Annotated in this window: 46 protein-coding genes and 1 riboswitch (1 of these 47 running past the window's edge); of the genes, 32 read left to right on the top strand and 14 right to left on the bottom strand. The window is 63.2% G+C overall.

Annotated features, from left to right (window positions below):
- Positions 1 to 1,295, bottom strand: partial view of a peptidoglycan glycosyltransferase PbpC gene (gene pbpC / locus QYE47_RS17010; RefSeq protein ID WP_070383395.1) — the 5' portion only. Its footprint begins 1,060 nt before the window's first position; only the first 1,295 of its 2,355 coding nucleotides appear in the window; its start codon is at positions 1,293 to 1,295; its stop codon lies off the left edge, out of view.
- Positions 1,296 to 1,372: 77 nt separating this feature from the next.
- On the opposite strand from pbpC, the gene QYE47_RS17005 reads away from it, so the two are divergent.
- Complete coding sequence (locus QYE47_RS17005; RefSeq protein ID WP_004577004.1) at positions 1,373 to 1,666, top strand: hypothetical protein; 294 nt, start codon at positions 1,373 to 1,375, stop codon at positions 1,664 to 1,666.
- Positions 1,667 to 1,817: 151 nt separating this feature from the next.
- Here QYE47_RS17005 and QYE47_RS17000 read toward each other — a convergent pair whose 3' ends face one another.
- Positions 1,818 to 6,713, bottom strand: a complete 4,896-nt coding sequence (locus QYE47_RS17000) for an alpha-2-macroglobulin (protein WP_070383394.1) — start codon at positions 6,711 to 6,713, stop codon at positions 1,818 to 1,820.
- 277 nt (positions 6,714 to 6,990) lie between these two features.
- Between QYE47_RS17000 and QYE47_RS16995 the strand changes: the two genes are divergently transcribed.
- Positions 6,991 to 8,328, top strand: a complete 1,338-nt coding sequence (locus QYE47_RS16995; protein ID WP_019438042.1) for an MATE family efflux transporter — start codon at positions 6,991 to 6,993, stop codon at positions 8,326 to 8,328.
- A 73-nt stretch (positions 8,329 to 8,401) separates the two neighbouring features.
- Here QYE47_RS16995 and QYE47_RS16990 read toward each other — a convergent pair whose 3' ends face one another.
- From QYE47_RS16990 to QYE47_RS16970, 5 genes are all read right to left on the bottom strand, one after another.
- The gene (locus QYE47_RS16990) at positions 8,402 to 8,857 is read right to left on the bottom strand and encodes a transposase (protein ID WP_019438041.1); all 456 of its coding nucleotides are present in this window, start codon (positions 8,855 to 8,857) and stop codon (positions 8,402 to 8,404) included.
- Positions 8,858 to 9,065: 208 nt separating this feature from the next.
- Positions 9,066 to 10,979: an arginine decarboxylase gene (speA, locus tag QYE47_RS16985; protein ID WP_010951840.1), complete on the bottom strand. Its 1,914-nt coding sequence runs from the start codon at positions 10,977 to 10,979 to the stop codon at positions 9,066 to 9,068.
- Positions 10,980 to 11,129: 150 nt separating this feature from the next.
- Entirely contained in the window at positions 11,130 to 11,501 is a 372-nt protein-coding gene (locus QYE47_RS16980; RefSeq protein ID WP_003255318.1) for a translation initiation factor Sui1, read from the bottom strand.
- 283 nt (positions 11,502 to 11,784) lie between these two features.
- Complete coding sequence (locus QYE47_RS16975; RefSeq protein ID WP_014589551.1) at positions 11,785 to 12,321, bottom strand: NUDIX hydrolase; 537 nt, start codon at positions 12,319 to 12,321, stop codon at positions 11,785 to 11,787.
- A 2-nt stretch (positions 12,322 to 12,323) separates the two neighbouring features.
- Positions 12,324 to 13,391: a DUF2333 family protein gene (locus tag QYE47_RS16970; RefSeq protein ID WP_014589550.1), complete on the bottom strand. Its 1,068-nt coding sequence runs from the start codon at positions 13,389 to 13,391 to the stop codon at positions 12,324 to 12,326.
- Positions 13,392 to 13,638: 247 nt separating this feature from the next.
- On the opposite strand from QYE47_RS16970, the gene QYE47_RS16965 reads away from it, so the two are divergent.
- The 6 genes from QYE47_RS16965 to accC all read left to right on the top strand — a co-directional run bounded on the left by QYE47_RS16965 (position 13,639) and on the right by accC (position 21,631).
- The gene (locus QYE47_RS16965; protein ID WP_014589549.1) at positions 13,639 to 14,994 is read left to right on the top strand and encodes a diguanylate cyclase; all 1,356 of its coding nucleotides are present in this window, start codon (positions 13,639 to 13,641) and stop codon (positions 14,992 to 14,994) included.
- A 145-nt stretch (positions 14,995 to 15,139) separates the two neighbouring features.
- Entirely contained in the window at positions 15,140 to 17,101 is a 1,962-nt protein-coding gene (locus QYE47_RS16960; RefSeq protein WP_070383393.1) for a methyl-accepting chemotaxis protein, read from the top strand.
- A gap of 188 nt (positions 17,102 to 17,289) precedes the next feature.
- A complete protein-coding gene (locus tag QYE47_RS16955; RefSeq protein WP_014589547.1) occupies positions 17,290 to 19,062 on the top strand; it encodes a protein-disulfide reductase DsbD in 1,773 nt (590 codons plus the stop codon).
- Positions 19,063 to 19,241: 179 nt separating this feature from the next.
- Positions 19,242 to 19,697 carry a type II 3-dehydroquinate dehydratase gene (gene aroQ, locus QYE47_RS16950; protein ID WP_010951834.1) on the top strand — a complete coding sequence of 152 codons (456 nt, stop codon included), beginning with the start codon at positions 19,242 to 19,244 and terminating at the stop codon, positions 19,695 to 19,697.
- A gap of 99 nt (positions 19,698 to 19,796) precedes the next feature.
- The gene (accB, locus tag QYE47_RS16945; RefSeq protein ID WP_014589546.1) at positions 19,797 to 20,258 is read left to right on the top strand and encodes an acetyl-CoA carboxylase biotin carboxyl carrier protein; all 462 of its coding nucleotides are present in this window, start codon (positions 19,797 to 19,799) and stop codon (positions 20,256 to 20,258) included.
- A 17-nt stretch (positions 20,259 to 20,275) separates the two neighbouring features.
- A complete protein-coding gene (gene accC / locus QYE47_RS16940; protein WP_003255333.1) occupies positions 20,276 to 21,631 on the top strand; it encodes an acetyl-CoA carboxylase biotin carboxylase subunit in 1,356 nt (451 codons plus the stop codon).
- 90 nt (positions 21,632 to 21,721) lie between these two features.
- Here the strand turns inward: accC and QYE47_RS16935 are convergent, their stop codons facing one another.
- Positions 21,722 to 23,575: a sigma-54-dependent Fis family transcriptional regulator gene (locus tag QYE47_RS16935; protein ID WP_019438039.1), complete on the bottom strand. Its 1,854-nt coding sequence runs from the start codon at positions 23,573 to 23,575 to the stop codon at positions 21,722 to 21,724.
- Positions 23,576 to 23,858: 283 nt separating this feature from the next.
- On the opposite strand from QYE47_RS16935, the gene QYE47_RS16930 reads away from it, so the two are divergent.
- From QYE47_RS16930 to QYE47_RS16900, 7 genes are all read left to right on the top strand, one after another.
- Complete coding sequence (locus QYE47_RS16930; RefSeq protein WP_014589544.1) at positions 23,859 to 24,914, top strand: ATP-NAD kinase family protein; 1,056 nt, start codon at positions 23,859 to 23,861, stop codon at positions 24,912 to 24,914.
- A gap of 22 nt (positions 24,915 to 24,936) precedes the next feature.
- Entirely contained in the window at positions 24,937 to 25,914 is a 978-nt protein-coding gene (locus QYE47_RS16925) for a thiamine pyrophosphate-dependent dehydrogenase E1 component subunit alpha (protein ID WP_003255338.1), read from the top strand.
- A gap of 33 nt (positions 25,915 to 25,947) precedes the next feature.
- Complete coding sequence (locus QYE47_RS16920; RefSeq protein ID WP_010951829.1) at positions 25,948 to 26,970, top strand: alpha-ketoacid dehydrogenase subunit beta; 1,023 nt, start codon at positions 25,948 to 25,950, stop codon at positions 26,968 to 26,970.
- On the top strand, positions 26,967 to 28,073 hold the full coding sequence (locus QYE47_RS16915) for an acetoin dehydrogenase dihydrolipoyllysine-residue acetyltransferase subunit (RefSeq protein WP_014589543.1): 1,107 nt from the start codon (positions 26,967 to 26,969) through the stop codon (positions 28,071 to 28,073). Before QYE47_RS16920 ends, QYE47_RS16915 begins: the two co-directional genes overlap by 4 nt.
- A 52-nt stretch (positions 28,074 to 28,125) precedes the next feature.
- Positions 28,126 to 29,190, top strand: a complete 1,065-nt coding sequence (locus QYE47_RS16910) for a 2,3-butanediol dehydrogenase (RefSeq protein WP_223279163.1) — start codon at positions 28,126 to 28,128, stop codon at positions 29,188 to 29,190.
- A gap of 207 nt (positions 29,191 to 29,397) precedes the next feature.
- Positions 29,398 to 31,131: a C13 family peptidase gene (locus QYE47_RS16905; protein ID WP_014589541.1), complete on the top strand. Its 1,734-nt coding sequence runs from the start codon at positions 29,398 to 29,400 to the stop codon at positions 31,129 to 31,131.
- 27 nt (positions 31,132 to 31,158) lie between these two features.
- Positions 31,159 to 31,803, top strand: coding sequence for an oxidoreductase (locus QYE47_RS16900; protein WP_014589540.1), 645 nt, complete (start codon positions 31,159 to 31,161; stop codon positions 31,801 to 31,803).
- A 25-nt stretch (positions 31,804 to 31,828) separates the two neighbouring features.
- On the opposite strand, the gene QYE47_RS16895 is transcribed toward QYE47_RS16900, so the two are convergent.
- From QYE47_RS16895 to QYE47_RS16880, 4 genes are all read right to left on the bottom strand, one after another.
- Positions 31,829 to 32,116 carry a YceK/YidQ family lipoprotein gene (locus QYE47_RS16895; RefSeq protein WP_003255347.1) on the bottom strand — a complete coding sequence of 96 codons (288 nt, stop codon included), beginning with the start codon at positions 32,114 to 32,116 and terminating at the stop codon, positions 31,829 to 31,831.
- Complete coding sequence (gene ubiX, locus QYE47_RS16890; RefSeq protein WP_003255348.1) at positions 32,113 to 32,742, bottom strand: flavin prenyltransferase UbiX; 630 nt, start codon at positions 32,740 to 32,742, stop codon at positions 32,113 to 32,115. The genes QYE47_RS16895 and ubiX overlap by 4 nt, the downstream gene beginning before the upstream one ends.
- On the bottom strand, positions 32,739 to 34,088 hold the full coding sequence (gene mpl / locus QYE47_RS16885) for a UDP-N-acetylmuramate:L-alanyl-gamma-D-glutamyl-meso-diaminopimelate ligase (protein ID WP_070383392.1): 1,350 nt from the start codon (positions 34,086 to 34,088) through the stop codon (positions 32,739 to 32,741). The genes ubiX and mpl overlap by 4 nt, the downstream gene beginning before the upstream one ends.
- A gap of 66 nt (positions 34,089 to 34,154) precedes the next feature.
- Positions 34,155 to 36,167, bottom strand: coding sequence for a sigma-54-dependent Fis family transcriptional regulator (locus QYE47_RS16880; protein ID WP_070383391.1), 2,013 nt, complete (start codon positions 36,165 to 36,167; stop codon positions 34,155 to 34,157).
- A 254-nt stretch (positions 36,168 to 36,421) separates the two neighbouring features.
- Here QYE47_RS16880 and QYE47_RS16875 point away from each other — a divergent pair, with 254 nt between their 5' ends.
- From QYE47_RS16875 to QYE47_RS16830, 10 genes are all read left to right on the top strand, one after another.
- Entirely contained in the window at positions 36,422 to 37,942 is a 1,521-nt protein-coding gene (locus QYE47_RS16875) for an aldehyde dehydrogenase family protein (RefSeq protein WP_014589537.1), read from the top strand.
- A gap of 226 nt (positions 37,943 to 38,168) precedes the next feature.
- Positions 38,169 to 39,617: an ethanolamine permease gene (gene eat / locus QYE47_RS16870; protein WP_014589536.1), complete on the top strand. Its 1,449-nt coding sequence runs from the start codon at positions 38,169 to 38,171 to the stop codon at positions 39,615 to 39,617.
- 46 nt (positions 39,618 to 39,663) lie between these two features.
- The gene (locus tag QYE47_RS16865; RefSeq protein ID WP_014589535.1) at positions 39,664 to 41,058 is read left to right on the top strand and encodes an ethanolamine ammonia-lyase subunit EutB; all 1,395 of its coding nucleotides are present in this window, start codon (positions 39,664 to 39,666) and stop codon (positions 41,056 to 41,058) included.
- Between the two features lie 8 nt (positions 41,059 to 41,066).
- On the top strand, positions 41,067 to 41,885 hold the full coding sequence (eutC, locus tag QYE47_RS16860; RefSeq protein WP_014589534.1) for an ethanolamine ammonia-lyase subunit EutC: 819 nt from the start codon (positions 41,067 to 41,069) through the stop codon (positions 41,883 to 41,885).
- A 107-nt stretch (positions 41,886 to 41,992) separates the two neighbouring features.
- On the top strand, positions 41,993 to 42,451 hold the full coding sequence (locus tag QYE47_RS16855; RefSeq protein ID WP_003255360.1) for a GNAT family N-acetyltransferase: 459 nt from the start codon (positions 41,993 to 41,995) through the stop codon (positions 42,449 to 42,451).
- A 234-nt stretch (positions 42,452 to 42,685) separates the two neighbouring features.
- Complete coding sequence (locus tag QYE47_RS16850) at positions 42,686 to 43,333, top strand: DedA family protein (RefSeq protein WP_014589532.1); 648 nt, start codon at positions 42,686 to 42,688, stop codon at positions 43,331 to 43,333.
- Positions 43,334 to 43,353: 20 nt separating this feature from the next.
- A complete protein-coding gene (locus QYE47_RS16845) occupies positions 43,354 to 44,169 on the top strand; it encodes a zinc-dependent peptidase (protein ID WP_070383390.1) in 816 nt (271 codons plus the stop codon).
- 92 nt (positions 44,170 to 44,261) lie between these two features.
- Complete coding sequence (ppa, locus tag QYE47_RS16840) at positions 44,262 to 44,789, top strand: inorganic diphosphatase (protein WP_003255365.1); 528 nt, start codon at positions 44,262 to 44,264, stop codon at positions 44,787 to 44,789.
- 186 nt (positions 44,790 to 44,975) lie between these two features.
- The gene (locus tag QYE47_RS16835; protein WP_070383389.1) at positions 44,976 to 45,677 is read left to right on the top strand and encodes an XRE family transcriptional regulator; all 702 of its coding nucleotides are present in this window, start codon (positions 44,976 to 44,978) and stop codon (positions 45,675 to 45,677) included.
- 511 nt (positions 45,678 to 46,188) lie between these two features.
- Complete coding sequence (locus QYE47_RS16830; protein ID WP_053868077.1) at positions 46,189 to 46,653, top strand: hemerythrin domain-containing protein; 465 nt, start codon at positions 46,189 to 46,191, stop codon at positions 46,651 to 46,653.
- Between the two features lie 176 nt (positions 46,654 to 46,829).
- On the opposite strand, the gene QYE47_RS16825 is transcribed toward QYE47_RS16830, so the two are convergent.
- Complete coding sequence (locus QYE47_RS16825; protein WP_014589520.1) at positions 46,830 to 49,007, bottom strand: TonB-dependent siderophore receptor; 2,178 nt, start codon at positions 49,005 to 49,007, stop codon at positions 46,830 to 46,832.
- A gap of 181 nt (positions 49,008 to 49,188) precedes the next feature.
- Here QYE47_RS16825 and QYE47_RS16820 point away from each other — a divergent pair, with 181 nt between their 5' ends.
- The 3 genes from QYE47_RS16820 to QYE47_RS16810 all read left to right on the top strand — a co-directional run bounded on the left by QYE47_RS16820 (position 49,189) and on the right by QYE47_RS16810 (position 52,203).
- Entirely contained in the window at positions 49,189 to 49,881 is a 693-nt protein-coding gene (locus QYE47_RS16820) for a response regulator transcription factor (RefSeq protein WP_014589519.1), read from the top strand.
- Positions 49,881 to 51,209, top strand: coding sequence for a sensor histidine kinase (locus QYE47_RS16815; protein WP_026031900.1), 1,329 nt, complete (start codon positions 49,881 to 49,883; stop codon positions 51,207 to 51,209). The genes QYE47_RS16820 and QYE47_RS16815 overlap by 1 nt, the downstream gene beginning before the upstream one ends.
- Positions 51,210 to 51,309: 100 nt before the next feature.
- Positions 51,310 to 52,203 carry an alpha/beta hydrolase gene (locus tag QYE47_RS16810; RefSeq protein ID WP_070383388.1) on the top strand — a complete coding sequence of 298 codons (894 nt, stop codon included), beginning with the start codon at positions 51,310 to 51,312 and terminating at the stop codon, positions 52,201 to 52,203.
- Positions 52,204 to 52,224: 21 nt separating this feature from the next.
- Here the strand turns inward: QYE47_RS16810 and QYE47_RS16805 are convergent, their stop codons facing one another.
- The gene (locus QYE47_RS16805; protein WP_014589516.1) at positions 52,225 to 53,205 is read right to left on the bottom strand and encodes a zeta toxin family protein; all 981 of its coding nucleotides are present in this window, start codon (positions 53,203 to 53,205) and stop codon (positions 52,225 to 52,227) included.
- Between the two features lie 149 nt (positions 53,206 to 53,354).
- A riboswitch (FMN riboswitch) is annotated at positions 53,355 to 53,496 on the top strand.
- An 80-nt stretch (positions 53,497 to 53,576) separates the two neighbouring features.
- Here QYE47_RS16805 and ribB point away from each other — a divergent pair.
- The 4 genes from ribB to dxs all read left to right on the top strand — a co-directional run bounded on the left by ribB (position 53,577) and on the right by dxs (position 57,588).
- Positions 53,577 to 54,227, top strand: a complete 651-nt coding sequence (gene ribB, locus QYE47_RS16800) for a 3,4-dihydroxy-2-butanone-4-phosphate synthase (protein WP_014589515.1) — start codon at positions 53,577 to 53,579, stop codon at positions 54,225 to 54,227.
- A gap of 161 nt (positions 54,228 to 54,388) precedes the next feature.
- Positions 54,389 to 54,631, top strand: a complete 243-nt coding sequence (locus QYE47_RS16795) for an exodeoxyribonuclease VII small subunit (protein ID WP_003255380.1) — start codon at positions 54,389 to 54,391, stop codon at positions 54,629 to 54,631.
- The gene (gene ispA, locus QYE47_RS16790; RefSeq protein ID WP_014589514.1) at positions 54,628 to 55,515 is read left to right on the top strand and encodes a (2E,6E)-farnesyl diphosphate synthase; all 888 of its coding nucleotides are present in this window, start codon (positions 54,628 to 54,630) and stop codon (positions 55,513 to 55,515) included. The genes QYE47_RS16795 and ispA overlap by 4 nt, the downstream gene beginning before the upstream one ends.
- Positions 55,516 to 55,692: 177 nt before the next feature.
- Positions 55,693 to 57,588, top strand: coding sequence for a 1-deoxy-D-xylulose-5-phosphate synthase (dxs, locus tag QYE47_RS16785; protein WP_070383387.1), 1,896 nt, complete (start codon positions 55,693 to 55,695; stop codon positions 57,586 to 57,588).
- The last annotated feature ends 83 nt before the right edge of the window (positions 57,589 to 57,671 follow it).

Here is a 57,671-nt window from a genome sequence, read left to right as displayed (position 1 = left end):
GGGGGAAGTATCAACGGCATGCCTGCCATGCGCAGTTGTGCGGCAAAGCGTTTCGGGCCGTAGGCCTCCAGCAATTGCACGGCGGGCAGGTTGAGCGACAGGGCCAGCGCCGAGCTGGCCGACACCGGCCCACTGAAACCCATGGAGAAGTTGCCAGGGCGATAGTCGCCATAGCGTCGTGGAACATCCTGCAACAGCGATTCGGAATGGATCAGGCCATCGTCCAGCGCCATGCCGTAAAGAAACGGCTTGAGGGTGGAGCCGGGCGAACGTAACGAGCGCACCATGTCGACATGGCCAAAGCGGCGCTCATCAGACAAATCTATCGAGCCCAGGTACGCGCGCACCGCCATGCTCTGCGCTTCGACCACCAGAATGGCGGCCGAGGTACGCTCCGGCAGCCGTGCGCGCCAGCCCAGCAGCAAGTCTTCAAGGCGCCGCTGAAGCGCAGCGTCAAGCGTGGTACGGATCAGCGGCGGGCTGTCAGCGCTGTTCAGGCGCCGGGCCAACAATGGCGCCAGGGCCGGCTCCTGGCGTGGCGCCAACACCAGCGGCTCCTCGGCTGCCTCGCGAATTTGCCGGGTCGGCCATACCTGGTATTCAGCCAGGCGCTGCAGCACCTTGTCCCGGGCACGCTGGGCACGCTCGGGGTGGCGGTCCGGGCGCAGCCGGCTGGGTGCCTGGGGCAGCACGGCCAGCAGTGCCGCTTCGGCAGGTGTCAGGTGCAGGGGCGACTTGCCCAGGTACGCCCAGCTGGCTGCCGCCACACCCTGAAGCGTGCCGCCAAAAGGTGCGCGGTTCAGGTAGATCTGCAGGATGTCGCGCTTGGACAAGTGCCATTCCAGCTGTAAGGTGCGCCATAGCTGGCGCAGTTTGCCGACCAGGGTACGGTCGTGCGGGTCGAGCAGGCGTGCCACCTGCATCGACAATGTGCTGCCGCCCGACACGACACGCCCGCCGCGCAGGTTCAGCCAGGCCGCGCGGGCCAATGCCAGCGGGTTGACCCCTGGGTGGTTGTAGAACCAACGGTCCTCGTAAGTCAGCAAAGCCTGCAGGTAAAGCGGCGAAACCTCTTCAGGGCTTACGGGGTAGCGCCACACGCCATCAGCATCGGCAAAGCGCCACAACGGCGTGCCGTCTTCGGCCAGCACTACCCGGGCCAGGTCGTCACCCGGCAGCGGCAACGGCCAGACACGGTCAGCCAGCCAGAACAGGCCGCCGAGCACCAGCAGACTGATCAGCGTGGCACGCAACAACCTGCCCGCACGGCAGCGTGGTCGCGCTAAGCTTGGCATCGGGAACCGTCCTGGCCAGGTAATGGCCAAAGGCTTTGGGACGACAACCTCGCCGATTTTTTCATCAGGAAGCAACTATGCATGTAGAAGGTTTTTTCGAGTGGCTGGGCCAGGCACTGGGGTCGTTGATCCGCTTCATCGTCGACGCATTGAGCGGGCTGTTCAACCTGCTGGCCAATGCCGGTGGCAACTTCATCGATGGCCTGTCGCGCACCTTGGGCATGGACACCTCGCTGCTGAGCATCCTGGCCCTGATCATCGGCCTGATGCTGCTGTACTCGGCAATCCGCGCATTCATGCGCGCCTCGATCATCCTCGGGATCATCTGGCTGGTGCTGGGGCTGTGGGTGATGAGCTGGGTGATCCACTGATCTGCGCGGTCTTTGTGGGAGCGGCCTTGCGTCGCGACAGGGCCGCAAAGCGGCCCCGACAATTCAAGCGGCGAAGCTGAAACCATGGGGCTGCTGTGCAGCCCTGTCGCGACGCATGGCCGCTCCCACATTGTCCACGTAGAGTGGGTCTCTAGCGGGCTTTCACGGTCATCTCCCCTTGCCCATCGCCCACGGCCTGCAGGTTCGGCCGATACATCGACTCGACCTGCGGCGGCGGCACGCGGTAAGTGCCCGGGGTCACTGCTCGCGCCAGGTACAGCAGGTGGGTGGTGCCATAGCCGTCAAGCTTGAGCGCGGCAACATAACGGTCATCACGGTACTCCTGATGCACCACGCTGGCATTCTGCATCGACTCGCGCCACGCCTTCACCGCACTGCTGGCGTTGTCCAGGCTGGCAGCGCTTTGCGCCAGGTTCTGGTTTTCCAGCTCCAGGCCTGCCGGCAGCAGATCCACCACCAACGCATCCGGCACGCGGTCCTCAGCCTTGAGCGCCAGGTGCACGAGCACAAGGTCGCCACTGCGCAGGTTGTGCAGGTCCAGCGGCTGGCCATTCATGCCCAGGTACTCTCTGTGAATCTGCATGCCATTGCCGCCTGCCGCAGGTGCCTGGCGCGGGTATCCGGACAAGGTCAGCTGCTGATAGAGCGTCTCAGTGCCTTGGTTCTGCACGCTCAGCGGTGAAGCCAGCAACGGGCCCTCAAGCTTCATACCGGCCTCGGCATTGTTCAACTCGCGCACTTCACCCGCACTGTCCAGGCGTGCCTGCCACTGGCCTTCGGGCTTGCCCAGCAGGCCACGGCCAGCGAGGAACAGTGCATTGCGCTCTTGTGTCGACAGCCAACGGTTGGCCGCCAGTTCATCCGACAAGGCGAACAGGCGCTGATCGACCTGGCTGCTGGCCAGGTTGCTTTCCTGCAGCAGCGCCAGGATCAGCGCCTGGTCACGCAGGGCGCTGCCGTAATCGGCCAGCCAGCCTTTGCCACGGCTGATGCCCAGGCCCGCCTGCAAGGCTTGCTCGGCACGCGGTTTGTCGCCCATTTTGTCCAGCGCCACCGCCAGTTGTACCAACGGCAGACCGGAGCGGGCATCGGCGCGACGTTCGAACAGGCCGCGCAGGGCGCCCAATGGCGCCTGCTGGCTGCGCGACAGCACCAGCGCCGCATAGGCCTGCACGGCAAAGCGCGTGTGGTCGGCATTCTCGCTGTAGTCGACTTCGATCAGGTTGCGTTCCTGCAGGTAACGCAGCAGGCGCTCACTGGCCTTCTTAAGTGCCTCGGCGGGTACGCCATACCCTTGGTCACGGGCACGCAGCAGGAAGTCGGTCACATAGGCGGTCAGCCAGTACTCTTCCTCGCTGTCCGAGCTCCACAGGCCAAAGCTGCCGTTGTAGCGCTGCATCCCCAGCAGGTGCTCGATGCCCATTTCGATCTTGCGCTTGCGCACATCCGCCGGCTCGCCCTTGATGCCCAGGCGCTTGAGGCTGTCGGCATCGGCGTACAGCGAAGGGTACAGGCCACTGGTGGTCTGTTCGAGGCAGCCGTAGGGGTAGGCTTGTAGCGCGCGAATCTGCTCGGCAAGGTTCAGCGGCGGCCGGCTCGACAAGGCCAGGCTGGCTTCCAGGCCAGCGGGTTCGAAGGCGGCCAGGTCTGCTTCGGGCAGAGTCCACGGCTGGTCCTTCAAGGCCACACGGTAGTGCTTGAGCATTGCCGGGTAGGCCGGGCGCACGCCCAGCGTCCACTCACGTTCGAACGCATTGACCGGCTCGTTCGGCAGTTGCAGGCCCGTCACCCGGACATGCACCTTGCCCTGCCCCAGCCCTCCCTGGGCCTGCACCGGAATCATCAGCGTCGAGCGCTGCCCTTCGGCCAGGTTAATGCTCTGCACGGCGTTGGCCGCCAGGCTCAGTTGCCCATCCGTGGTGATTTCGACGCTCAGTTGCTGGGCGCGGCCGGACAGGTTGGCCAGGTCCAGTGCCAGGCTGGTACGGTCGCCACCGGCCAGGAAGCGCGGGGCCGAAAGCTCGGCAATCAACGGCGCGGCGACCACGGTCTTGCCTTCGGCCATGCCGAAGTGCTCTTCGGTCCAGGCCTGGGCCATCAGCCGCAGTTCGCCGTTGAAGTCGGGGATGTCGACCGTGGCCTGGCCCTCACCCTTGTCGTCCAGTGTCACCGGCAGGCTCTGCTGGGCGACGATGGTTACCGTAGTGTTGGGTCGCTTGCCTCCCTTGGCCATCGCTGCATCGCCACCGAATGCCAGGCTGGCCAGGCGGCCTTGGCCGGCCTCTATCAACTGGCCGTAGATGTCCAGTTGATCGGCACCATAGGCCTTGCGCCCGAACAGGCTGGCGAACGGGTCGGGGGTTTTGAAATCGGTGATGTTGAGGATGCCCACGTCCACCGCCGACAACAACACATGCACCTGCTTGGGCACACTGCCATCGGCGTTGGCGGCCTTTATCTTCACTGTCAAAGGCTGTTTCGGGCGCATTTTCTCCGGCGCCTGCAGGCTCAGCGCAAGCTTGCGCTCGGCGCGGTCCAACGGCAGGTGCAGCACGCCCACGGCGCGCTTGGGCGTGGCATTGGCCTTGCGCTCACCAGGGCGGATAACCAGCGCGCTGACGTACAGATCGTGACGGGCCCAGGCCTTGTCCAGTTGCACGTCAAAGGTCTTGCCCTCGGCGGGCACATCGATCTCCTGCCACCAAAGCGGGCCATCGCTGGACTCGATCATCAGGTAGCCGCTGCCCGCAGCGGGCGGGGTGACGGTGACCTTGGCGGTAGCGCCATCGGTGTAGGAGGGTTTGTCCAGCGCCAGCTTGACCTGGTCCGGCCGCACCGCGCCGCCCTCAGCGTTGTCCTGGGCACGATAGCCGGCCCAGAAGCGCTCACTGGACACCAGGCCGGTCTGCGGGTCTTCGACCTCGACGCGGTACGGGCCCCACTCAACCTGGAAGCTGAGTTTGGCGGTGGAACCTGCCTTGACGCTGATCGTCTCTTCGTTCTGGGTCAGGAACTTCTCGTTGTAGGCGTAGCTCCAGCCGTCGCTTTGCGAGTAATTCCAGTAGTAATCGCGGCGTTCGCGAACAAGGCGCACCTTGAGCGCGTCGGCCGCCAGTTTGTTACCGTCGCGGTCGGCCACCAGGAATTCGAATTCCACGGGCCCGTCGCTATCGGTCTCCTCCCCTTCGAACAGGCCTCGCAGGCCCGGCAGGCGCTCAGCCGGCCAGATAGGCTGCTCCAGGCGCCGGGTGATCGGCCGTCCCCCCGACTCTTGCAGGCTGGCCTGCACGGTCAGTTGCAGCGGAGAGCGGGCTTCGGCCCAACGGCTTTCGATATCGACCACCGCCTTGCCGGCCTGGTCAAGGGTGACTTCGTCCAGTTCCAGGTCCTGGTTCAGATCGGTCTCGGTGACCGAGCCGAACTGGTAGCCAGGCAGCGCCGGTACTGCCTCGCGCAGCGGGCGTACATAGGCCTGACCGCTCAGGCGGTTGCCGGCGGCCGGCGCACCATAGAGGTAACGGCCATTGACCTGGATACGCGCATCTTCATCCGGCGAAAGCGGTGTGCTGCTGCCCTTGAGCTCCAGCGCGAGGCGCTCGGGCAGGAAGTCTTCGACGAGGAATTCATAAACCTGCTTGCGCCCGCCACCCAGGTCGAGCAGCAGTTGCCAACGGCCAGTCGGGGCCTCGGTGGCCAGTTGCAACTGGTATTGGTACAAGCCATTGCTGTCGGCTTCCCAGACGAACTTGCGGCTCACCTGTTCATCCGGGCGACGCACTTCCACGCTCACCGGCTGGGCTTTGACCGGCTTGCCGTCCTGGTCGCGCAGCAGGCCGTTGAGCAGCACCGTCTCACCCGGGCGGTACAGGTCACGCGGGCCGAAGATGAAGAACTGCAGCGGGTTGGCCTGAGGCCCGGTGATGTCGAATTCGGCCAGGTCCAGGGCTGCGGTGTTCAGGCGCAGCAGCGTGGTATGCACGCCCTGGGTGGCAATCAGAGTATCGGCCTTTGGCGTGATCGGCAGCTGGGCATGCCCCTTGCCATCGGTGGTGGCCTGGGCCAACAGCTTGCCCTTTTCGTCATGGATTTCCAGGTTGACGCCGCTCAGCGCCTTGCCGCCTTCCAGGGCTTGAGCAAACACGTCAATGCGGTCGCGGTAGCGGTGGGCCGACACGCCGATGTCGCTGAGGGTGAACAGGGTTGCCGGCTGAGAATAATCGTAGGTACCCGAGGCGCGCATCACTGCCAGGTACACGCCTGGCGCCTGCAACGGCTTGATGCCGGCAATCGGCAGCAACACGGTCTCGCGCGTGTTGCGCGCCGGGTTTAGATCGAAGCGGCCGCTGTAGACCAGCTCGGCCATGTCCAGGGTTTCCTTGGACTGGTAGTAGTACAGGCTGCTGTTGCGTCCCCAGTTGGCCAGGAAGGTCGAGAGCATGTCTGGCTTGACGCGGAAGAACTCGACATCCACTTTGTCGACGTTCAGGGCAATCACCGGCAGGCCTTCGGCCAGGCGGGTAGGCAGCAGCGAGCCGCGGCTGGCAAAGCCGATGGTCGGCTGCATGTCGCGGGTTTCCAGGCGGGTGATCGACTCGTTGTCCAGCTGCTTGCCGTTGACTGCCAGCAGCCCCTTGTCGACGGTCAGCACCAGCTTGCGCTGCGGCTCCAGGTGGCGCAGGCGCAGCTCCATCTGGTTGTCGGAGAGTTCCCAGGCGCCATCGAGCTTACCCTTGACGGTGTCGACCAGGTGCACCTTGGTGGCGAAGTCCTGCTTGGCATCCAGCGGTACGGAGAAGCTGATCGACAGCGTTGCTGCGCCATCGAGCTGCACTTCCGATACGTCCAGCACCGTGAGTTCGCGGCCCTCGTAGCGCTTGGCGAGCACGGCAGGGTCCTCACGCTTGGGGGCGGGGGCTTCGGCGGGCGCCACGGTTTTCTCGACCGGCGCCGGTTTGCCCGGCGTGGAAGAGTCACAGGCACTGAGCAACGCCAGCGCGCAGGCCAGCAACAATCCTTTGTTGAACATGAGATAGGAACTCTTGGGCAGCGTGTACGTGAGGGCAGCAACTATAGCGCAACGTCAGGTGCAGCACCCGGCGTTGCGCGCCAGGTCAGACCATGGTCGCGCTAAATGGTTGCCTGGTCGTTACACTGTGGCCATTCGTTAAAGGGGCCGCATTGCGCCCCTTCGCGGGCTTGCCCGCTCCCACAGGTTTGGCGCCGGCCGCAAGAGCAACACTTTCCTGTGGGGGCGCAAGCCCGCGAAGGGGCACACAGCGGCCCCAAAATCTCATGGAATGCACATGCCCCAACTCGCTGCCGACTGGCGCCACCGCCCCACCCACCGCAAGGTCTGGGCGCTGGCCGCGCCGATGATCCTGTCCAACATCTCGGTACCGCTGGTGGCGCTGGTCGACAGCACGGTCATCGGGCATCTCCCGCACGCCCACCAACTGGGCGCCGTAGCCGTGGGCGCCACCTTGTTCACCTTCATGGTCGGCCTGATGGGCTTCTTGCGTATGGGTTCCACCGGCTTCGCTGCCCAGGCCGCCGGCCGTGGCGACGGTGCAGCGCTACGCCAGGTACTGGTGCAAGGGCTGCTGCTGGCGGTCGGCTTCGCCCTGTTGATAGGCCTGCTGGCCCTGCCCTTCAGCCAGCTGGCACTCCATGCGATGCAACCCAGTGCAGCCCTGCAGCAATCCACCGAAGACTTCTTCCATACCCGCCTGCTTGGCCTGCCTGCGGCGCTGGCCAGTTACGCGCTGGTCGGCTGGTTCCTCGGCACGCAGAACGCCAGGGCGCCACTGGCAATCCTGCTGACCACCAACCTGCTCAACATCGCCTTGAACCTGTGGTTCGTGCTGGGCCTGGACTGGGGCGTACTGGGCTCGGCGCGGGCGTCGGTAATTGCCGAATGGAGTGCCGCCCTGCTCGGTTTGGCCCTGACCCGCCCGGCCCTGCGGGCCTACCCGGGGCAGATCATGTGGGCAGCGCTCAAGCGCTGGCAGGCCTGGAGGCCTCTGCTGGCGGTGAACCGCGACATCTTCCTGCGCAGCCTGGCGCTGCAACTGGTGTTCCTGCTGATAACCGTGCAGGGCGCGCGTCTGGGTGAGGCCACGGTGGCGGCCAACGCTCTGCTGCTCAACGGCCTGCTGCTGACTGCTTATGCACTCGATGGCTTGGCCCACGCCGTGGAGGCCTTGTGCGGCCATGCCATTGGCGCCCGTAACCGCGACACCCTGCGTCGCTCGCTGGTGGTGGCCTGCGGCTGGTCGCTGATCACCAGCCTGGGCTTTGCCGGGCTGTTCCTGCTGGGTGGGCACCTGTTCATCGACTTGCAGACCGACATCGAAAGTGTGCGGGCGGCGGCTTATCCATATTTGCCCTACCTGGCGTTGCTGCCGTTGATCGCGGTGTGGAGTTACTTGCTGGATGGCTTGTTCATCGGCGCGACCCGGGCGCGGGAAATGCGTAATGCAATGCTGGTTTCGGTGTTGATTGCGCTGCCGGTGGCAGTGGGCATGAGCGGGTTCGGCAACCATGGGTTGTGGATGGCGTTCCTCGGGTTCATGGGGTTGCGGGCGGTGACGTTGGGGTGGGTGGGGTGGCGGTTGCAGCAGAGGGGTGAGTGGATCGCATGACGGCTTGGTATCGCGGCCCCCTGTAGGAGCGGCCTTGTGTCGCGAAATGAGGGCAAAGCCCTCACCTGCTGACTCACAGCCACACACAATCCCAATGCGGATACTCGCCCGCTCGCCGGACCAGGCCAGCCCGAATCGGGTTGGCGATGATGTAGCGGGCAGCAGCCTTTACATCTTCTTCCTTGCGCAATGCCCGGTCATAAAAGCCCGGTTGCCAGATGTGCCGGCGATCAATGCCTTTACGGTAAAGCGCGCAGCTGCTTCGCGACTTGAAGGCACACATGAGATTGCCCAAGCTGGTTGGCCCCAGTTCGATCAGCCAATGCAGATGATCCGGCATCAAGACCCAAGCCAGAGAGCGGCAGCCCCCTTCATGATCGCTAAGGCGCAACTGCTGGATTACCGTCCGCGCAAACAAGAGGTTCTTGAGCAACGGAAGGCGATCGCGCGTGATGGTGGTTAGCAGGTAGAGCCTGCCTGGCTCCGAGAAGCGCCCTTGGCGCAAGCGGTGATTGCCGTGACGATCCATGTCTACTTCCTTTGAACATTGCGTTCAAGGGTAGGTGTCGCGATGACGGGCACCGTAGGCGGATCATTACCGCGTATAACGCGGTGAGGGCTGCGCCCTCAGATCGCGACGCAAGGCCGCTCCTACAAGAGGTCGCGACCCCATGTGATATCGCGGTCTCTGTAGGAGCGGCCTTGTGTCGCGATGGGCCGCAAAGCGGCCCCGGCAATTACGACGACAGGTAAGAAGACCGGGTCAACCCAAGGCGCAACGCATCCAGGTACTGCGTGCGTTCACGCGCAGTGATCTTGGCGCTGGCGACCTTGTCGCGGTAGTGCGTCATCAACTCTTCCGGCGACAGGTGCACGTAGCGCAGCATGTCCTCGATGGTGTCGTGGGTTTCGATACCGGCGTGGTACACGCTGCCGTCGGCATTCTGGTAGATGTTCACCGAATCGGTGTCACCGAACAGGTTGTGCATGTCACCCAGGATTTCCTGGTAGGCACCCACCAGGAACACGCCCAGCAGGTAATCCTCACCCTCCTTCACCGCATGCACCGGCATGCTGGTTTCGATGCTCTGCTCGTCAACGTACTGGTTGATCTTGCCGTCGGAATCGCAAGTCAGGTCCTGCAATACCGCACGCCGCATCGGCTCTTCGTCCAGGCGGTGCAGCGGGATGATCGGCAGGACCTGGCCGATGGCCCAGGTGTCTGGCAGGCTCTGGAACACCGAGAAGTTGCAGATGTACTTGTCGGCCAGCTTGTCGTTCAGCTCGTCCAGCACCTGGCGGTGCGAGCGCTGGCGGGCTTTCAGCGAGTTGTGCAGGCGGCGGCACACGGCGAAATAGCACTGCTCGGCCAGGGCCTTCTCGCCCAGGCTCAGCTTGCCATCGGCGTACTGCGCGGCCACATCACCCATGTAGTGGGTGGCGCGCCAGTAGGTCTCGGTGACCATCTCGATGTCGGTCGGGCCAAGCAGGTCGACCAGCCACTGCACGGTCTCGGGCAGGGCTTCCTTGTTCTCGATGGTCGGTACGTCGTCGTTGTGTTTCTCGACGTCGGTCACCTGGATCACCAGCATGGCGTGGTGCGCGGTCAGCGAACGGCCACTCTCGGAGAAGATGTGCGGGTGCGGCAAGCCCTGCGCGTCGCAGAACTCCTTGAGCATGCCTACCACCACGCCGGCGTAGTCGTCCATGTCGTAGTTGATCGAGCTGGCATTGCGCGAGTGGGTGCCGTCGTAGTCCACACCCAGGCCGCCACCCACGTCGATGTGGTCGACCGGCAGGCCCAACGCACGCAGTTCGCCGTAATAACGGATGGCTTCCTTGAAACCGTGCTGGTAGTCAGCCAGGTTGGCGATCTGCGAACCCATATGGAAGTGCAGCAGACGGATGCCCTGATCCAGGCCCGCATCGCGGAAGCGCTGCACCACCGAAAGCAACTGGGCGGCGGACAAACCGAACTTGGACTTCTCGCCACCGGTGTCGGCCCACTTGCTCGAGGCCAGCGACGACAGGCGAACGCGCAGGCCAACCTGTGGTTTCACCTTGAGCTCGGCTGCCTCTTCGATCACCAGGGCCACTTCCGACTCTTTCTCGATGACGATGAACACATTGTGGCCAAGCTTCTGGCCCATCAGTGCCAGGCGAATGAACTCACGGTCCTTGTAGCCGTTGCAGACGATGGTGCCGCCCTTCGGCGCCAGCGCCAGCACTGCCAGCAACTCGGGTTTTGAGCCGGCTTCCAGGCCGATGGAAACGTTTTGCGTGGCGATGATGTTTTCCACCACCGCTTCCTGCTGGTTGACCTTGATCGGGTACAACGCGGTGTACTGGCTCTGGTATTCCAGGCGCGCGATGTTGGCGTCGAACGCACCGGTCAACTGGCGCACACGGTCCTGCAAAATGTCAGGGAAGCGCACCAGCAAGGGCAGCGACAAGCCGCTCTGGCGCAGTTCGTCGACCTGTTCGAACAGGTCGATCGGAGCGCTTTGAGGGCCGTTGGGGCGTACTTCGACGCGCCCGGCTTCATTGATGGCGAAATAGCCAGCGCCCCAATGGCGGATGCCATAAACACTGCGGCTGTCGGCCACGGTCCATTGGCTACCATCGTCTTTGCGTGTGCGTCGTACGGACATTCAAGTCCCCTATAGATAAGTCGAAGACACTGCCCGCAGGCAGCGGGGCGAGTGTAAAAGCTGAAAATGACGATTCATCCGTGCTCAGGCATAGACTCTGACCACGGGAACGAGTTTAGAAAGCGCTGGGCAAAAAATCGCGCGATGGCCTCAGCCTCCGGACTTTTTCGCCTTGAAACCCTGTTTGGTCAGCTCGCCGATCAACAGCTCGACATGGTCGCCCTGGATCTCGATAACCCCGTCCTTCAGGGCGCCGCCGGTACCGCAGCGGCGCTTGAGCGTGGTCGCCAGCTCCTTGAGCTGGTCGGGCGGCAGCGGCACACCGGTGACGGTGGTCACGGTCTTGCCGCCACGGCCTTTGCTTTCGCGGCGCACGCGGGCAATGCCGTCGCCTTCGGGGATGATTTGCTGCTTGCAGGTGCAGGCGTCCACCGGCTGGCCACAGTCGGGGCAGTGCCGACCGGCGTCGGTGGAGTACACGAGACCGCCAAGGGCGGAAAAGGAAGAAGCTTTCTTGGCCACTTTTGTTCCTCGGTGCTGAGGACAAAAACTGGTCGTGCCTTGGGGTGGAGGCCGACCGCGAAGCCCCACTCTGGCAGGGGCGGCGCTACTGCTGCAAGAATTGCGGCAGCCCGAAAAGGGCGCGCAGTGTAACGATAAATACGGCGATTGCTAAGTACAGGATTGCGGCATTTTGCGAATCTTTTGCGACCATTCGCGGGCGCGCCCGCTCCCACAGGGACTGTGCAGCCCCCAAGCGCGGCGTTGCGCCCGTGAGAGACGGCGTCCGGTACCAGCAAAACGACTATCTCAGGCTTGCCTTATAGCGCTGCAACGCCGCCAACGAGTCCGGGCAATAAGGCTTGCTCAGGCTTTCCTGCTCAGCCTGTTCCAGACCGATGAAGCGCGCCTCGATCACCTCTTCCGGCTGCAACCGCAACGGTGCATCCGACACCGCCGAATACACCGCACACCACAAGCGGTTATCCGGCTGGTCAAAGTAGAACCGCTCGTGGAAGCGCAAATCAGCGCCTTCGATGCCCAGCTCTTCGGCCAGCTCGCGCGCGGCCGACTCGGCATACGCTTCCCCGGCCGTGACCATGCCGCCCGCCGCCACATCCCAATACCCGGGGTACAGCGCCTTGCTCAGCGTACGCCGGTGTACACACAATTCACCGGCACTGTTGAACAGCAGAATGAACGTGCAGCGACCGATCAGGCCACGCTCGCGCAGCTCGGCACGGGGCAAGGCGCCCAGTACCTGGTCGGTTTCGTCCACCCAGGTGACCAGCTCGCGGTCGGAAGCCGCCCGATGGGCGGCCTCGGTTGGGCTGATAGCCATCATCAACCCTGCGACAGCAGCTGACGCAGATCGATAACCGCAGCGTTGGCCCGGGAAATGTAGTTGGCCATGACCAACGAGTGGTTGGCCCACATGCCGAAGCCACTGCCGTTGAGCACCATCGGGCTCCACAGCGACTCTTGCGAGGCCTCCAGCTCACGGATGATCTGACGCACGCTGACGGTGGCATTCTTCTTCGCCAGCACGTCGGCGAAGTCCACCTCGATGGCACGCAGCAGGTGCGACAGCGCCCAGGCTTGGCCACGGGCTTCATAGAACACGTTGTCGATCTGCAGCCATGGGGTTTCCACCAGTTCCTCATCCACCTGCGGCGCCTGGCCGGCAACGACCGACTCGGTCTTCAGCGTGGTGTTGAGCTTGACCCGGCCAACGCTGGCCGACAGGCGCTGCGACAGCGAGCCCAGACGAGTGGCGACGTCACCCAGCCAGTTGTTCAGGTTGTCGGCGCGGGTATAGAAGATAGCGCCCTTGTCGCCGGCAGCCAGACGGGTCTGGTAGCGGGTCAGCGACTTGATGCCCTCTTCGAACTCCGACTCGCTCGATGGCAGGATCCAGCTCTTGTTGTCGAAGTTGAAGCGCGGCTCGGCCTTGGCCAGGTCGGCGTCTTCGGTGGACTGCGACTGCGAACGGGCGAAGTCTTTACGCAGGGCACGGGACAGGTCGCGGACCTGGACCAGCACGCCATATTCCCAGCTTGGCATGTTGTCCATCCACAGCCCTGGCGGGAAGCGGTCGTTGGAAATGTAGCCGCCCGGCTTGTTCAGCAAGGTGCCGGCCACGGTCTTGAGGGTTTCGACGGTGGTATAGCCCACCACCATCTGCTGGCCAGCACGTTCGGCTGCGGCCTGGGCGTTTTGCTGCACCGGGAACAGAGCAGGCTCCTGGCTCCAGTACCAGCCCAGGCCGATACACACCAGCAGGTACAACCCGATCAGGGTCCCCAGGGCACGGCTCCACAGGCCGCCAAGGTAGCTACGGGCGGCAGCGCCGCGCCCGTCGACACGCTCACGGGGCTCGGCTTTGGCCTCGCGGTTTTTCCAGTCCAGCATGGCTTTGTCCTTATCAGTCACGACGGTTCAGGGGCTTTGACCACAGGCCTGCGCTAGCGTGCCACGGGAAGCCCTAATGGCTGCACTATAAAGCAGACACCACCGTACGCATAAGCGACCATTCAGTCAGCAACTGAATATTCGTTCTGCCCGCTTTGTTGACGCAGGGCACTCACGCACGTGAAAAGAGCTGCTAGCATAGAGCCATCATTGCCCCAGCACATCCCAACCTATAAGTAGCCAGGACATGAGCCAAGCAGTCGAGCCGAGCCCGCAGTGCCCCGTCCAACAGTTGACGCGTAACGGCCTGCGCAAGGACGACCCGCTCGACCAGCTGCTGCTGCCCGTGCGCAAACCGGTGTACATCCTGCTGCAGGACCACGAGCGCGCCCAGCGCCTGGCCCAGCAACTGGAATTCTTTGGTCTGGTGGTGCAAGCGTTGCCCAGCGCCGCAGCGTTTCTCGCCTCGATCAGCGAGTACCCGCCGTCGGCCATCATCATGGATGTCGACTTCACCGGCGCCGGCCTGGGCTTGCTGCTGGCCGCTCAGGTGCAGCAGGGCCTGGCACGCGCCATTCCGTTGCTGTTCTTCAGCCATCACGAAGCCGACACCCCTACCCGCCTTGCCGCAGTACGCGCCGGCGGTCAGGACTTTCTCACCGGCAGCCTGGAAGCCTCCAGCTTGCTGGAAAAGGTCGAACTACTGACCAACACCGCCCCGCACGACCCGTTGCGCGTGCTGATCATCGACGATTCGCGCACACAGGCCATGTACACCGAGCGTGTACTGGCCGGCGCCGGCATGCTCACCCGCAGCCTGACCGACCCGATCCGCACCATGGCCGAGCTTGCCGACTTCCAGCCCGACCTGATCATCCTCGACCTGTACATGCCGGCCTGCACCGGCCCGGAGCTGGCCAAGGTAATCCGCCACAGTGACCGTTATGTGAGTGTGCCGATCATCTACCTGTCTGCCGAGGACGACCTGGACAAGCAACTGGATGCCATGAGCGAAGGCGGTGATGACTTTTTGACCAAGCCGTTTCGCTCACGCCACCTGATCACTACCGTGCGCAACCGCGCCGCCCGCGCCCGCCATTTGAAGGCGCGCATGGTCCGCGACAGCCTGACCGGGCTGTACAACCACACCCATATCCTGCAGCTGCTGGAAGACTGCAGCTTCCGCGCCCGCCGTGAGCAGCAGCCGTTGAGCTTCGCCATGCTCGACATCGACCACTTCAAGAAGATCAACGACCGCCACGGCCACCCCATGGGCGACCGAGTGATCAAGAGCCTTGCCCTATTCCTCAAGCAGCGCTTGCGCAAGACCGACTTCATTGGCCGCTACGGTGGCGAGGAGTTCGCCATCGTCATGCCCAATACCGCGCTGGATGCCGCACACAAGGTGCTGGACGAAATTCGCCGGCGCTTTGCCGAAATTCTCTACCCGGCGCAGCCGCGGGATTTGCAGTGCACCTTCAGTGCAGGGGTGGTGCAACTGGACGAGGGGCTGGATGCACTGACCATGGCCAGTGCAGCGGACGAGGCGCTGTACCGGGCCAAGCATGCGGGGCGTAATTGTGTCGTTCGTGTAGAGCCCTGAAATTCGCACTCACTGTGCCGGCCACACCACATGAAGGCACTGTGCCACTTTTTTTCTGACACCAAGCCCCTGGCGTCATCACCCCGTCACAAAATCGCAATAACTTCAGGCGCCTACCTCTCCCCTGCGCAGGAAGTTCGCGGCTATGCGGCTGAAGTGGCTGACCAATTTCAACACCCTGTTGCTGGTGACCGTGTGTATCGCCTTGGGCGTCACCCTGTGGTGGTCACAGCGCGCCCTCGAACGCCCCTACCAGCTGATGGAGCGCTATCTGGGCCTGTCCCAGCAGTTCCAGAACCAGGCAGCGCGCAATATCCAGGCCTATCTGGGCAGCGGCGATGCCTTGCGCCAGGCCGCCGCCATGGAGGCGAACCAACAGTTGCAGGCCGCACTGACGGACTGGCCGGTAGAGCTGGCCGAGAAGTTGCGCCCCAGCCTGGATAGCCTGCAGGCCTTCACCGCCAACGAACTGCTGGCCGCCGGCAAGCTGGCCGGCGACCCACAAGCCCTGCTGCTGCAAGCCGAGCGGGAGCTGGGGGCGAACTTCGAGCAGATGGCCAGCTACGCCCGCGACAGTGGCAACGCCGAAGCCAATCGCTACTTGCTGCCCTTGCTCGACGCCACCCTGCACCTGGGGCGGCTGTCATTGGCTCGCGACAAGCTGGTCAGCAGCGGCCGCCCGGAGCTGGCCGACGAGGTCGAGCGCGAGCTGCAACTGATCCGCGCCCAGGCCCAGACGGTCGACGGCCTGCCACTGCTCGGCGTAACCCGCACGGCCGAATCCGGAGCCGACGACTACGCTGCGATGATGGGCCTGGAATCCCAGAGCAGCGCCCAGCAGGAAGACATTGCCGTGGGCCTCAAGCGTGAATTGCAAAGCCTGCTCAACCGCTACCCGGCCGAACTGCAACGCACCCGCGAACAGATCGAGCGCCGCGCCGAGCTGGCCGCCACTACCGGCCAGCGCCTGGAAGCCGTACAACAGGCCATCGCCGCGCTGGAACCCGAAGTACGCGGCCAGCATGCGAAAATCGCTGCCGAGGTGCGCATCATCCAAGGCCTGATGATCGGCCTCATCCTGCTGATCGCCCTATTGATCGATACGCTGCAACGGCGCCTGGCCCGTACCCTGACCGGACTCGCCCCGGCCCTGTCCCGCTGGGCCGAGGGCGACTTCGCCCAAGCCATCGCCCTTGGCAAGACCAACCGCGAACTGCACGACATCCAAGAGTCGCTCAACCGCCTGCGTCAGTACCTGGTGGAACTGGTCGGCACCATCCGCCATAACGCCGAGCAGGTCGCCGGCAGCAGCCACGCCCTGGCCGGCATGAGCGCTGCGCTGCACGGCGGCGCCGAGCGACAGGCCGGCGATACCGGGCAGATCCGCGATGCCTTGGGCGAGCTGGAAGCGACCATTCAACAAGTGGCTGGTGATGCCAGCGCAGCCGCCGAGGCCAGCCGCGATGCCGGGCGTGCGGTGGAACAAGGCCAGGCGGTAATCGGCCAGAGCCTGTCGGGCTTGCGCGAACTGGTCGATGAAGTGCAAGGCAACGCCCGCATGATCGAACAATTGGCGGAAGAGTCGGCCACCATTGGCGGGGTACTGACGGTGATCCGCGCGATTGCCGAGCAGACCAACCTGCTGGCACTGAATGCCGCGATCGAAGCGGCCCGTGCCGGCGAGATGGGCCGTGGCTTTGCCGTGGTCGCCGATGAGGTGCGCTCACTGGCTCAGCGCACCACGGGGGCTACCGGCGAGATCCAGGCGTTGATCGACCGCTTGCAGCAGGCCGCCAGAAGTTCGGTGGCGGGGATGCGCGCGCAGCTGGAGCATGCCGAGGCCACGGCCAACCAAGCCCAGGCGGCGGATGGGGCGCTGGATGAGATTGTCTGTGCCATTCGTACCATTGCCGATACGGCGGTGCGGATTGCCGATGTCACGGCGCAGCAGAGTGGCGCGGTGAGCGAGATTCGTGACCACAGCGAGCGGATTCACGCGTTGGGTGAAGACAACCTGCAGCGCATTGGCGAGGGGCGTGAACAGGGCGAACAGCTGCTGAGCCTGGGCGGTGAGCTGAACCGGGCCGTGCGAGCGTTCAGGGTCTGAGTCGGCGGGTGGTCGCCAGGACAGGTGTAGCAACTGAAGAGGGTTTGACGTGATATGTGTTGCGTCTGGGAGATCGAGCGCCGCCCGCGCGGCGCTTCGCGGGTAAACCCGCTCCTACGTTTGTTTCGGGCCAATTATTCCTGCGCATCCGTTATCATGCCGGGCACGTTCCACCTCGCGAGTCCGCCATGCGCCGCCTGTTTTTCATGCTGTTCCTGCTGCTGGCCAGCCCTGCCTTCGCCGCAGGCCTGCTCGACAACCGCCCCAGCGCCACCCTTGGCGCCGCTTCGCTGGCCAACAACGCCGATTTCCTGCCGGTACACGAGGCCTTCAAGCTCAACCTGGTCCAGGCCGATGCGCAAACCATCAAGCTGCGCTTCGTCGCCACCGATGGCTACTACCTCTACCGCCACCGCTTCCAGTTCCGCACGGAACCGGCCGATATCACCCTGGGCACGCCGAACATCCCCAAGGGTGAGGCCAAGCACGATGAATTCTTCGGCGACGTTGAGGTGTACCACGGCGTGCTCGATATCGAGTTGCCACGCAAAGACCCACGCGCTTTCACCCTGCTGGTGGGCTATCAGGGTTGCGCCGACAAGGGCTTGTGCTACCCGCCGGAAACCGCACGCCTGAGTATCGATGGCGAAGGCGCTGCAAACACGCCAGCCACCGGCGAACACGGCTGGAACTGGAAGTCGCTGCTGCTGTTCTTCCTCGCTGGGGTCGGCCTGACCTTCACCCCCTGCGTCCTGCCGATGTTGCCGATCCTTTCCGGTGTGGTGCTGCGCGGCCAGGTTGGCGGCGTGCGCGGCCTGGCGCTGTCGCTGGCCTACGTGCTGCCAATGGCCGCCAGCTTCGCGGTGCTCGGCGCACTGATGGGCCTGTTCGGCGCAAGCCTGAACCTGCAGGCGCGCCTGCAGTCTGCCTGGGTGCTGGTACCTTTCGCGCTGTTTTTCGTGGTATTCGCCCTGGCCATGTTCGGCCTCTTCGAACTGAGGCTGCCCCAGGCCCTGAGCAACCGCCTGAACAACGTCGCCAACCACACCCGCGGCGGCTCGCTGCTGGGCGCAGCTGTGCTCGGAGTGCTCTCCAGCTTGCTGGTTTCTCCGTGTGTATCGGCTCCCCTGGCCGGTGCCTTGCTCTATATCAGCGCCAGCGGCGATGCCCTGGGTGGCGCGCTCAAGCTGTTCACCCTGGGTTTGGGCATGGGTGCGCCACTGCTGCTGGTGGCCACCGGTGGCGCGGCCTGGCTGCCCAAAAGCGGCCCATGGATGAACACGGTGAAAAACGCCATTGGCGTATTGCTGCTGGGGCTGGCCATCGGTTTGCTCAGCCGTGTACTGCCAGGCCCTGTGACCTTGCTGCTGGTCGGTTTCCTCGCCGCGGGTGTGGCACTGTTCCTCGGCGCGCTGGAATTCGTCGTCAAGACGACGGCCCAGCGCCTGGCGCAACTGCTCGGTCTTGCCTTGCTGGTGTACGCGCTGGCTTGCTGGTACGGCGCCCTCACTGGCCAGGGCGACCCACTGCGCCCACTGCCGGGGGCGTCACTGGCCGCCAGCGGCAGCCTGCCGGCAGCAAAAGCCGATGCCTGGCAGACCATTACCACACCTGATGCTCTGGACGCAGCCCTGGCGCAAGCCAAGGCCGCCGGCCAACCAGTGCTGCTGGACTGGTACGCCGACTGGTGCATCAGCTGCAAGGTGATCGAGCATGAGGTGCTCAACGCACCGCAGGTGCAAACACAACTGGCCGGCTTCAAACTGCTGCGGTTCGACATCACCGACAGTAATGCCGAGCAACGCACGCTGCTCGACCGCTACCAGCTGTTCGGCCCACCCGCCCTGCTGTTTTTTGCTGCGAACGGCAGCGAAATTACCGCTGATCGGGTGATTGGCGAGATAAATGCCGGTGAATTTGCGCAGATTCTGACGCGCGTGCGCGGCAAAGTCGGTCTATAACTTCCCGCGAGCCCGGAAAAATCCTGAAATGAGTGACCGGATTTAATTATTCGGTCACATACTTCGCGCGAACCTCGGACATCGTGCTGGCTATTGCCGGGAACTGGACACTTGCCGTTGCTTTACGGCACACTCGCCGCGCTGTGTCGAATTGCCCTACAAATCCAAGGAATCCGCAGATGGCAACGCTACTGGTGCTCCACGGCCCAAACCTCAACCTGCTCGGTACTCGCGAGCCAGGCCACTATGGCGCCGTGACCCTGGCTCAGATCAACCAGGACCTGGAGCAACGTGCCCGCGCCGCAGGCCACCATCTGCTGTACCTGCAGAGCAATGCCGAATACGAACTGATCGACCGCATTCATGCCGCACGCAACGAGGGTGTTGACTTCATCCTGATCAATCCGGCTGCTTTCACCCACACAAGCGTCGCATTACGTGACGCATTGCTTGCGGTGAGCATCCCATTCATCGAAGTGCACCTGTCCAACGTGCACAAACGCGAACCGTTCCGTCACCACTCCTACTTTTCCGATGTTGCCGTAGGGGTGATCTGCGGTCTGGGCGCCAGCGGTTATCGCCTGGCCCTGGAGTCCGCGCTGGAACAACTGGCTGCCAACGCACAGCCCAAATGATGAAAACCCTGGCCTAAGTGGGCCGGGGTTCGAGAGAAACGTTTCAGATACGTTTTTTGTATTTCGCCCCCTGACCGAACCTTTGGGAGTTGATGATTAATGGATATCCGTAAAGTCAAGAAACTGATCGAGCTGCTGGAAGAGTCTGGCATCGACGAACTGGAGATCAAGGAAGGCGAAGAGTCGGTCCGTATCAGCCGTCACAGCAAGACCCCAGCTGCCCAGCAGTTCTACGCACCGGCGCCTATGGCTGCCGCCCCTGCCGCTGCGCCGGTTGCCGCTGCTGCGCCAGCCGCCGAAGCCGCTGCTGCCGCCCCGGCCCTGAAAGGCACCGTGGTCCGTTCGCCAATGGTAGGTACCTTCTACCGCAAGCCTTCGCCGACCTCGCCTAACTTCGCTGAAGTTGGCCAGTCCGTGAAGAAAGGCGACACCCTGTGCATCGTCGAAGCCATGAAGATGATGAACCACATCGAAGCCGATGTTGGCGGTGTCATCGACGCCATCCTGGTAGAAGACGGCCAGCCGGTTGAGTTCGACCAGCCGCTGTTCACCATCGTTTGAATCGCGGAGAGCCAACGATGTCTGGGAAGCTCGAAAAAGTCCTGATCGCCAACCGCGGGGAAATTGCCCTGCGGATCCTGCGTGCCTGCAAAGAGCTGGGTATCAAGACCGTCGCCGTGCACTCCACTGCCGACCGTGAACTGATGCACCTGGGCCTGGCAGACGAGTCGGTCTGCATCGGCCCTGCATCGTCCAAGGATTCCTACCTGCATATCCCGGCGATCATCGCTGCCGCCGAAGTGACTGGCGCCACTGCGATTCACCCGGGTTACGGCTTCCTGGCGGAAAACGCCGACTTCGCCGAACAGGTGGAAAAATCCGGTTTCGCCTTCATCGGCCCGAAAGCCGACACCATTCGCCTGATGGGCGACAAGGTTTCGGCCAAGGACGCGATGATCAAGTCGGGCGTACCGACCGTACCGGGCTCCGATGGCCCACTGCCAGAAGACGAAGAAGTTGCCCTGGCGATTGCCCGCGACGTCGGCTACCCGGTGATCATCAAGGCCGCCGGTGGTGGCGGTGGTCGCGGCATGCGCGTGGTGCACAAGGAAGAGGACCTGATTTCCTCGGCCAAGCTCACCCGTACCGAAGCCGGTGCTGCCTTCGGCAACCCGATGGTTTACCTGGAGAAGTTCCTGACCAACCCACGTCACGTGGAAGTACAGGTACTGTCCGACGGCCAGGGCAACGCCATTCACCTGGGCGACCGTGACTGCTCGCTGCAGCGCCGTCACCAGAAGGTCCTGGAAGAAGCACCAGCCCCGGGCATCGATGAGAAAGCCCGTCAGGAAGTGTTCAAGCGCTGCGTCGATGCGTGCATCGAGATCGGCTACCGTGGTGCCGGTACTTTCGAGTTCCTGTACGAAAACGGCCGCTTCTACTTCATCGAGATGAACACCCGTGTGCAGGTTGAGCACCCGGTGTCGGAGATGGTCACTGGCATCGACATCGTCAAGGAGATGCTGAGCATCGCCGCGGGCAACAAGCTGTCGTTCCGCCAGGAAGACGTGGTGATCCGTGGCCACTCGCTGGAGTGCCGGATCAACGCCGAAGACCCGAAGAAGTTCATCCCGAGCCCAGGCAAGGTGAAGCACTTCCACGCCCCGGGCGGCAACGGCGTACGCGTCGATTCGCACCTGTACAGCGGTTATTCGGTTCCGCCGAACTACGACTCGCTGATCGGCAAGCTGATCACCTACGGCAAGGACCGCGACGAAGCCATGGCGCGCATGCGCAATGCCCTGGACGAGATCGTCGTCGACGGCATCAAGACCAACATCCCGCTGCACCGCGACCTGGTGCGTGATGAAGGCTTCTGCAAAGGCGGCGTCAACATTCACTACCTCGAGCACAAACTGGCCAACCAGGAGTGATCGTGTAGTGTGATGTACCAGAACCCCGGCCCTGTGCCGGGGTTTTTTATTGCCTGCCAGAATCTGGGGCCGCGTTGCGGCCCCAGGGCTCTACCCCTTCATCCGCGGCATGTCGATGCGATGCTCATGCACTCGCCGATAAAGCGTCGCCCGCGAAATACCCAAAGCCCGCGCCGCATCAGCCGGCTTCCAGCGATGGCGAATCAGCGCGTCCAGCAACAGCTGCCGGGCCGGGCACGACACCCCGCTTTCAGCCGAGCCAACCGCTTCACCGCGCACCTCCTGCGGCAGATCCTGCAGCCGCACCTGCCCGCCTTCACTCACCGCACAGGCATACCGCAACACCTGCCGTAGCTGACGCAAATTGCCCGGCCAGCGATAAACCAGCAGCGCCTGCAGCGCGTCATCCGCCAACACCACATCCACCCCGCAGGCCGCAGCCTCTTCGTCCAGCAACTGGTGAATCAGCCCCAGCCGGTCATCACGCTCACGCAAAGGGGGTAGCTCAAAGCGGGCATTGGCCAGGCGGAAGTACAAGTCTTCACGAAATCGCCCGTCCTCCACCATCGCCGCCAGATCGCGATGGGTCGCACAGATCACCTGAATATCCACCCGCTCCCGCCGCGCCGCACCCAGCGGCGCCACCTCACCCTCCGCCAGCACCCGCAGCAGGCGGGTTTGCAGGTTCAGCGGCATGTCCCCGATCTCGTCGAGGAACAGCGTGCCGCCATCGGCCTGCTGCAACAGCCCTTGCATGCCTTTGCTGGAAGCCCCGGTGAAGGCCCCGGCCACATAGCCGAACAACTCGCTCTCGATCAGGGTTTCCGGAATGGCCGCGCAGTTCAGGGTAACGAACGGGCCATCACAGCGCTGGCTTTGCTGGTGCAGCTGCCGGGCGAATACCTCCTTGCCGGCCCCGGTCTCACCCAGTACCAGCACCGCCAGGTTGCAGTCCTTGACCCGCGTGGCCAACCGCAGGTGCTGCTCGATACGGGTGTCCTGGGCCTGTCGCAAAGGCTGCGCACGCTGGCGTTGCTGTGGTGCGCTGACCCGTCCATACAAACCGCCCAGACCAGGCAGACGCTGGGCGGACGACGCGCTCACCCGGCGCAGTTGGTCGATGTCGAACAGTTCGCCAATATGCTCGGGCAAGCGCCCCAGGCGTTCCACCAAGCGTTGCCGCGCCAGGCTGTTGATCGCCTGCAAGCGGCCATCGGCATCCCAGGCCAGCAGGTAATCGGGCTGGCTCTCCACATAGCCCGGCGTACCATGGGCGCGCATCACCCAGTGGCCTTGGGCGCTGTGCATGAAGAAGGCGTTTTCGATCTCGCGGGCCGTTTGCTCGACCAGTTGGCGGATCAGGTGCTGGCTGCGCCGATCGTCCGGCGACTGCAAGGCCGACACATCGACCACGCCCAACAACTCGCCCAACGGGTCGAACACCGGCGCCGCTGTGCAGGTCAGGCCGATGAAGGCGGCGCGAAAGTGATCGCGCTTGTGCACCGTGACCGGTGCCTTGCTGGTCAGCACCGCCGCCACGCCGCATGTGCCCTCCTCGCCCTCCGACCAGCAGGTCCCCAGATACAGCCCGGCCTTGCGACAGTCGTTGCGGATGGCCGACTCGACCCGGTAATCGATGGTGCGCCCTTGGGCATCGGTAAGCAGCACGCAGTAGTCAGCGCCGCGCACCCGCTCATGCAAGCGCGCCACGGCATCGCTGGCGATGCGCAGGAACAGCTCGGCGCGTTCGCGGCATTCGTTGAGCAGGCTTTGGGAAAGGATACGCGGCCCCTGCTGGGAACCGGGATCGAGGCGGTACACATCCATGGAGCGGCGCCATGAATCGAGGATCAGCGGTGGTACCGGCGCCTGCGGCAGGCGGTCGGCATTCTTCAACACCCTGCTGACGCAGTCCACATGGGCTCGGGAGTTCGCGGCAAGCATTCAGGCCCTCCGGTTCTCGTTACTGTTTTTATCGTTGTACGGCCATTAAGCGCCTCTGGGCATGCCCCGACAAGCACTGTGTGATTACCGGCTGGCTTGAGACGCAGCGTCTCAGTGTCTCGGCTAAGCAGGCCCGGCGCTGGCACCCGGCGTCTCGCCACCCTACCCGTGAAAACCTGCCCGAACACGACCAGAGCCCTCTAGCCCGGCTACTTCAGCCATCGCGAAGAAAGCTGGCACCCCGCTTGCTCCTGCCCTTGCAAACAAAAATACGAGGTGCGCCATGCCGCTACCCGCCCCGATTGTCGGGATCATTGCCAACCCTGCCTCTGGCCGCGACCTGCGCCGCCTGACCGCCAATGCCGGGCTCTATTCGAGCACCGACAAGGCCTCGGCTATACAGCGCCTGCTGGCCGCTTTCGGCGCCACCGGCATTGGCCAGGTGTTGCTGCCCATCGACATGACCGGCATCGCTGCCGCCGTGCTCAAGGCCAGCCAGGGCCCGGGGGCCCGTGACCAGCACTGGCCGGCCATCGAAATCCTCGACCTGCCACTGAGCCAGACCGTGGCCGATACCCGCCTGGCTACCCGGCGCATGGTCGAGCGCGGCGTGGCGATGATCGCCGTGCTGGGCGGTGATGGCACCCACAAGGCGGTCGCCGCCGAAGCCGGTGACGTGCCGCTGCTGACCCTGTCCACCGGCACCAACAACGCCTTCCCCGAACTTCGCGAAGCCACCAGCGCGGGCCTGGCCGGTGGCCTGCTTGCCAGTGGCCGGGTACCGGCCAGCATCGGCTTGCGCCGCAACAAACGCTTACTGGTGAACGTGCCTGAACAACAACTGATCGAGTGGGCCTTGGTCGAGGTGGCCGTGTCGCCGCAGCGCTTCATCGGTGCCCGTGCGCTAAGCCGCAGCGAGGACCTCTGCGAAGTCTTCGCCTGCTTCGCCGAGCCCCACGCCATCGGCCTGTCGGCCCTGTGCGGTCTGTGGTGCCCGGTGTCACGGCAAGACCCGCACGGCGCCTGGGTACGCCTGGCCCCCGACGCCGAACAGGCGCTGTTGGCGCCGTTGGCGCCCGGCCTGCTGCAAGCCTGCGGCATCACTGCCTGCGGTCCGCTGACACCCGGCGTCGCCCAGCGCCTGAGCCTCGCCAGCGGCACCCTGGCCCTGGACGGCGAACGCGAAATCGAATTTGCCGAGCATGACACCCCCACCATCACCCTCGACCACCAAGGCCCACTCAGTGTGGACGTCGAGGCCGTGCTGGCGCATGCCGCCCGCCACCACCTGCTGGCCGTCCCGCGCGGCCACCGGCTGCACCCTGCAAACCCGTGTTGAGACAACCCCGGAGAACAACAAGATGTCCAATCAACTCAGTACTGATCAACTGCTGCATGCCTATGAAGTCATGCGGACCATCCGCGCCTTCGAAGAGCGCCTGCATGTGGAGTTCGCCACCGGCGAAATTCCCGGCTTCGTCCACCTGTATGCCGGCGAAGAAGCCTCTGCAGCCGGGGTCATGGCCCACCTGCGCGACAGCGACTGCATTGCCTCGACCCACCGCGGCCATGGCCACTGCATCGCCAAAGGCGTGGACGTGTACGGCATGATGGCCGAGATCTACGGCAAGAAAACCGGCGTGTGCGGCGGCAAGGGCGGCTCGATGCACATTGCCGACCTGGAAAAAGGCATGCTCGGTGCCAACGGTATCGTCGGCGCCGGCGCACCACTGGTGGCCGGGGCGGCGCTGGCGGCCAAGCTCAAGGGCCGCGATGACGTGTCGGTAGCCTTCTTCGGCGATGGGGCATCCAACGAGGGCGCGGTGTTCGAGGCCATGAACATGGCATCGATCATGAACCTGCCCTGCATCTTCGTGGCCGAGAACAACGGCTACGCCGAGGCAACTGCCTCCAACTGGTCCGTAGCCTGCGACCATATTGCCGACCGCGCTGCCGGCTTCGGCATGCCAGGCGTCACCATCGACGGCTTTGACTTCTTTGCCGTATACGAGGCCGCCGGCGCTGCCATCGAGCGCGCCCGTTCCGGGCAAGGGCCGTCGCTGATCGAGGTCAAGCTCAGCCGTTACTACGGCCATTTCGAAGGCGATGCGCAAACCTACCGCGCCCCTGATGAAGTGAAGAACCTGCGCGAATCCCGCGACTGCCTCATGCAATTTCGCAACAAGACCACCCGCGCCGGCCTGCTCACGGCCGAGCAACTGGACGCCATCGACGCCCGCGTCGAGGACCTGATCGAAGACGCCGTTCGCCGCGCCAAATCCGATCCCAAGCCACAGCCCGCCGACCTGCTCACCGACGTCTACGTCGCCTACCCCTGAGCCGCGGATTACAAGAACAACAGGAGAACCACCATGGCAAGAAAGATCAGCTACCAGCAGGCCATCAACGAAGCCCTGGCCCAGGAAATGCGTCGCGACAGCACAGTGTTCATCATTGGCGAAGACGTCGCCGGCGGCGCCGGTGCGCCCGGCGAGGATGACGCCTGGGGTGGCGTGTTGGGCGTGACCAAAGGCCTGTATCACCAATTCCCCGGCCGCGTGCTTGACGCGCCGCTATCGGAAATCGGCTACGTCGGCGCGGCCGTCGGTGCTGCCACCCAGGGCCTGCGCCCGGTGTGCGAACTGATGTTCGTCGACTTCGCCGGCTGCTGCCTGGACCAAATCCTCAACCAGGCCGCCAAGTTCCGCTACATGTTCGGCGGCAAGGCAGTAACCCCGCTGGTGATGCGCACCATGTATGGCGCCGGCCTGCGCGCAGCCGCCCAGCACTCGCAGATGCTCACCTCGCTATGGACGCACATCCCCGGCCTGAAAGTGGTGTGCCCATCCTCGCCTTACGATGCCAAGGGCCTGTTGATCCAGGCGATCCGCGACAACGACCCGGTGATCTTCTGCGAACACAAGTTGCTGTACAGCATGCAGGGCGAGGTGCCGGAAGAGGTGTACACCGTACCGTTCGGCGAAGCCAACTTCTTGCGCGATGGCGACGACGTGACCCTCGTTACCTACGGGCGCATGGTGCATGTGGCGCTGGAGGCCGCCAACAACCTGGCCCGCCAGGGCATCGACTGCGAAGTACTGGACCTGCGCACTACCAGCCCGCTGGACGAAGACAGCATTCTGGAAAGTGTGGAGAAGACCGGCCGCCTGGTGGTGATCGATGAAGCCAACCCGCGCTGCTCGATGGCCACCGACATCAGCGCGCTGGTGGCGCAGAAGGCTTTTGGCGCACTCAAGGGCCCCATCGAAATGGTCACCGCACCGCATACCCCGGTGCCGTTCTCCGATGCCCTGGAAGACCTGTACATCCCTGATGCGGCGAAGATTGAAGCCGCCGTGCGCAAGGTAATCGAAGCCGCAAGGAGTGCCGCATGAGCCAGATCCATACCCTGACCATGCCCAAGTGGGGCCTGTCGATGACCGAGGGCCGGGTGGACACCTGGCTCAAGCAGGAAGGTGACGAAATCAGCAAGGGCGACGAGGTGCTGGACGTTGAGACCGACAAGATCAGCAGCAGCGTCGAAGCGCCGTTCAGCGGCGTGCTGCGCCGCCAGGTGGCCAAGCCGGATGAAACCCTGCCCGTCGGCGCGCTGCTGGCGGTGGTGGTCGAAGGCGAAGCAGAGGAGGCCGAGATCGATGCGGTGGTACAGCGCTTCCAGGCCGAGTTCGTCGCCGAAGGCGGCAGCGACCAGAGCCAGGGGCCGGCCCCACAGAAGGCGGAAGTTGGCGGGCGCCTGCTGCGCTGGTTCGAGCTGGGTGAAGGCGGCACACCGCTGGTGCTGGTGCACGGTTTTGGCGGTGACCTCAACAACTGGCTGTTCAACCACCCGGCGCTGGCTGCCGAGCGGCGGGTCATCGCCCTCGACCTGCCGGGCCACGGCGAGTCGGCCAAGGCCCTGCAGCGGGGCGACCTGGATGAGTTGAGCGAAACCGTGCTCGCCCTGCTCGACCACCTGGACATCGCCAAGGCGCACCTGGCTGGCCATTCCATGGGCGGTGCCGTCAGCCTCAACGTGGCGCGCCTGGCCCCGCAGCGGGTGGCCAGCCTGAGCCTGGTGGCCAGCGCCGGTCTGGGCGAAGCGATCAACGGACAGTACTTGCAAGGTTTCGTTACCGCGGCCAACCGCAATGCACTCAAACCGCAGATGGTGCAGTTGTTTGCCGACCCGGCGCTGGTCACCCGGCAAATGCTGGAAGACATGCTCAAGTTCAAGCGCCTGGAAGGTGTGGACCAGGCCCTGCAGCAGCTGGCAGGGGCGCTCGCCGACGGCGACCGGCAGCGCCACGACTTGCGCGGGGTACTTGGCAATCACCCGGCACTGGTGGTGTGGGGTGGCAGGGATGCGATCATCCCGGCCAGCCACGCCGAGGGCCTGGAAGCCGAAGTACAGGTGCTGCCAGAGGCCGGCCACATGGTGCAGATGGAGGCGGCCGAACAGGTCAACCAGCAACTGCTCGCATTCCTACGCAAGCACTAAGCCCTTTTCGTGAGCCTGGAGAACAACAATGAATGACCTGAGCCACACCCACATGCGCGCTGCTGTCTGGCATGGCCGCAATGATATACGTGTCGAACAGGTACCCTTGCCGGCCGACCCTGCGCCGGGCTGGGTGCAGATCAAGGTGGACTGGTGCGGCATCTGCGGCTCCGACCTGCACGAATATGTTGCCGGCCCGGTGTTCATCCCGGTAGAGGCCCCGCACCCGCTGACCGGCATTCAGGGCCAGTGCATCCTCGGCCATGAATTCTGCGGCCACATCGCCAAGCTTGGCGAAGGCGTGGAAGGCTATGCCGTAGGCGACCCGGTGGCGGCAGACGCCTGCCAGCATTGCGGCACCTGCTATTACTGCACCCATGGCCTGTACAACATCTGCGAACGCCTGGCGTTCACCGGCCTGATGAACAACGGTGCCTTCGCCGAGCTGGTCAACGTGCCCGCCAACCTGCTCTACCGGCTGCCGCAGGGCTTCCCTGCCGAAGCCGGGGCACTGATCGAACCGCTGGCGGTGGGTATGCACGCGGTGAAAAAGGCCGGCAGCCTGCTTGGGCAAACCGTTGTAGTGGTGGGGGCCGGCACCATCGGCCTGTGCACCATCATGTGCGCCAAGGCTGCGGGTGCGGCACAGGTCATCGCCCTTGAGATGTCCTCTGCGCGCAAAGCCAAGGCCAAGGAAGTTGGCGCCAACGTGGTGCTGGACCCCAGCCAGTGCGATGCCCTGGCGGAAATCCGCGCACTGACTGCAGGGCTGGGCGCCGATGTGAGTTTTGAGTGCATCGGCAATAAACATACGGCCAAGCTGGCCATCGACACCATCCGCAAGGCGGGCAAATGCGTGCTGGTGGGTATTTTCGAAGAGCCCAGCGAGTTCAACTTCTTCGAGCTGGTGTCCACCGAGAAACAGGTGCTGGGGGCGTTGGCGTACAACGGCGAGTTTGCCGACGTGATTGCCTTCATTGCTGATGGTCGGCTGGATATTCGCCCGCTGGTAACCGGCCGGATCGGGTTGGAACAGATTGTCGAGCTGGGCTTCGAGGAACTGGTGAACAACAAAGAGGAGAACGTGAAGATCATCGTTTCACCAGGTGTGCGCTGATTGCACCTTGAAGGCAACGTGGCACCTGTGGGAGCGGGTGGGCCTGCGAACAATGCAACACAGTGGCGGGCACCGGCTTTGCCGGTGTTCGCGGCTGAAGCCGCTCCTACAGGGCAAGGTTCCAAGGCCTTGCGCTGACACAGGGGCTCGCTGTCTCAGGATCCCATTCTGCGTCATACTCGGCAGACCTATTGCCCGGTCCTCGCCATGCGTCCATTGCTCCCCATTACCCTGGTCCTGCTGCTCGCCGCCTGTGGCGATGGCGAATCGCTGCTCCCGCCGGACGCACGGCTGCCTGACGGCGGGCGTTACCGGGGGCAGGTGGTCGATGGCCTGCTGCAAGGTGAGGGCCGGATCGACTACCCCAATGGCAGCTGGTACGCCGGCAGCTTCAAGGACGGCCAGTGGCACGGCCAGGGCGAATGGCATGGCCAGAACGGCGAGGTCTACCGCGGCCAGTTCGCCGAGGGGCTGTTTCAGGGCTTGGGCGAGCTGACCACTCCGGGCAGCCACTATAGCGGCACCTTCCGCCACGGCCGCCGCGACGGCGAGGGCACCCTCAAGCAAGCCGACCAGACATACCGCGGCCAGTTCAAGGACGACCTGTACGACGGCGCAGGCCAACTGGAGCTGGCCGACGGCAGTCGCTACCAAGGCCTGTTCGCCAAGGGCAAGCCCAACGGCGCCGGGGTGCGCAGCGATGCCAGCGGCAACCAGTTCAGCGGCCACTTCGTCAACGGCCAGCTACAAGGCGCCGGCACCTACGACAGCGTTGATGGCGAGCAGTACATCGGCGAATTCAAGGACAACCGCCTGGAGGGCCGAGGCCGCTACGAAAATGCCGATGGCGACGTGTGGATCGGTGAATTCAAGGACGGTTCGCTGATCGGCGAAGGCGAGTTGCTGGGCAGCGATGGCAGCCACTACAGGGGTGAGTTCGCCGACTGGCGTCTGTCGGGCCAGGGCAGCCTGCAACTGGCCGACGGCAGCAAGTATATCGGCGGTTTCCTGAACGATGCCTACCATGGCCATGGGCGGCTGATTCTGCCCAGTGGCAAGGTCGAAAGCGGAACATGGGCCAACGGCGTGCGCGTGCGCGACCAGAATGGCAAGCTGCTACCAGACCCACTGGACCTGGCTTTGCTCAACCAGGGCCGGCTGCTGGACGAGGCGCTGGCTCGGGTACCTCGCTCGGCGCCACCGATCCAGCTGTATAGCCTGGTCGTGGCCGGCGATGGCCAGCAAAGCGTATTCCTGCGCGAAGCCGACTACGTCAGCAACATGCTAAAGGTGCGCTTTGGCGCCCGTGGCCAAGTGACCCTGGTCAACCACCGCGACCACATGGCCACACGCCCCATGGCCACCCGCGAAAACCTCTCCCGCGCTGCCGCCACCCTGGCAGAGCGCAGCGGCCCCGAAGACCTGGTGTTCATCTACCTCACCAGCCATGGCAGCCAGGACCACCAGCTGGTGCTCGACCAGCCCCGTCTGCAATTGGCCGACCTGGCCGCTGACGAGCTGGCAACAGCCTTGGCGCCGCTGAAGGATCGCGACAAGGTAATCGTCATCTCCGCCTGCTATTCAGGGGGCTATATCGCTCCGCTCAAAGACGAGCGCACGGTCATCATGACCGCTGCCCGGGCCGACCGCGTCTCCTTCGGTTGCTCGGAGGAAGCCGACTTCACCTACTTTGGCGATGCCCTGTTCGCTGAAGCGCTGAACCAGACCGACGACCTGAAACAGGCGTTTGAACTGGCACGTGCCAGCGTTGCCGAAAGAGAACAAAGGGAAGGCTTCGAGGCCTCCGAGCCGCAGCTGTGGGCACCGCCGGCCGTGCTTGAGCACTGGCATCGCCTGCGCCAGCAACAAGCCGAAGAAGCGTTGCGTAACGCCACACAGGCCAACGTGAGGGAACAGGCAAAAATGCCCGGCACTCACTAGACTTGTGTGTAACAAGGGAGAGACATCATGTACTTGACGCCTCAGCATGTCCTGCTTGCCGGAGCCACCGGTCTGACCGGTGAACACCTGCTAGACCGCCTGCTCAACGAGCCCACCATCACCCGTGTCCTGGCGCCTACACGCCGACCATTGGCCGAGCACCCGCACCTGGAAAACCCGGTGGGCGACCCGGCAGTATTCCTTCCGCAACTGGCCGGGCGGGTCGACATCGCGTACTGCTGCCTGGGCACCACGCTGAAGCAGGCGGGTTCCGAATCGGCTTTCCGCGCAGTGGATCTGGACATGGTGGTCGCCTTCAGCAAGCGTGCCCGGGAAATGGGCGCACGGCATCTGCTGGTGGTCAGTGCAGTGGGCGCCGACCCTAAGTCGTCAATTTTCTATAACCGGGTCAAGGGCGAGATGGAAGAAGCGCTCAAGGCTCAGGACTGGCCACAGTTGACCATCGTGCGGCCCTCGTTCCTGCTGGGCGAGCGACTGGAGCCACGGCTGACTGAACAGCTAGTTGCGCCGTTTTCCCGGTTCATACCCGGGAAATACCGGGGAATCGAGGCTTGTACCCTGGCCCGTGCCCTGTGGCGGCTGGCGCTGGAGGAAGAAGACGGCGTGCGGGTCGTCGAGTCGGATGAATTGCGCAGGTTGGGCAGGATCTAGGCTTCGCCTGTGCCCGCAAAGGCCATCACAGGCCGCCGCTAGCCTGGAAGCCTATGCCGGCCGCTGTCAGCAAAGACAACGGCAGCAGCAGGGTATCGAGCAACATGCTGCCGGGCAGATCCAGGCGCGGATACGCCGGAGCGTCCGCCCCGTAATGATCCCGCGGGCAACACCCGCCATTGATCACATACAAATCCAGACGGGTACCGGCATACACCACCGGTGCGCCGGGCTTGTTGGCATCCAGCGTGCGCACCGTGGCGCACCCACCCAGCATCACCAGCGCCAGCAACCCTGCCAGTGCTCGCTTCAATCATCCACCCCGAAGTGGTGCTCGCCCCAACGCGGCAACATATCCTGGGGGATGTTCAGCAGGTTGAGGATACGCGCCACGACAAAGTCGACCAGGTCGTCGATGGTCTGCGGCTGGTGATAGAACCCCGGAGCCGCCGGCAAGATCACCGCGCCCATTTGCGACAGCTTGAGCATGTTTTCCAGGTGGATGGTGGAGAATGGCGCTTCGCGTGGCACCAGGATCAGTTGACGACGCTCCTTGAGGGTGACGTCGGCAGCACGCTCGATCAGGTTGTTGCAGGCGCCAGTGGCGATGGCCGACAAAGTACCAGTGGAACAGGGGACCACCACCATTGCCGCCGGGGCGCCAGAACCCGAGGCTACCGGCGACATCCAGTCTTCCTTGCCATACACACGGATCTGCCCATCGGCCGCGCCGGTGTATTCAGTCAGGAAGGCCTGCATCGCCTGGGGCTTGGCCGGCAACACAACATCCGTCTCGGTGGCCATCACTAACTGTGCGGCCTTGGAGATCAGGAAGTGCACCTCGCGGTCTTCGCGTACCAGGCAATCGAGCAGGCGAAGGCCATACTGGGCACCCGAGGCGCCCGTCATGGCCAGGGTAATGCGTTCCGGCCCGTTCACTTCAGCGCCTCGGCCAGCTTGCCGTGCAGGCCGCCGAAGCCGCCGTTGCTCATGATCACCACATGGGTGCCTGGGCGAGCCTGGCCTTTGATCCGCTCGATGATCGCTTCGAGGCTGTCAGCCACCACGCTTGGTACCTTGCACTGCGCAGCAGTGCCGGCCAGGTCCCAGCCGAGGTTGGCCGGCGCATACCAGATCACCTGGTCGGCGTCGTTGACGCTTTCTGGCAGGCCGTCACGATGGGCACCGAGTTTCATCGAGTTGGAGCGTGGCTCGATCACCGCGATCACAGGCGCCTCCCCCACCCGCTTGCGCAGGCCGTCGAGCGTGGTGGCAATGGCGGTCGGATGGTGGGCGAAGTCATCGTAAATGGTCACACCTTGTACTTCGGCAACCTTCTCCATGCGCCGCTTGACGCTCTTGAACGCACTCAGGCCGTCGATACCCATGGCGGGCACCACGCCTACATGACGCGCTGCTGCCAGGGTAGCCAAGGCATTGGCGACGTTGTGCTGGCCGGTCAGCGCCCAATCCACCACACCCTGCACTTCGCCCTCGAACAGTACTTCAAAGCGCGAGCCATCGGGGCTGAGCAGGCGGGCTTGCCACTGGCCGCCCTCACCGGTGGTTTGCACAGGTGTCCAGCAGCCCATGCCGATCACACGCTCCAGCGCTTGCTCGGTGGTCGGGTGGATGACCAGGCCTTCGCCGGGGATAGTCCGCACCAGGTGATGGAACTGCCGCTCGATCGAGGCCAAGTCCGGGAAGATGTCCGCGTGATCGAACTCAAGGTTGTTGAGGATCGCGGTACGCGGGTGATAGTGGACGAACTTCGAGCGCTTGTCGAAGAAGGCGCTGTCGTACTCGTCGGCTTCCACCACAAAGAACGGCGTGTCGCCCAAGCGGGCCGACACCGAGAAGTTCTGCGGCACGCCACCAATCAGGAAGCCCGGGCTCATGCCGGCGTGCTCCAGCACCCAGGCCAGCATGCTGCTGGTGGTGGTCTTGCCGTGAGTACCGGCAACGGCCAGCACCCAGCGGCCTTGCAGCACGTGGTCGGCCAGCCACTGCGGGCCGGAGACGTAGGGCAGGCCCTTGTTCAGCACGTATTCAACCGCTGGGTTGCCGCGCGACATGGCGTTGCCGATGACCACCAGGTCCGGCGCCGGATCCAGCTGGGCCGGGTCATAGCCTTGGGTCAGTTCGATACCCTGGGCTTCGAGCTGGGTGCTCATCGGGGGATAGACGTTGGCGTCGGAGCCGGTGACGCGGTGGCCAAGTTCCTTGGCCAGCACCGCCAGCGAACCCATGAAAGTGCCGCAAATACCGAGAATGTGAATATGCATGGTCGACCTCGCAAAACATCGAGGCAGGGTAGCCCAGGGCGCGACAAATCGCACCCGCTGTTTCGCTCAGTCGCCTCTGGTAATGCCGTGTTTGCGCAGTTTTCGATACAAGGTATTGCGGCTGATGCCCAAGTGCTCGGCGACGCGGGTGAGATGCCAGTGTTTTGCCTCCAGGACCTCCTTCAGCGCTTGCCGCTCCGCGTCGAGCAGAACCTCGGTCCCTACAGATTCACCCTCAATCTCTGCGGCACCGCCGGACCTGTGGGAGCGGGCTTGCCCGCGAACGAGGGCAACGCCCTCGCCCTCTATTGCCTGGTCGGACATCGTGGGCTCGCCCGCCCCCACGGGAGGTGGGCTGGTGCGGATGACGGCGGGGAGGTCCGCAAAGGTAATGCGGGCATCTTCGCAAAGCGCCACCAGGGTACGCAGCACATTGCGCATCTGCCGCACGTTCCCTGGCCAGTTAAATGCGAGCAGCGCCTGCCGCGCCCTGGGCTCGATGTCTATCCATTGCCCCTGCGTCTCCTGACGTAGCAGAAAGTCCAGCAACTGCGCCTTGTCACTGCGTTCGCGTACCGCCGGCAGCGCGACCTCCAGGCCATTGAGGCGGTAATACAGGTCCTCGCGGAAACTGCCCTGTTCAACCCGTTCCAGCAGGTCACGGTGCGTAGCACTGACGATGCGCACGTCCACCGCCTGTGGCTCTCCCCCGATCGGCACCACCTGGCGCTCCTCCAGCACCCGCAGCAGTCGGGTTTGCAGGGCAAGCGGCATATCGCCGATCTCGTCCAGCAGCAAGGTGCCGCCATCGGCCTGCAACAGCTTGCCACGCATACCCTCCTTGCGCGCGCCGGTAAAACTGCCGCCGCGGTACCCGAACAGCTCACTCTCGATCAGGCTTTCCGGGATAGACGCGCAGTTGATGGCGACGAACGGCTTGCCGCGCCGCTCACTGGCCTGATGCACAGCCTGGGCGAAGGCCTCCTTGCCACAGCCAGTCTCGCCGCGCAGCAGCAATGGCACATTGCGCTCGAACACCCGCACGCTGCGGCGAAAATCATTTTGCAACGCAGGGTCAAGCAGACAGACCAGCGGCTCCACTTCACCTGCGGGCCGCGGGTGGGCGGCCGGCACCGACCACACCGGCGCCCGGGCCTGCCCCCGCAGGCTAGCGAACACCTGGCGACCGTCCAGGGTACGCAGCGGCCAGACGGCACTGCCGCCGGGCGTGGCACGGCTGAACATTTCGTCATGGCTGCACGCGAAAAAGCACTCCAACGGTTTGCCCAGCACGCCGCCCCGTACCGTGCCCAGCAGGTTCAGTGCGCTTTGGTTGGCAGCGCAAATGCGCCCATCGCCGTCGAACGCCAGCAAACCTTCGCTGAACAGGCCGACCGACTCGGCTTGCAGGTGAAAACGCAATAACCATTGCTGCTCGAAATGGCGCAGGAAATAGCAGCTTTCGATCATCTTCGCCGAAAGGTTGACCAACGCCATGGTGTGGAACTGGCTTTGCCGCGATACATCGGGGCGCGCAGAGGACACGTCGAGTACCGCCAGCAGGTCGCCATGCGGGTCGAACACCGGGCTGGCCGAGCAGGTCAGCCCGGTGTGACGGCCACGGAAGTGCTCGTTCTGATGGATGGTCAGCGCCTGGCGCTCGACCAGGCAGGTGCCGATGCCATTGGTGCCCTCGCGCGCCTCGCTCCAGTCGGCGCCCAACCACAGCCCGGCACGCTCGAAGCTACGCCGCTCGGCGGGGGCACTGACGCAGTTGAGGATCACCCCGCGGGCGTCGGTCAGCAGCACCGCGTGGCCTGCGCCGGAAAGCTGCTGGTGCAGGCTGTTCATTTCATGGTCGGCAATTTGCAGCACCTGATGCAGGCGCTCGCGGCTTTCCAGCAGGCGCCCATGCTCAAGCACCACCGGCGCTTCGATCACCGTCGGGTCGAGGTGGTAATCCTCCAGGCAGCGCAGCCAGGAGCGGGCGATGGACGGGTCACTGCCGCCCTCCCCGGCCCCACCATGGGCAACGCTATGAACCTGCCGGGCATGGCGCGTGAAGTGATTGCTCTGCATTGTTGTAATTCTCCGCAGATAGAGCGTCAGCCCAGCATCCTCCACCCGGGTAGGCTTTGCAATGCACACGCCTGCGATGTGTCGCAAACGGCACAAAATGTCACCCCAGGCGTACCGACACCGGTACAGCGGCTCTTGATCAGCCCCGTAAAAATGACCCAAGTCATTGATTTGCCTGGCGTGGCCAACACTGGCCCAACCCTTGCTCTATGCTTTTCAACTCCCTAAAAAACACAATACCAAGGAGACACACCATGCGTTATGCACATCCCGGAACCGAAGGCGCGAAGGTTTCCTTCAAGAGCCGCTACGGCAACTACATCGGTGGTGAGTTCGTTACTCCGGTAAAGGGGCAGTACTTCGAAAATACCTCCCCGGTGAATGGCAAGCTGATCGCTGAATTCCCCCGCTCTACTGCCGAAGACATCGAGAAGGCCCTGGATGCCGCCCATGCTGCGGCCGACGCCTGGGGCCGCACTTCAGTGCAGGATCGCTCCAACGTTCTGCTGAAGATCGCCGACCGCATCGAGCAGAACCTCGAACTGCTGGCCATTACCGAAACCTGGGACAACGGCAAGCCGATCCGCGAGACCCTCAACGCCGACATTCCGCTGGCCGTCGACCACTTCCGCTATTTCGCTGGCTGCATCCGCGCCCAGGAAGGCGGCGCTGCCGAAATCAATGAAGGCACCGTGGCCTACCACATCCACGAGCCACTGGGCGTGGTCGGACAGATCATCCCCTGGAACTTCCCGATCCTGATGGCTGCCTGGAAGCTTGCCCCGGCACTGGCCGCTGGTAACTGCGTGGTGCTCAAGCCAGCCGAACAGACGCCGCTGGGCATCACCGTGCTGCTCGAAGTCATTGGCGACCTGCTGCCACCTGGCGTGCTCAACGTAGTGCAAGGCTATGGCCGCGAAGCCGGTGAAGCCCTGGCCACCAGCAAACGCATCGCCAAGATCGCCTTCACCGGCTCTACCCCGGTGGGCTCGCACATCATGAAATGCGCCGCCGAGAACATCATCCCGTCCACCGTCGAACTGGGTGGCAAGTCGCCGAACGTGTACTTCGAAGACATCATGCAGGCCGAGCCAAGCTTCATCGAGAAGGCAGCAGAAGGCATGGTGCTGGCATTCTTCAACCAGGGCGAAGTGTGCACCTGCCCGTCGCGTGCCCTGGTGCAAGAGTCGATCTATCCGCAGTTCATGGAAGTGGTGATGAAGAAGGTGCTGCAGATCAAGCGCGGCGACCCGCTGGACACCGACACCATGGTCGGCGCCCAGGCCTCGCAGCAGCAGTTCGAAAAAATCCTCTCGTACCTGCAGATTGCCCAGGAAGAAGGCGCCGAGCTGCTCACCGGCGGCAAGGTCGAGAAGCTGGAAGGTGCGCTGGCTACCGGTTACTACATCCAGCCGACCCTGCTCAAGGGCAACAACAAGATGCGCGTGTTCCAGGAAGAAATCTTCGGCCCGGTGGTCAGCGTCACCACCTTCAAGGACGAAGCCGAAGCACTGGCGATTGCCAACGACACCGAGTTCGGCCTGGGCGCCGGCGTGTGGACCCGCGACATCAACCGTGCCTACCGCATGGGCCGCGGCATTAAGGCTGGCCGTGTGTGGACCAACTGCTACCACCTGTACCCGGCGCATGCCGCGTTCGGCGGGTACAAGAAGTCGGGGGTTGGGCGTGAAACACACAAGATGATGCTGGATCACTATCAGCAGACCAAGAACCTGCTGGTGAGCTACGACATCAATCCGCTGGGCTTCTTCTAGACCGCGTCGCCTTCTTCGCGGGTAAACCCGCTCCTACAGGTCCTGCGCTGGTCTTGAATCTTGCGCAATCCCTGTAGGAGCGGGTTCACCCGCGAAGAGGCCAGGCCGGCATAACCTAAACCCAGGGCGGCAACCGTGCACCAACCGCTCTGGCTCGCTTCCTGCAGTACCCATCACCATCGGCCCGGAACCCTCCCGGCCACCAAGAAAAACAACAGGTGAATCTATGCCAAGCGAACATTCCGCCGGATCGCCGGCAGGCTCTTCCGTCGACTTCGAGAAAGTCGGCTCTGACTATTTCCAGCAACGTGAACTGAAAAAAGGCGCCGCCGGCTGGGTACTGCTGGTCGGCCTGGGCGTGGCGTACGTCATTTCCGGCGATTACGCCGGCTGGAACTTCGGCCTGGCGCAAGGCGGCTGGGGCGGCATGTTCCTGGCCACCTTGCTGATGGCAACCATGTACCTGTGCATGTGCTTCTCGCTGGCCGAACTGTCGTCGATGATCCCCACCGCTGGCGGTGGCTATGGCTTTGCCCGCAGTGCCTTCGGCCCGTGGGGCGGCTTTTTGACCGGCACGGCGATCCTTATCGAATACGCCATCGCCCCTGCCGCCATCGCGGTGTTCATCGGCGCCTACTGCCAATCGCTGTTCGGTATCGGCGGCTGGATGATCTACCTGGCGTTCTACATCGTGTTCATCGGCATCCACATTTTCGGCGTGGGTGAGGCACTGAAGCTGATGTTCATCATCACCGCCATCGCCGCCATTGCACTCGCCGTATTCCTGATAGGCATGGTGCCCCATTTTGATGCAGCCAACCTGTTCGACATCGCCAAAACGGACGCCGTCGGCGCCAGCAGCTTCCTGCCGTTCGGCTATGTCGGCGTGTGGGCAGCCATCCCCTACGCCATCTGGTTCTTCCTTGCTGTCGAGGGCGTGCCGCTGGCCGCAGAAGAAACCAAGAACCCCAAGCGTGACCTGCCACGCGGCCTGATCGGCGCCATGCTGGTACTGCTGGCCTTCGCCTTGCTGATCCTGGTGGTCGGCCCGGGCGGCGCAGGCTCCGAGGCGCTGAAGGCCTCCGGTAACCCGCTGGTCGAAGCCCTGTCGAAGGCCTACGGCGGCTCAACCTGGATGGGCGGCTTCGTCAACCTGGTCGGTCTGGCCGGGCTGATCGCCAGCTTCTTCTCGATCATCTATGCCTATTCACGGCAGATCTTCGCCCTGTCCCGCGCCGGTTACCTGCCGCGCAAACTGTCGGAAACCAACAAGAGCAAGGCCCCGGTAATGGCCTTGGTCATCCCGGGCATCATCGGTTTTGCCCTGTCGCTGACAGGCCAGGGTGACTTGCTGATCCTGGTGGCAGTGTTTGGCGCTACCCTGTCTTACGTGCTGATGATGGCTGCGCACATCACCCTGCGCATCCGCCGGCCAAAGATGGAACGCCCCTACCGCACCCCGGGTGGCATCTTTACTTCCGGCCTGGCGCTGGTGCTGGCGTGTATCGCCGTGGTCGCCGGATTCCTGGTTGACCCGCGGGTAGTCATTGGCGCTGCAGTGATCTATGCGGTATTAATTGCCTACTTTGCTTTCTACAGCCGCCACCACCTGGTCGCGGGCACACCGGAAGAGGAATTCGCCGCGATCCAGAAGGCCGAAGAGGCCCTGCACTGATCGCCGCCACCCGCCGCGGGGCAACCCGCGGCTCTGGAGATTCTGTATGGCAAGTTTCGTACACACGGTCGGCCATCTGGTCTACCGCTTCGACAGCCTCAAGGAAGTGATGGCCAAGGCCAGCCCGGCACGCTCCGGGGACTGCCTGGCAGGTGTCGCGGCCAGCAACGACGGCGAGCGCGTCGCCGCGCAGATGGCGTTGGCCAATATTCCGCTGACGCACTTTCTCAATGAAGCACTGATCCCTTACGAAGCAGATGAAGTTACCCGCCTGATCATCGACACCCACGATGCCCAGGCCTTCGCCCCGGTCAGCCACCTGACCGTGGGTGGCCTGCGCGACTGGCTGCTGAGCGAGGAAGCCGACGAAAGCAGCCTGCGCGCCCTGGCGCCCGGGTTGACCCCGGAAATGGCCGCTGCCGTGTCGAAGATCATGCGCGTGCAGGACCTGGTGCTGGTGGCGCAGAAAATCCGCGTGGTCACCCGGTTCCGCGGCACCATGGGCCTGCGCGGGCGCCTGTCGACCCGGCTGCAACCCAACCACCCGACAGACGAACCGGCCGGTATTGCCGCCAGCATTCTCGACGGTTTGCTGTACGGCAACGGCGACGCCATGATCGGTATCAACCCGGCCACCGACAGCATCGCTTCGATCTGCGCCCTGCTGGAAATGCTCGACGCCATCATCCAGCGCTACGACATCCCCACCCAGTCCTGCGTACTGACCCACGTCACCACCTCGATCGAAGCGATCAACCGCGGCGTGCCACTGGACCTGGTGTTCCAGTCCATCGCCGGCACAGAGGCGGCCAACGCCGGCTTCGGCATCAACCTGAACGTGTTGCAGGAAGGCTACGAAGCAGGGCTGTCGCTGAAACGTGGCACCCTCGGGCAGAACCTGATGTATTTCGAAACCGGCCAGGGCAGTGCGCTCTCGGCCAACGCCCACCACGGCGTCGACCAGCAGACCTGCGAAACCCGCGCCTATGCCGTGGCTCGTCACTTCAAGCCGTTCCTGGTCAACACCGTGGTCGGTTTCATTGGCCCGGAATACCTGTACAACGGCAAGCAGATCATCCGCGCCGGCCTCGAAGACCATTTCTGCGGCAAACTGCTGGGCGTGCCGATGGGTTGCGATATCTGCTACACCAACCATGCCGAAGCCGATCAGGACGACATGGACACCTTGCTGACGCTGCTGGGTGTGGCCGGCATCAACTTCATCATGGGCATCCCCGGCTCCGACGACATCATGCTCAACTACCAGACCACCTCGTTCCATGACGCGTTGTACGCGCGCCAGACCCTGGGCCTGAAGCCCGGGCCGGAATTCGAGGCATGGCTGGCCCGCACCGGTATCTTCACCCAGGCAGATGGCCGGGTGCGCTTCGGTGACAACCTGCCGCCGGCCTTCCGCCAGGCCTTGGCACAGCTTGCATAGGGATGACCATGGACCATCGCACGCCTACCCCCGACAACCCTTGGCTGGCCCTGCGCAACCTGACCCCGGCGCGCATCGCCCTGGGCCGCACCGGCACCAGCCTGCCGACCGGGGCGCAGCTGGACTTCCAGTTCGCCCATGCCCAGGCACGAGATGCCGTGCACCTGGCTTTCGACCACGCCGGCCTGGCCAGCCAGCTGAGTGACCGCGGGCGCGAGAGCCTGGTGTTGCATAGCGCTGCCAGCGACCGCCACCAGTACTTGCAGCGCCCGGACCTTGGCCGGCGGCTGAACGAAGACTCGATTGCGACCCTTCGCCAGCATGCCCAGGCCAACCCCGGTGGCGTCGACCTGGCCATCGTGGTGGCTGACGGCCTCTCGGCACTGGCCGTGCATCGCCACACGCTGCCGTTCCTGACCCGCTTCGACGAACAGGCTGCCGCCGACGGCTGGACCAGCGCTCCGGTGGTGCTGGTGCAGCAGGGCCGTGTGGCAGTGGCCGACGAGGTCGGCGAACTGCTGGGCGCCCGGATGACGGTGATGCTGATCGGCGAGCGCCCGGGGCTGAGTTCACCCGATAGCCTTGGCCTGTATTTCACTTACGCACCCAAGGTCGGCCTGACCGATGCCTACCGCAACTGCATTTCCAATATCCGCCTGGAGGGGCTGAGCTATGGCATGGCGGCGCACCGCCTGTTGTACTTGATGCGCGAAGCCTGCCGGCGCCAGCTTTCCGGGGTGAATCTGAAGGACGAAGCCGAGGTCCATAGCCTGGAGAATGAAGACAGCGCCAATCAGAAAGGTAACTTCCTGCTCGGCAAAGGGTAAAAAACCTGTCACGGAAGGCGGATTGCACTTGTGCCGTGCATTGGGCAGCATGCCCTTGAACGCTGCTGGCATTCCGCTGTTTCCCAAATGGACTCTGAGGGCCGCACATGCGCATCATCAAAGCAACCCTGGAACACCTCGACCTGCTTACCCCGTTGTTCGTCAAATACCGTGAGTTCTACGGGCAACTGCCCTACCCCGACAGCTCGCGCAGCTTTCTGGAGAAGCGACTGAAGCGGGACGAATCGGTGATTTACCTGGCACTTCCGGATGATGACGACGGCAAACTGCTGGGCTTTTGCCAGCTGTACCCGAGCTACTCGTCGCTGTCGTTGAAGCGGGTATGGATTCTCAACGATATCTATGTAGCCGAGGACTCCCGGCGCATGCTGGTCGCCGACCACCTGATTCGCGAAGCGAAGAAAATGGCCAAAGAGACCAATGCCGTGCGCATGCGCGTGTCGACCAGCGCGAACAATGAAGTAGCGCACAAGACTTACGAATCCATCGGTTTTCGTGAGGATACCGAGTTCAAGAGCTACATCCTGCCCATCAGCCAGGATTGACCGGCACCGACCGCTTCGCGGGCACGCCCGCTTCCACAAGCAAGGTAATGATCCTTGTGGGAGCAGGCGTGCCCGCGAAGCGGTTGGTAAAGGAATACCCTTCTACCGTAACCCCCCGCTACAAACTCTCCGGGCATGTTCCTGACTTAGCCGTATAATGGCTCACCTGTCATGTGTGAAAATTTACCCTCCCCCCGGTAACCAAGCCTACGCCCAAGAACACAGGTGCTGTACATGGATTTCAACCCGCTGGACCTTATCCTGCATCTCGATGCCTACCTCGATCTGCTGGTCACCAATTACGGTCCCTGGATCTACGCCATCCTGTTCACCGTGATCTTCTGCGAAACCGGCCTGGTAGTGATGCCATTCCTGCCGGGCGACTCGTTGCTGTTCATCGCCGGCGCCGTGGCGGCGGGTGGCGGCATGGACCCGGTGCTGCTGGCCGGCCTGCTGATGGCCGCTGCAATCCTGGGCGACAGCACCAATTACGTGATCGGCCGAACAGCCGGCGAGCGTTTGTTCAACAACCCCAACTCCAAGATCTTCCGCCGGGACTACCTGCAACGTACCCACGATTTCTATGAACGCCATGGCGGCAAGACCGTGACCATGGCGCGCTTCCTGCCCATCTTGCGCACCTTCGCACCGTTCGTCGCGGGCATCGCTCACATGCACTACCCACGCTTCCTCGGTTTCAGCATTGCCGGTTCGCTGCTTTGGGTCGGCGGCCTGGTCACCTTGGGCTACTTCTTCGGCAACGTGCCGTTCATCAAGCAGCACCTGTCGCTGATGGTGGTGGGCATCATCATCCTGTCGCTGGTGCCGATGATTCTCGGCTTGCTGCGTGGGCGCCTGGGCCGTACGGCCAAGGCTCACTGAACAGGTAAAGAACAAACGGCATGTGGTCATTCAGCGCCTGGCGGCGCAAGCGTACTCTGGCGCGTTACCCGATCACGCCACAGCAATGGCAGACCGTACGCGAGCGGCTGCCGATGCTGGACGGCATCAGCGACGCGGAAGACCGCTGGCTGCGCGAAGCCTGCGTCCTGTTCCTGCTCGACAAGCACCTCACCTGCCTGTCCGGTGTCGAGCTGGACGACGAGCAGCGCCTGATGCTGGCCGCACAGGCACAGTTACCGCTGCTTCACCTGGGTGAGCTGAACTGGTACCAAGGCTTCCACGAAATCATCCTGTACCCCGACGACTTCAAGAGCCCCCAGCGCCACCGCGATGCCAGTGGCGTGGAGCATGTATGGGACGGCGAACACAGCGGCGAGGCGTGGCAGCAGGGGCCGATCATCCTGGCCTGGAACGGCGTGCAGGCCAGTGGTGGCTGGGAGGCTTACAACCTGGTCATCCATGAGCTGGCGCACAAGCTCGACATGCTCAATGGCGATGCCAACGGCCTGCCACCGCTGCACAGCAGCATGCCAGTTGATGAGTGGGCAACAGCCATGCAGCAGGCTTACGACGACCTCAACCAGCAACTGGACGCCAACCCCGACGCCGAAACCGCCATCGACCCCTACGCTGCGGAAAACCCGGCAGAGTTCTTTGCCGTTACCAGCGAGTACTTCTTTAGTGCCCCCGACCTGCTTCATCAGGCTTATCCACAGGTCTACCACCAGTTGTCGCTGTTCTACCGGCAAGACCCGCTGGCACGCCTGTGCCGGCTGCAGGCGGAACACCCCGAGTACCGCGAAAGCCACGCCTGACGGGCCCGCACATCAGGCCAAGCGTGGCGTGCCCCGGCAGAATGTGCCTATAATCGCCGCCACTTTTTGGTCAAACACGGGGGCACTGCCCAATGAGCTACAGCAAGATTCCGGCGGGCAAAGACCTGCCGAACGACATCTACGTCGCCATCGAGATCCCGGCCAACCACGCGCCGATCAAATACGAGATCGACAAGGACAGCGACACGCTGTTCGTCGACCGTTTCATGGCTACCCCAATGTTCTACCCAGCCAACTATGGCTTCATCCCGAACACCCTGGCTGACGACGGTGACCCGCTGGACGTGCTGGTGGTTACCCCTTACCCAGTGGCCCCAGGCTCGGTTATCCGCGCCCGTCCGGTTGGCGTGCTGAACATGACCGACGACGGTGGCGGCGACGCAAAGGTCATCGCTGTTCCTCACGACAAGCTGTCGCAGCTGTACGTTGACGTCAAGGAATACACCGACCTGCCAGCCCTGCTGATCCAGCAGATCGAGCACTTCTTTGCCAACTACAAAGATCTCGAGAAGGGCAAGTGGGTCAAGATCGAAGGCTGGGAAGGCGCCGACGCCGCCCGTGCCGCGATCACCAAATCGGTAGCTGCCTACAAGGGCTGATTCCGATTGCAGGAGAAACCCCGCTTAGGCGGGGTTTTTTTATGCAGGAATGGGCAATACGCACATTACTGGTAATAAATCCTACGCCGTCCTACACCAGAACCTTACAAACAACCACTTTTCATACAAACCCCGTCAACATCCGGTTCATATCCTGTCTGGCAATTCGCCGCTACACTCGCCGCCATGAACACTTCCGGCGACCGCCTCAGGGCCCTGCTCCAAGAATGTGGCCTGACCCCTTCCGATTTCGCCGCCCAGCGCAGCGTCACAGCACAGCACGTCAACAACTGGTTCAAACGCGGTGTGCCTTTGGCCCGGCTGGACGAACTGGCCGATCTGTTCTGTGTGCACCGGCGTTGGCTGCGCACCGGTGAAGGCCCCAAACACCCCAATCCACTCCTGCGCAACGGCCTTCCACGGCCAGCGTCCGCCAACCCGCTTACCCCGCTGACGGAACATCGTGGCCGAGTATTGAAGGTACCCTACTACGAAGTGCGCAACGGCTTGCTGTCGCCGGTGGGCAGCAAGCACCTGCGCTTGCCGGCAAAAGCCCTGAAGGGCTTGGGTGTGCAAGCCGGCAACGCAATCTGCCTGGCAATGCCGGCCAGCAACATGCTCCCGCTGATTCCGCTGCAAGCTACGCTGGCCATCGACCTGGGCATGACCCAGGTGGTCGAGGGCGAAACCTATGCCCTGCTGCAAAACGGCATGCTCAGGGTGAACAATCTCAGTCTTGGCCCGCACGACACCCTGTACCTGCACAGCCATGACCGGCGCAACTACACGGTCGAACGCTACACCGCTGCTCAGCGTCAGGCGCAGGGCCTGGAAATTCTTGGTTGGGTCTTCCACTGGTCACATTTCCGCCAGCAGCGGCCCAGCTGAAGCACCCTGTGCAATTTTTTGCTGGGCATCCTGCGCCCGCCCTTGTATGCTACGCCGCACATTAAGCCCCGACCGGCGCGAGCCGCGTTCCAGAGGGCTCGGCGATATCCCACACGGGCATCTGCCATCTCTTTCAGGCCCTTGATGGCCACACAGTTAAGGCGATTGCGGCTTACCATAAATTAGTCGGAAGCGTCCCCGAGAAGCCGGCCACAAGCCGGCTTTTTAATTTTGCAATGCCCCGTCCTGCATAAGGTTGACAGCTCCCGTCGTGCTCAGCCCCCCGCTGTTCACGTTCAGCCCGCAAGCGATTCTGGGGTGTCAGCTTCTTCTTGTCGCGCATATAGATATCAAGTGGATATTTCGAAATCTTCCAATGGAGGGTTTTTTCTGAAGGTGAGCGTTTCGCGCCAGACTATAATAAAACGATTAGATGTGCGCTGACACGTGCGGCCATCCTTGGAGATTACATTTAATCTGTAACGGCTTGATGTAGTGATGAGGACTTAGCATGAACGCCTTATTGAAAGAGCTGCACGCCTATCATCATGAGGTGGCTACCAAAATTACTCAGATCAAAGAATTACTGGAGAGGATAAGGCACGGCTCTGCGGGTGCCGATGACTGCAAGCTGTTGTTTAAGCAACTGGAAGCCTTGCACGGTGATGCAGAGCGGCACCACCATGAAAATGAAGAGCTTATTCGGCTGGTCTTGCTGACAACCGACGCACCGATTCACCAACGGGTCATGGCCATCGAGCAAGATCATAAAGCCTTCACGCGAATTGCCGGCCAGCTCAAGATGTTGGAGCAGTCAAAGCAAGAGGCCAGAGTAATTGCCGACACGATCGAAGACTTCATCAAGAAATATTATGACCATATGGATGCCGAGGAGAATATTTTCTTTCCGCTGGCAGACAAGTGGTTGTCAGACACCCAATGGCAGGAAATAAAGCATCAATGGCACCCATCGTAGATTTAATATACTTGAATTAAAAGCAAGCTGTTTATTAACACGCGGCCTCACAACTTTATGGCACTGATATCCGATGGTGCAGATACTTTCCCAAGTTTTTCATCATTCAGCCTCAAGGCCGCGCCCTTTGCGGGCGCGGCCTTGAGTTAAGGCGCACCTAGCGGCCACAGACCCCGTCAGAAGTCATACCGCGCCCCAACCATCATGCTGCGCGACGGCCCGTAGAAGTTGAACGTCGAGGTAGACCCCACCCGCGACAGGTAGTCCCGGTCGAACAGGTTGTTGACGTTGAGGGTGGCCGTCAGCTTCGAAGTCACCGGGTAAGACAGCATCGCATCCACCGTCGCGTAGCCCGGCGCGTCGATACGCACGCCGCCGTTTTCGGAGTAGAAGTTGCTCATCGCGGAAATTCCGCCACCAATCGCCAGGCCGGTCAGCGGCCCTTGGCTGATGGTGTACTTGCTCCAAAGCGAAGCCTGGTTGCGCGGCATGATGAAGAACGTGGTTTCGGCGTCCCCCTTGACGGTTTCGGTCTCCATCCACGTGTAGCCAGCCAGCAGTTCCCAGTTTGGCGTCAGCTTGCCGCTCACTTCAACTTCCGCGCCCTTCACGCGGGTCTTGCCGGATGCAACGGAATCGGTAGTGGCCACACCATCAGCATCGTACACGGTGGTAGCGCGATTCTTGTCGGTCAGGCGGAACACCGAGAAGCGCGTATTCAAGTCGCCGCCAAAGTAGCTGCTCTTGAGGCCGAACTCGTACTGCTCGCCTTCACGCGGTTTCAACACCCGGCCATTGCTGTCGGTGTCGGATTGAGGCTTGAAAACCTGCGAGTAGCTAGCGTACAGCGCGTGGTTCTCGGTCAAGTCATAGACCAGGCCCCCGTACGGGGTGAAGTGGCCGTCCACACGTTTGCTGTCATTGGTCGTAGCACCGCTGCTCAGGGTGGTGGTGTAGAAATCACCGCGATACCAACTGAAACGGCCACCGGCAATCAGCGCAAGGCGCTCGATCGGGCGGAAGGTGACCTTGGAATAAAGGCCGTATTCCTCTTCCTGCATGCCGGTCTCGGTGCTGTAGTTGGGCGACGGTTTGGCGAACTGTTTAGGCGAGTAGGTGTTGACGTTGATGGCACCCAGGTTGGTGGTGCCGTTGAGATACTCGGTGTCGTAGTTCTTGTAGTCGCTGCCCACCACGAACTCGCTGACCTGGCCAAAGGTTTCGAACGGCTGGCTGTAACTGGCGTCCAGCGAGTAGGTGTCCTGAGTGAAATCGCGGGCGCTGGCGCGTTCGGAGTTGGCGCCGGTATTGGCGTTGGTGGCGGTGAAGGCGTAAAGATAATTAGTATCGCGGTGCGAGCCACGGGCAGCGACACGACCATAACCGCCGTTGTCGAAGCGGTGGGTCAGCTCGGCGACCAGGTCGGTGGTCTTGCCATCGAAGTAGTTCCAGTCGGCCCCCAGGAAACGGGAGTGGCTGAAGTCGGGCACTTCACCGGACAACGTGGCCGGATAGCCGTTGTGCGGGGTGATGTTCTTCACCTCGTGCATCAGGCCGAACGACAGCGTGGTGGCCTCGTCCAGGTCGATATCCAGCGCACCGTAATAGCTGTTGCTGGTGTTGGCGTTGTAGTCCACCTCGCCATTGGTGTCGTCACGGGACGCAATGAAGCGCCCGCGCACGCGACCGCCGGCGTCCAGCGGACCGCTCAGGTCGATTTCTTCATGGTTGGTGTCCCAGGTGCCGTAGCTGCCTTCGATATGGCCCTGAAATTCGGCGGTCGGGCGCTTGCGTACCATGTTGACGATACCGCCCAGTTCGCTGGTGCTGCTGAACAGCCCGGCCGGGCCACGCATGATTTCGACACGGTCGAACGCGGCCAGCGACGGTACGGTGCCAAAGATGCTGGCCATGGGGGCCGGCAGGCCATCGATGTTGAATTCGCTGTACTCGTAGCCACGGGCGTAGATCGACGAACGGCCGCTGTCGTTGGTCAGGGTGCGCAGGCCGGCGGTGTACTTGGCCAGGTCATCCAGATGTACGAACTGGCGATCCTTGACGTAGTCCTGGGTGTAGACGGTGATCGACTGCGGAATGTCCTTGAGCGCTGCCGGCGTCTTGGTGCCCACGGTAGCGGCATCGACGCTGTAACCGCCGGTTTCTTCCGAAGGCAGCATGTCGTACAGGCGGTTGCCTTCGATGGTCAATGCAGGCAGATCAAGCGAGGTGTCTTCGGCCGCCGCCTGGGTCGCTACCGTTTCGGCCACTGCCGATAAAGAAAACGGTGCCAGCAACCCCAGCGCCAGCCATCCCCGCACCCGTTGCAAGCTGCCCACACTTTTGAAACCGGTCATGACACACCCTTCGCCCAAATGATATTGAATCGCAAACGAAACAAGTTGCTTTTTGCGAACGATACCGGAGCGAAAACCAGGGTGCAGCAGGATTAACCTTCTTAACACATCAAGGCGTTGCCCTTTCCCTGCAGCCAGTGGGATGATTCGCAACTGATAAAAGTTCTCATCAAGGCTCGCCGTGCCCACCTCACTTCTCCTTGCCGAAGACGACCCACGCCTGCTTCAGGACCTGGAACGCCATTTCCGCAACCGCGGTTTCCAGGTGCACGCCTGCGCCAGCGGCACCCAGGCCCTGAATGCCATACAGCAATCGCAGTTCGAACTGGTGCTGCTGGACATCATGCTGCCAGGCATCGACGGCCTCAGCCTGCTCGATGCCCTGCGCCGCCAGCAGGCAGTGCCGGTCATGCTGATGTCGGCACTAGGGGCCGAGCAGGATCGCATCAGCGGCTTCACCCGTGGTGCAGACGACTACCTGCCCAAGCCCTTCAGCCTGGCGGAGCTGGACGCTCGGGTGGATGCCTTGCTGCGTCGCGTAGCATTCGATCGTGGTACCGCGCTGCGTGCCGACGTGGGGGAGGTGATGCTGGACCACGACCGCCAGGACGTTATCCACAACGGCAACGCCGCTGGCCTTACCGCTTCCGAATTCCGCTTGCTGGTCACGCTGCTGGCCCACCCCGACGAAGCGTTGAGCAAGCCCTTCCTGTACCAGACCGTGCTGCACAGGGCCTATACCCGACTGGACCGAGGCCTGGATGTGCATGTGTGCAACCTGCGCCGCAAACTGGCCGACATCAGCGCCCAGCACCTGCAGATCCAGGCCGTGCGTGGCCAAGGGTACATCCTGGTCGACACGGAGCAGGCCTGATGCGTCGCCACCCGTTGCTGTGGAAACTGGCCTTGCTGCAAGTCAGCTTCTGCCTGTTGCTGATCTGGCTCATCTGGACCTGGGGCCTTTCGGTGGAACGCAGTACCTATTTTCTGTCCCAGGCCGATCAGGACTACCTGGCACGTTATGCTCAACAGGCCGAACAGGCGTTGGAGCAGGACGGCGCGGTCGGCATCGAAGCCTGGCGCAAGCAGGTGGAACGGGCCGAGGACACCTGGGTGGCCGTGATCGGTCCATACCTTCAGAGCCTTGGCACCACGCCGCTGAGCGCCGAGGAAGCCAGCCACCTGACATTCATGCGCAAGCTCGACTGGCCGATGAGCCGGCGCCTGCAGGATGAACTGCCCTACGTCAGCATCGAATTTCCGCAACACCCCGAGCATGGCCGCCTGGTGCTGCAACTGCCCGAACGGCTGCTACCCACTGGCCTGACACCCTGGACCCATGTGGTCACGCATGGCGTTGCCCCCGCACTGCTGGCCCTGCTGCTAGGCCTTGCGCTATACCGGCATCTTGTCGTGCCGCTGAACCGCCTGCGCGACCGCGCCGACGCCCTGCGGGCCGATGACCTGGACAGCCCCGCCCTGCCTCTGCAGGAACGCCGTGATGAGCTGGGTGAGCTGGCTCAGGCCTTCGAGCACATGGCCGGGCGCCTGCGTCAGAGTCTTGAGCAACAACGCCTCCTGTTGCGCACGCTGTCTCACGAATTGCGCACGCCGCTGGCGCGGCTGCGCATCGCCCATGACAGCGACTTGCCACCGCCGCAGTTGCGCGAGCGCCTGGACCGTGAGGTGGGGGACATGCAGAAGCTGCTGGAAAACACCCTCGACCTGGCCTGGATGGACACCGAACAGCCCAGCCTGGCGACCGAGCCGGTATTGGTACTTTCCGTGTGGGAAGCCTTGTGCGAGGACGTCTGCTTCGAAAGCGGCTGGGACCGTGCGCGCCTGCCGTGTTCACTTGGCACCGACTGCCTGGTGCAGGCCCATCTGGACAGCCTGGCCCAAGCCCTGGAAAACCTGTTGCGCAATGCCATTCGCCACTCGCCGACCGAAGGCCGGATCAGCCTCGATGGCTGGCGCTCAGGCGCATGCTGGCACCTGCGCCTGAGCGACCAGGGGCCAGGCGTACCTGATACCGACCTTGAGCGCATCTTCAAGCCCTACCAGCGCCTGGCCGACAGTGGCGCAGGCTTCGGCCTGGGCCTGGCTATCGCCCGTCGCGCCATCGAACTGCAAGGCGGGCGGTTGTGGGCCAGCAATGGGCACCCGGGCCTGTGTCTGCACATGACCTTGCCTGCGGCCTGAGACTGTTTAGAAAGTTAATGCGCTTTACGCTCGATCGGGACTGGTTATCATCTGGGCGCTCAAACCTTGCGCTCCTTGCAAAGCCCTGACGAGACGCCCGATGAGCAAGAACACCCTGATGCTGGCCTTGGCACTTGCCCTGGCGGCCCCTCTTGTCCTGGCCCAGCCCGAGCATGACCAGAAGATGGACACGTCGGTGTTACAGCGCCAGGACCTGGCCTATCACTTCAGCCAGCTTGATCTGGACTCGGCCGATGGCCTGCGTCACTACCGCCTGTGGGTTGGCAAGCCGAATCGTCCAGCGCCGGCATCGGGGTACCCGGTGCTGTGGATGCTCGATGGGAATGCTGCGCTGGGGACGCTGGATCAGCAGCAACTGGACAGGCTCGCAGCGGGCCAGGCGCCCCTGCTGGTGGCGGTGGGTTATCCGACCGAACTGCGCATCGACAGGGCCGGCCGCACGCTGGACTACACCCCGGCGCTGCCGGAGCAGGCGCAGCAGCGTGACCCACTGACCGGCCAGCCCAGCGGCGGGGTCGATGCGTTCCTGAAGCTTCTGACCGGGCGCATGCGCACGATGGTGTCGGCTGTGGCGCCGATCGATCCGCAACGACAGACGCTATGGGGGCACTCCTATGGTGGCCTGGCCGTGCTTCACGCACTGTTTACCCGCCCCGGCGCATTCAGCCTTTACGCTGCTGCCAGCCCGTCACTGTGGTGGCGCGATGGCGTGATTGTCCGGGAGGCGCAAGGACTTCCCTCACGCCTGGGCGAGGCGCGCCCGCACCTGTTGCTGATGCGCGGCGGGCAGGAGCCCGCCAGCCCGCATGGTTCGCCGCACGAGAACGACGAGTTGCCTGCGCGCCAACTGGCGGCAGATCTGGCCGCGATCAAAGGCCTCGACGTGCGCTTTGAGCGCTTCGAGGGTCTGGGGCATGGGCCCATGCTGGGCGCCTCCCTGCGCAGGGTGATCGAAGGCATGTCTGGCCAGTGACCAGCCCTGTGCCTGCCCGGCTCAACGTTGCGCGTACTTGAGCACGTACAGGCACAGCTCGCGGTAGACATCGACAGGCAACTGCGACATCAGCCTCTGAGCCTGGCCGAGGGTTTTGCAATTGAGTTCGGCCATCGCCCGACGGTGTTCCGAACCCAGCAGGCCGGCATGCACCACCTGCGCATACTGAATATAGGAACAGGGGAAATCGGCCTGGGGACTGCGCTGGACCTTGAAGTTGATCTTCAGGTCTGCCCCGCGGAAGAATGCTCTGCCCTGGTAGGTCTGCTGGGGCACGAGGAGCCCTTTTTCAGGACAGGTGCTGTGACAGACCGGCAGACTGTTCTTTTCCGTCTCCAGGCCACGTCGATAGATCACGATTTCAGAACCCGGTACCTCGATACAGGCGTTTTCGAAAGCATCGATGATGGACCTGCCATTGATTTGCGCCTCTTCGATCTGCGTCAGGCTGACCACACGCTCGATCTCATGATTGGCAACGCTGTTGACCACACGGTCCAGGGTCGACCAGTGGCTGAACTCTTTCTGACACGCTACCAGATGAACCTCGCTCTGATAGCCCTGCCGGGCGGCTTCAGGTGGAAAATCAGCGAAATGAGGGCTGTCGAGCGCGGTCTCCATGATGATGTTGTATTTGTTTTCCATCGCATACGTGCAAACCATGGCCCCCAGCCGCCAGATGAACGACTCGGTATGCTCGTAGACATGCAGCACGCCTTTGTCTTCCATCGCCCGATAATGAGGGTGCAGTTCACGAAAATGGGTTTCGTAAAGGCGAACATAATTGTCGTAGCGCCCGCTCTTCAACAGCGTTTTTTCCAGCAAGTACGTTTTACCCGAGCCCTGTGCACCGGCAATGATGAGCATTTTGGGCTTGAGCACGCCGTCGACGTAGTCGCGTTTCTTGTCGAACAATGTGTCGGCGACCTTTCTGAATGCGAGATGGAGATCGGTATCGGTAAAAGGATAGAGAAAGGACATGACGGTTCGTTTCCTAGGCTTGCCAAAGTGACCGTCACGAAGGTAGGCGCTGCGGCAGGTGAAAAGGGGTAGATGGTTACTGCTGCAAGTCTCGTCGAAGGTAGTAGAACCGCGGGTTGCCACTGGGGTGGCCCTGTGCTGTATGCTTGGTCGGTCTTCAGGGCGGGGTGTAAGTCCCCACCGGCGGTAAATCGAAAGATAAGCCCGCGAGCGCCCCGACCATGTCGGGGGTCAGCAGATCTGGTGCAACTCCAGAGCCGACGGTCATAGTCCGGATGAAAGAAGGCGTCATGCAGGGGCCATCCGGGCGCCCTTGCGCGCGCATTTTGTTCGCCCCGAGACGTTCATCGATCATTCACGAGGAGCGTTTCATGTTCACCCAGCACCACGCGCAATTCCCCAATGTTTCCGCCGCCATCGCCGCCTTCCAGGCCGGGCGCCCTGTACTGTTGCTCGACGATGACGACCGCGAGGACGAAGCGGACATCATTGCCGCCGCCGAGAACATTTCGCTGCAGACCATGGCCATGATGATTCGCGATTGCAGCGGCATCGTCTGCCTGTGCCTGGACGAAGCCACCGTCGACGAACTGCAGCTGGCACCCATGGTGCAGAACAACCAGGCCCGTCATGGGACCGGCTTCACCGTCACCATCGAGGCGGCGGAAGGGATCACAACCGGGGTTTCGGCCCAGGATCGTATTACCACCATTGCCGCAGCACTGAGTTCCAGCGCCGAACAGCGCCATATCGTCAGCCCGGGGCATGTTTTTCCGCTGCGCGCCCGCAATGGCGGCGTGCTGACCCGCCGTGGACACACCGAAGGTTCGGTAGACCTGGCGCGCCTGGCCGGCCTGCGCCCGGCAGCGGTCTTGTGCGAGCTGATGAACCCCGATGGCAGCATGGCCCGTGGTGAGCAGGTGGCGGTATATGCACGGCAGTACAATTTGCCGGTGCTGACCATCGAGGAGCTGGCGCGGTACCGTGAGGCGATGCTTGAACGGGAAGCAGAGCCGGCCTGATCCGAACCGGGACGCTTTGCGGTCCTTGTGTGAGCGGCCCTTTCGCTACACAGGGCCGCTGCTCCGTCGGTCTGCATAAGCCGAGCAGTTGCCGGAAGTTTGCTACCCCCGCCCCGCTCTGCTAGTGTCGCGCCGTTCTGAATGCCACCGAGACAGTCGCCATGGCCCGCAAAAAAGCCTCCCTCGATTTCGAGCAATCCCTCGCAGACCTGCAAGCACTGGTCGAGCGCCTGGAGAACGGCGAGTTGTCGCTGGAAGAGTCGCTGGCCGCCTTTGAACAAGGCATCGCCCTGACACGTGACTGCCAGGGCGCCCTGGCCCAGGCCGAACAGAAGGTGCAAATTCTGCTGGAGCGCGACGGTGAACTGGCTGCCCAGCCCTTCGACGCGGAGCCGGAAGCATGATTGGCACCTACCAGGCCGGTTGCCAGGCGCGAGTCGACGCAGCCCTCGAACCGCTGTTCATCGCCCCGAGCAAAGAGCTGGAACGCCTCTACGCCGCCATGCGCTACAGCGTGATGAACGGCGGCAAACGCGTGCGCCCGCTGTTGGCCTATGCGGCCTGCGAAGCCTTGGGCGCCCCGGCCGAACAGGCCAACGGCGCAGCCTGCGCGGTAGAGCTGATCCATGCTTACTCGCTGGTGCATGACGACCTCCCGGCCATGGACGACGACGACCTGCGTCGCGGCCAGCCGACCACCCACAAGGCTTTTGACGAAGCGTGCGCAATCCTCGCGGGCGACGGTTTGCAGAGCCTGGCTTTCAGTGCCCTGCTCGACCCATGCCTGAGCCCTCAGATCGACAGCATTCGTCTGGCCATGGTTCAGGTACTGGCCAAAGCTGCCGGCCCGGCCGGCATGGTTGGCGGCCAGGCCATCGATCTCGGTTCGGTGGGCCAGAAGCTGGACCAGCAGGCGCTGGAGTTCATGCACCGGCACAAGACCGGCGCGCTGATCGAAGCCAGTGTACGCCTCGGCGCCCTGGCCAGTGCCCGTGCCGAACCGGCGCAGCTGGATGCCCTGCAGACTTATGCACAGGCCATTGGCCTGGCATTCCAGGTGCAGGACGACATCCTCGACGTGGAAAGCGACACCGCCACCCTGGGCAAACGCCAAGGTGCAGACATAGCGCGTGACAAACCGACCTACCCGGCCCTGCTGGGCCTGGAAGCCGCCAAAGTCTATGCAATCGAACTGCGCGACCAGGCGCTGGCTGCACTGCAAGGGTTCGGCGAAACGGCCGAACCGCTGCGGGCCTTGGCGCGTTACATCGTCGAACGCCGTAACTAAAAAGCTTCACCTATCCCTGTAGGAGCGGGTTTACCCGCGAATGCGATCTTGAATTTGCCGACGCATTCGCGGGTAAACCCGCTCCTACAGAGGGCCGCGTAACCTGTGGTCGAATGGGCACTTTTCCCACAATGGGGTAAACTGCCGCGTCTTCACAAACCTATAACGACTCGCCTGATGCCCACGACGTTTCAAGAGATCCCCCGCGAACGCCCGGTCACGCCGTTGCTCGACCGCGCTGACACGCCTGCCGGCCTGCGCCGGTTGGCCGAAGCCGACCTGGAAACGCTGGCCGACGAACTGCGCCAGGAATTGCTCTACACCGTCGGGCAGACCGGTGGGCATTTTGGTGCCGGTCTGGGCGTGATCGAGCTGACCATCGCCCTGCACTACGTGTTCGACACCCCGGACGACCGGTTGGTGTGGGACGTGGGGCACCAGGCCTACCCGCACAAGATCCTCACCGGGCGCCGTAACCGCATGCTCAGCCTGCGCCAGAAGGACGGCATCGCGGCCTTCCCGCGCCGCAGCGAAAGCGAGTACGACACCTTTGGCGTTGGCCACTCCAGCACCTCGATCAGCGCCGCGCTGGGCATGGCCATTGCTGCCCGCCTGCAGAACAGCGCACGCAAGTCGATCGCGGTGATCGGTGATGGCGCGCTGACCGCCGGCATGGCATTCGAGGCGTTGAACCACGCCCAGGAAGTCAATGCCGACATGCTGGTGATCCTCAACGACAACGACATGTCGATTTCGCGCAATGTCGGCGGCCTGTCCAACTACCTGGCCAAGATCCTCTCCAGCCGCACCTACGCGAGCATGCGCGAAGGCAGCAAGAAAGTGCTGTCGCGATTGCCAGGCGCCTGGGAAATTGCCCGTCGCACCGAGGAATACGCCAAGGGCATGCTGGTGCCAGGCACGCTGTTCGAGGAACTGGGCTGGAACTACATCGGCCCGATCGACGGCCACGACCTGCCCACCATGATCGCCACCCTGCGCAACATGCGTGACCTGAAAGGCCCGCAGTTCCTGCATGTGGTGACCAAGAAGGGCAAAGGCTTCGCCCCTGCCGAGATTGACCCGATCGGCTACCACGCCATCACCAAGCTGGAGCCGGCCGACAAGCCGGCCGCGCCGAAGAAAGCCAGCGGCCCGAAATACTCCGCGGTGTTCGGCCAGTGGCTGTGCGACATGGCCGCCGCCGACAACCGCCTGGTGGGCATTACCCCGGCAATGAAGGAAGGCTCGGACCTGGTCGACTTCAGCGAGCGCTACCCTGAGCGCTACTTCGACGTTGCGATCGCAGAGCAACATGCCGTGACCTTGGCGGCCGGCATGGCCTGCGAGGGCAGCAAGCCGGTGGTGGCGATCTACTCCACTTTCCTGCAGCGTGCCTACGATCAGCTGATCCACGACGTGGCGGTGCAGAACCTCGACGTGCTGTTCGCCATCGACCGCGCCGGCCTGGTCGGCGAGGACGGCCCGACCCACGCCGGCAGCTACGACCTGTCGTACCTACGCTGCATCCCGGGCATGCTGGTGATGACCCCCAGCGACGAGAACGAACTGCGCAAGATGCTCAGCACCGGCCACCTGTACAACGGCCCGGCCGCTGTACGGTACCCGCGTGGTACCGGCCCGAATGCGCCGATCAGCGGTGACCTGCAACCACTGGAGATCGGTAAAGGCGTGGTCCGCCGCCAGGGCGAGAAAGTGGCCCTGCTGGTGTTCGGCGTACAACTGGCCGAGGCCCTGCAAGTGGCCAAACAGATCAACGCCACGGTGGTCGACATGCGCTTCGTCAAGCCGTTGGACGAGGCGCTGGTGCTGGAGCTGGCAGGCAACCATGAGCTGCTGGTAACCATCGAAGAGAACGCCATCATGGGTGGCGCGGGCGCTGCGGTGGGTGAGTTCCTTGCCAGCCAGGCAGTGCTTAAGCCGCTTCTGCACCTGGGGCTGCCGGATATCTATGTCGAGCATGCCAAGCCTGCGCAAATGCTGGCTGAGTGCGGGCTGGATGCAGCCGGGATCGAGGCTTCGGTGAAGGCTCGCATGGTCAAGCTCGGGCTCTAGGGCGCTTTCGCGGGTAAACCCGCTCCTACGACGGCCTGCGCCCGATCACCGATGTGTGCTCACTGTAGGAGCGGGTTTACCCG

Source organism: Pseudomonas sp. 2,4-D (assembly GCF_030418155.1).
Classification (GTDB): Bacteria; Pseudomonadota; Gammaproteobacteria; order Pseudomonadales; family Pseudomonadaceae; genus Aquipseudomonas; species Aquipseudomonas alloputida.
The sequence above is the reverse complement of the archived record's forward strand: the minus strand, read 5'-3'. Positions and strand labels throughout refer to the sequence as shown.

Excerpts from the sequence above, each read along its gene's own strand:
- QYE47_RS17005 (WP_004577004.1), top strand. The coding sequence starts at position 1,373 with ATGCATGTAGAAGGTTTTTTCGAGTGGCTGGGCCAGGCACTGGGGTCG.
- QYE47_RS17000 (WP_070383394.1), bottom strand. The coding sequence starts at position 6,713 with ATGTTCAACAAAGGATTGTTGCTGGCCTGCGCGCTGGCGTTGCTCAGT.
- QYE47_RS16995 (WP_019438042.1), top strand. The coding sequence starts at position 6,991 with ATGCCCCAACTCGCTGCCGACTGGCGCCACCGCCCCACCCACCGCAAG.
- QYE47_RS16990 (WP_019438041.1), bottom strand. The coding sequence starts at position 8,857 with ATGGATCGTCACGGCAATCACCGCTTGCGCCAAGGGCGCTTCTCGGAG.
- speA (WP_010951840.1), bottom strand. The coding sequence starts at position 10,979 with ATGTCCGTACGACGCACACGCAAAGACGATGGTAGCCAATGGACCGTG.
- QYE47_RS16975 (WP_014589551.1), bottom strand. The coding sequence starts at position 12,321 with ATGGCTATCAGCCCAACCGAGGCCGCCCATCGGGCGGCTTCCGACCGC.
- QYE47_RS16970 (WP_014589550.1), bottom strand. The coding sequence starts at position 13,391 with ATGCTGGACTGGAAAAACCGCGAGGCCAAAGCCGAGCCCCGTGAGCGT.
- QYE47_RS16965 (WP_014589549.1), top strand. The coding sequence starts at position 13,639 with ATGAGCCAAGCAGTCGAGCCGAGCCCGCAGTGCCCCGTCCAACAGTTG.
- QYE47_RS16960 (WP_070383393.1), top strand. The coding sequence starts at position 15,140 with ATGCGGCTGAAGTGGCTGACCAATTTCAACACCCTGTTGCTGGTGACC.
- QYE47_RS16955 (WP_014589547.1), top strand. The coding sequence starts at position 17,290 with ATGCGCCGCCTGTTTTTCATGCTGTTCCTGCTGCTGGCCAGCCCTGCC.
- aroQ (WP_010951834.1), top strand. The coding sequence starts at position 19,242 with ATGGCAACGCTACTGGTGCTCCACGGCCCAAACCTCAACCTGCTCGGT.
- accB (WP_014589546.1), top strand. The coding sequence starts at position 19,797 with ATGGATATCCGTAAAGTCAAGAAACTGATCGAGCTGCTGGAAGAGTCT.
- accC (WP_003255333.1), top strand. The coding sequence starts at position 20,276 with ATGTCTGGGAAGCTCGAAAAAGTCCTGATCGCCAACCGCGGGGAAATT.
- QYE47_RS16935 (WP_019438039.1), bottom strand. The coding sequence starts at position 23,575 with ATGCTTGCCGCGAACTCCCGAGCCCATGTGGACTGCGTCAGCAGGGTG.
- QYE47_RS16930 (WP_014589544.1), top strand. The coding sequence starts at position 23,859 with ATGCCGCTACCCGCCCCGATTGTCGGGATCATTGCCAACCCTGCCTCT.
- QYE47_RS16925 (WP_003255338.1), top strand. The coding sequence starts at position 24,937 with ATGTCCAATCAACTCAGTACTGATCAACTGCTGCATGCCTATGAAGTC.
- QYE47_RS16920 (WP_010951829.1), top strand. The coding sequence starts at position 25,948 with ATGGCAAGAAAGATCAGCTACCAGCAGGCCATCAACGAAGCCCTGGCC.
- QYE47_RS16915 (WP_014589543.1), top strand. The coding sequence starts at position 26,967 with ATGAGCCAGATCCATACCCTGACCATGCCCAAGTGGGGCCTGTCGATG.
- QYE47_RS16910 (WP_223279163.1), top strand. The coding sequence starts at position 28,126 with ATGCGCGCTGCTGTCTGGCATGGCCGCAATGATATACGTGTCGAACAG.
- QYE47_RS16905 (WP_014589541.1), top strand. The coding sequence starts at position 29,398 with ATGCGTCCATTGCTCCCCATTACCCTGGTCCTGCTGCTCGCCGCCTGT.
- QYE47_RS16900 (WP_014589540.1), top strand. The coding sequence starts at position 31,159 with ATGTACTTGACGCCTCAGCATGTCCTGCTTGCCGGAGCCACCGGTCTG.
- mpl (WP_070383392.1), bottom strand. The coding sequence starts at position 34,088 with ATGCATATTCACATTCTCGGTATTTGCGGCACTTTCATGGGTTCGCTG.
- QYE47_RS16880 (WP_070383391.1), bottom strand. The coding sequence starts at position 36,167 with ATGCAGAGCAATCACTTCACGCGCCATGCCCGGCAGGTTCATAGCGTT.
- QYE47_RS16875 (WP_014589537.1), top strand. The coding sequence starts at position 36,422 with ATGCGTTATGCACATCCCGGAACCGAAGGCGCGAAGGTTTCCTTCAAG.
- eat (WP_014589536.1), top strand. The coding sequence starts at position 38,169 with ATGCCAAGCGAACATTCCGCCGGATCGCCGGCAGGCTCTTCCGTCGAC.
- QYE47_RS16865 (WP_014589535.1), top strand. The coding sequence starts at position 39,664 with ATGGCAAGTTTCGTACACACGGTCGGCCATCTGGTCTACCGCTTCGAC.
- eutC (WP_014589534.1), top strand. The coding sequence starts at position 41,067 with ATGGACCATCGCACGCCTACCCCCGACAACCCTTGGCTGGCCCTGCGC.
- QYE47_RS16855 (WP_003255360.1), top strand. The coding sequence starts at position 41,993 with ATGCGCATCATCAAAGCAACCCTGGAACACCTCGACCTGCTTACCCCG.
- QYE47_RS16850 (WP_014589532.1), top strand. The coding sequence starts at position 42,686 with ATGGATTTCAACCCGCTGGACCTTATCCTGCATCTCGATGCCTACCTC.
- QYE47_RS16845 (WP_070383390.1), top strand. The coding sequence starts at position 43,354 with ATGTGGTCATTCAGCGCCTGGCGGCGCAAGCGTACTCTGGCGCGTTAC.
- ppa (WP_003255365.1), top strand. The coding sequence starts at position 44,262 with ATGAGCTACAGCAAGATTCCGGCGGGCAAAGACCTGCCGAACGACATC.
- QYE47_RS16835 (WP_070383389.1), top strand. The coding sequence starts at position 44,976 with ATGAACACTTCCGGCGACCGCCTCAGGGCCCTGCTCCAAGAATGTGGC.
- QYE47_RS16830 (WP_053868077.1), top strand. The coding sequence starts at position 46,189 with ATGAACGCCTTATTGAAAGAGCTGCACGCCTATCATCATGAGGTGGCT.
- QYE47_RS16825 (WP_014589520.1), bottom strand. The coding sequence starts at position 49,007 with ATGACCGGTTTCAAAAGTGTGGGCAGCTTGCAACGGGTGCGGGGATGG.
- QYE47_RS16815 (WP_026031900.1), top strand. The coding sequence starts at position 49,881 with ATGCGTCGCCACCCGTTGCTGTGGAAACTGGCCTTGCTGCAAGTCAGC.
- QYE47_RS16810 (WP_070383388.1), top strand. The coding sequence starts at position 51,310 with ATGAGCAAGAACACCCTGATGCTGGCCTTGGCACTTGCCCTGGCGGCC.
- QYE47_RS16805 (WP_014589516.1), bottom strand. The coding sequence starts at position 53,205 with ATGTCCTTTCTCTATCCTTTTACCGATACCGATCTCCATCTCGCATTC.
- ribB (WP_014589515.1), top strand. The coding sequence starts at position 53,577 with ATGTTCACCCAGCACCACGCGCAATTCCCCAATGTTTCCGCCGCCATC.
- QYE47_RS16795 (WP_003255380.1), top strand. The coding sequence starts at position 54,389 with ATGGCCCGCAAAAAAGCCTCCCTCGATTTCGAGCAATCCCTCGCAGAC.
- ispA (WP_014589514.1), top strand. The coding sequence starts at position 54,628 with ATGATTGGCACCTACCAGGCCGGTTGCCAGGCGCGAGTCGACGCAGCC.
- dxs (WP_070383387.1), top strand. The coding sequence starts at position 55,693 with ATGCCCACGACGTTTCAAGAGATCCCCCGCGAACGCCCGGTCACGCCG.